General features: G+C 54.3%; 35 protein-coding genes (1 of these 35 running past the window's edge). 14 read left to right on the top strand and 21 right to left on the bottom strand.

What is annotated here, in order from left to right; translation table 11 throughout:
* From BM427_RS26535 to BM427_RS19300, 3 genes are all read right to left on the bottom strand, one after another.
* A partial coding sequence (locus BM427_RS26535) for an RHS repeat-associated core domain-containing protein (protein ID WP_090124385.1) occupies positions 1–4,192 on the bottom strand: 4,192 nt, incomplete at its 3' end.
* Positions 4,193–4,195: 3 nt separating this feature from the next.
* Entirely contained in the window at positions 4,196–4,609 is a 414-nt protein-coding gene (locus BM427_RS19305) for a DcrB-related protein (RefSeq protein ID WP_090124382.1), read from the bottom strand.
* Complete coding sequence (locus tag BM427_RS19300) at positions 4,609–6,531, bottom strand: type VI secretion system Vgr family protein (protein ID WP_090124378.1); 1,923 nt, start codon at positions 6,529–6,531, stop codon at positions 4,609–4,611. The genes BM427_RS19305 and BM427_RS19300 overlap by 1 nt, the downstream gene beginning before the upstream one ends.
* Before the next feature lie 737 nt (positions 6,532–7,268).
* Between BM427_RS19300 and BM427_RS19295 the strand changes: the two genes are divergently transcribed.
* Complete coding sequence (locus BM427_RS19295) at positions 7,269–7,973, top strand: GNAT family N-acetyltransferase (protein ID WP_090124376.1); 705 nt, start codon at positions 7,269–7,271, stop codon at positions 7,971–7,973.
* A gap of 44 nt (positions 7,974–8,017) precedes the next feature.
* Here the strand turns inward: BM427_RS19295 and BM427_RS19290 are convergent, their stop codons facing one another.
* The 4 genes from BM427_RS19290 to BM427_RS19275 all read right to left on the bottom strand — a co-directional run bounded on the left by BM427_RS19290 (position 8,018) and on the right by BM427_RS19275 (position 13,490).
* The gene (locus BM427_RS19290) at positions 8,018–9,127 is read right to left on the bottom strand and encodes a phosphoserine transaminase (RefSeq protein WP_090124373.1); all 1,110 of its coding nucleotides are present in this window, start codon (positions 9,125–9,127) and stop codon (positions 8,018–8,020) included.
* 27 nt (positions 9,128–9,154) lie between these two features.
* The gene (locus tag BM427_RS19285; RefSeq protein ID WP_090124370.1) at positions 9,155–10,381 is read right to left on the bottom strand and encodes an ATP-grasp domain-containing protein; all 1,227 of its coding nucleotides are present in this window, start codon (positions 10,379–10,381) and stop codon (positions 9,155–9,157) included.
* A gap of 314 nt (positions 10,382–10,695) precedes the next feature.
* Positions 10,696–12,108 carry a hypothetical protein gene (locus BM427_RS19280; RefSeq protein WP_090124367.1) on the bottom strand — a complete coding sequence of 471 codons (1,413 nt, stop codon included), beginning with the start codon at positions 12,106–12,108 and terminating at the stop codon, positions 10,696–10,698.
* 191 nt (positions 12,109–12,299) lie between these two features.
* Positions 12,300–13,490: a BaiN/RdsA family NAD(P)/FAD-dependent oxidoreductase gene (locus BM427_RS19275; protein ID WP_090124364.1), complete on the bottom strand. Its 1,191-nt coding sequence runs from the start codon at positions 13,488–13,490 to the stop codon at positions 12,300–12,302.
* Positions 13,491–13,719: 229 nt separating this feature from the next.
* Between BM427_RS19275 and pitA the strand changes: the two genes are divergently transcribed.
* Positions 13,720–15,216, top strand: a complete 1,497-nt coding sequence (gene pitA / locus BM427_RS19270; protein WP_090124361.1) for an inorganic phosphate transporter PitA — start codon at positions 13,720–13,722, stop codon at positions 15,214–15,216.
* Between the two features lie 71 nt (positions 15,217–15,287).
* Here pitA and uspB read toward each other — a convergent pair whose 3' ends face one another.
* Complete coding sequence (uspB, locus tag BM427_RS19265; protein WP_090124420.1) at positions 15,288–15,623, bottom strand: universal stress protein UspB; 336 nt, start codon at positions 15,621–15,623, stop codon at positions 15,288–15,290.
* 454 nt (positions 15,624–16,077) lie between these two features.
* On the opposite strand from uspB, the gene uspA reads away from it, so the two are divergent.
* Positions 16,078–16,515, top strand: a complete 438-nt coding sequence (gene uspA, locus BM427_RS19255) for a universal stress protein UspA (protein WP_090124355.1) — start codon at positions 16,078–16,080, stop codon at positions 16,513–16,515.
* 66 nt (positions 16,516–16,581) lie between these two features.
* Here uspA and rsmJ read toward each other — a convergent pair whose 3' ends face one another.
* The 3 genes from rsmJ to BM427_RS19240 all read right to left on the bottom strand — a co-directional run bounded on the left by rsmJ (position 16,582) and on the right by BM427_RS19240 (position 20,809).
* On the bottom strand, positions 16,582–17,334 hold the full coding sequence (rsmJ, locus tag BM427_RS19250) for a 16S rRNA (guanine(1516)-N(2))-methyltransferase RsmJ (protein WP_090124352.1): 753 nt from the start codon (positions 17,332–17,334) through the stop codon (positions 16,582–16,584).
* Between the two features lie 4 nt (positions 17,335–17,338).
* Entirely contained in the window at positions 17,339–19,381 is a 2,043-nt protein-coding gene (gene prlC, locus BM427_RS19245; RefSeq protein WP_090124348.1) for an oligopeptidase A, read from the bottom strand.
* Between the two features lie 156 nt (positions 19,382–19,537).
* The gene (locus BM427_RS19240) at positions 19,538–20,809 is read right to left on the bottom strand and encodes an acid phosphatase (RefSeq protein WP_090124345.1); all 1,272 of its coding nucleotides are present in this window, start codon (positions 20,807–20,809) and stop codon (positions 19,538–19,540) included.
* A 193-nt stretch (positions 20,810–21,002) separates the two neighbouring features.
* Between BM427_RS19240 and BM427_RS19235 the strand changes: the two genes are divergently transcribed.
* Complete coding sequence (locus BM427_RS19235; RefSeq protein ID WP_090124342.1) at positions 21,003–21,845, top strand: 23S rRNA (adenine(2030)-N(6))-methyltransferase RlmJ; 843 nt, start codon at positions 21,003–21,005, stop codon at positions 21,843–21,845.
* An 82-nt stretch (positions 21,846–21,927) separates the two neighbouring features.
* The gene (gorA, locus tag BM427_RS19230; protein WP_090124339.1) at positions 21,928–23,280 is read left to right on the top strand and encodes a glutathione-disulfide reductase; all 1,353 of its coding nucleotides are present in this window, start codon (positions 21,928–21,930) and stop codon (positions 23,278–23,280) included.
* 251 nt (positions 23,281–23,531) lie between these two features.
* On the opposite strand, the gene BM427_RS19225 is transcribed toward gorA, so the two are convergent.
* Together BM427_RS19225 and BM427_RS19220 are read right to left on the bottom strand one after the other, a co-directional pair.
* Positions 23,532–24,137, bottom strand: a complete 606-nt coding sequence (locus BM427_RS19225) for a histidine phosphatase family protein (protein WP_090124336.1) — start codon at positions 24,135–24,137, stop codon at positions 23,532–23,534.
* Complete coding sequence (locus tag BM427_RS19220) at positions 24,138–25,031, bottom strand: LysR family transcriptional regulator (protein WP_090124333.1); 894 nt, start codon at positions 25,029–25,031, stop codon at positions 24,138–24,140. It lies immediately after the preceding gene.
* A 132-nt stretch (positions 25,032–25,163) separates the two neighbouring features.
* Here BM427_RS19220 and aguB point away from each other — a divergent pair, with 132 nt between their 5' ends.
* Positions 25,164–26,048, top strand: a complete 885-nt coding sequence (gene aguB / locus BM427_RS19215) for an N-carbamoylputrescine amidase (RefSeq protein ID WP_035886721.1) — start codon at positions 25,164–25,166, stop codon at positions 26,046–26,048.
* Between the two features lie 3 nt (positions 26,049–26,051).
* Entirely contained in the window at positions 26,052–27,134 is a 1,083-nt protein-coding gene (aguA, locus tag BM427_RS19210; RefSeq protein ID WP_090124330.1) for an agmatine deiminase, read from the top strand.
* Positions 27,135–27,167: 33 nt separating this feature from the next.
* Here the strand turns inward: aguA and BM427_RS19205 are convergent, their stop codons facing one another.
* Positions 27,168–27,575, bottom strand: coding sequence for a GNAT family N-acetyltransferase (locus BM427_RS19205; protein ID WP_090124327.1), 408 nt, complete (start codon positions 27,573–27,575; stop codon positions 27,168–27,170).
* Between the two features lie 296 nt (positions 27,576–27,871).
* Between BM427_RS19205 and BM427_RS19200 the strand changes: the two genes are divergently transcribed.
* A complete protein-coding gene (locus BM427_RS19200) occupies positions 27,872–29,521 on the top strand; it encodes an alpha,alpha-trehalase (RefSeq protein WP_090124323.1) in 1,650 nt (549 codons plus the stop codon).
* Between the two features lie 69 nt (positions 29,522–29,590).
* Here BM427_RS19200 and BM427_RS19195 read toward each other — a convergent pair whose 3' ends face one another.
* On the bottom strand, positions 29,591–31,180 hold the full coding sequence (locus BM427_RS19195) for an STY4199 family HEPN domain-containing protein (protein WP_090124320.1): 1,590 nt from the start codon (positions 31,178–31,180) through the stop codon (positions 29,591–29,593).
* A 156-nt stretch (positions 31,181–31,336) separates the two neighbouring features.
* On the opposite strand from BM427_RS19195, the gene BM427_RS19190 reads away from it, so the two are divergent.
* Entirely contained in the window at positions 31,337–31,873 is a 537-nt protein-coding gene (locus tag BM427_RS19190; RefSeq protein WP_090124317.1) for a GNAT family N-acetyltransferase, read from the top strand.
* A gap of 68 nt (positions 31,874–31,941) precedes the next feature.
* The gene (locus tag BM427_RS19185) at positions 31,942–32,340 is read left to right on the top strand and encodes a YdeI family stress tolerance OB fold protein (RefSeq protein WP_090124314.1); all 399 of its coding nucleotides are present in this window, start codon (positions 31,942–31,944) and stop codon (positions 32,338–32,340) included.
* 44 nt (positions 32,341–32,384) lie between these two features.
* Here the strand turns inward: BM427_RS19185 and BM427_RS19180 are convergent, their stop codons facing one another.
* The gene (locus BM427_RS19180; protein WP_090124311.1) at positions 32,385–33,143 is read right to left on the bottom strand and encodes an SDR family NAD(P)-dependent oxidoreductase; all 759 of its coding nucleotides are present in this window, start codon (positions 33,141–33,143) and stop codon (positions 32,385–32,387) included.
* Positions 33,144–33,261: 118 nt separating this feature from the next.
* Between BM427_RS19180 and BM427_RS19175 the strand changes: the two genes are divergently transcribed.
* The 3 genes from BM427_RS19175 to BM427_RS19165 all read left to right on the top strand — a co-directional run bounded on the left by BM427_RS19175 (position 33,262) and on the right by BM427_RS19165 (position 36,837).
* Positions 33,262–34,161: a LysR family transcriptional regulator gene (locus tag BM427_RS19175; RefSeq protein ID WP_090124307.1), complete on the top strand. Its 900-nt coding sequence runs from the start codon at positions 33,262–33,264 to the stop codon at positions 34,159–34,161.
* A 54-nt stretch (positions 34,162–34,215) separates the two neighbouring features.
* The gene (yhjD, locus tag BM427_RS19170) at positions 34,216–35,247 is read left to right on the top strand and encodes an inner membrane protein YhjD (RefSeq protein ID WP_090124304.1); all 1,032 of its coding nucleotides are present in this window, start codon (positions 34,216–34,218) and stop codon (positions 35,245–35,247) included.
* Between the two features lie 273 nt (positions 35,248–35,520).
* Entirely contained in the window at positions 35,521–36,837 is a 1,317-nt protein-coding gene (locus BM427_RS19165; protein WP_090124301.1) for an MFS transporter, read from the top strand.
* A gap of 52 nt (positions 36,838–36,889) precedes the next feature.
* Here the strand turns inward: BM427_RS19165 and BM427_RS19160 are convergent, their stop codons facing one another.
* Both BM427_RS19160 and pdeH read right to left on the bottom strand, forming a co-directional pair.
* Positions 36,890–38,944 (bottom strand): AsmA family protein, encoded by a 2,055-nt coding sequence (locus tag BM427_RS19160; protein WP_090124298.1) that lies wholly within the window; start codon positions 38,942–38,944, stop codon positions 36,890–36,892.
* Between the two features lie 65 nt (positions 38,945–39,009).
* Positions 39,010–39,780, bottom strand: a complete 771-nt coding sequence (pdeH, locus tag BM427_RS19155; RefSeq protein ID WP_090124295.1) for a cyclic-guanylate-specific phosphodiesterase — start codon at positions 39,778–39,780, stop codon at positions 39,010–39,012.
* 232 nt (positions 39,781–40,012) lie between these two features.
* Between pdeH and kdgK the strand changes: the two genes are divergently transcribed.
* Entirely contained in the window at positions 40,013–40,948 is a 936-nt protein-coding gene (kdgK, locus tag BM427_RS19150; RefSeq protein ID WP_090124292.1) for a 2-dehydro-3-deoxygluconokinase, read from the top strand.
* 43 nt (positions 40,949–40,991) lie between these two features.
* Here kdgK and BM427_RS19145 read toward each other — a convergent pair whose 3' ends face one another.
* The 3 genes from BM427_RS19145 to hmsP all read right to left on the bottom strand — a co-directional run.
* Positions 40,992–42,482, bottom strand: a complete 1,491-nt coding sequence (locus tag BM427_RS19145) for a M16 family metallopeptidase (protein ID WP_090124289.1) — start codon at positions 42,480–42,482, stop codon at positions 40,992–40,994.
* 217 nt (positions 42,483–42,699) lie between these two features.
* Positions 42,700–43,986: a dicarboxylate/amino acid:cation symporter gene (locus tag BM427_RS19140; protein WP_090124286.1), complete on the bottom strand. Its 1,287-nt coding sequence runs from the start codon at positions 43,984–43,986 to the stop codon at positions 42,700–42,702.
* Between the two features lie 157 nt (positions 43,987–44,143).
* Positions 44,144–44,385, bottom strand: the 3' portion of a protein-coding gene (gene hmsP, locus BM427_RS19135; protein WP_090124283.1) for a biofilm formation regulator HmsP. Its footprint extends 1,765 nt past the window's final position; the window shows 242 of its 2,007 coding nt (coding positions 1,766–2,007); its start codon lies beyond the right edge, outside the window; its stop codon occupies positions 44,144–44,146.

Genomic DNA, 44,385 nt, shown 5'->3' with positions numbered 1-44,385 from the left:
CAACCTGCCCAGTGCCATAAATTTTAGTCCCATTAACTTTGCGGACAGAACATACCGCAAGCCCGAAAGGATCGATCCAGCTCTGTGGATTCGGCACATAGGTATACGTATTCAGCCCACCCAGCAACCCTATCGGGTCCATCTGGGTGTAGCAGCCGCCGGTCGGGTCGTAGTAGCGGAACGTGTTGTAGTGCAGCCCGGTTTCGCGGTCGAGGTACTGCCCCTGGAAGCGCAGGTTCTGCGGGGTGTCCCACCTCAGCGTGTCGTTTTCCTGCTCTGCGCGTCCCCATGCGCTGAACGCGCCGCGCCAGACGATATCGCCGTTACTGTCGGTGACCGATTGCGGCAGCCCGTTGATTTCGCTGTGATACCAGTAAATTTCCGCGTATTGCTGGCGGCTGTCGACGCGCGCCAGCGGCTCGTAGCTGTTTTCCGTGTAGATATACTGCACGGCGGCTTCCGGGTCGCGGTCGCGGGTTTCGCCCACCATTTGCAGCCCGGACCATGCATACTGCGTGCGTTCCGGCGTGCGGCTGTGGCGTCGCCACACCTGTTTCTCCATGCGGCGGCCCAATGCGTCGTAACGGTATTCCGCTTTGCTGAACTCCGCGTCGCCTTCAATGATGACCTGGCTGATGCGCTGCTCATCGTCATAACTGAAGCGCTGCACGATGCCGCGATGCGTATCATGGCGTTCCGTCATGCGCCCGAAGCCGTCATATTCGCGGCGCACGCCGTCGAGGCGTTTTAGCAGGTTGTCCCAGACCGGCGGCAAATCCGCTGTTGTGCGGTTGTCTGCCGCGTCATACCAGAAACGCTCTTCTCCGGAAGGCTGAATACTCTGCGTCATGCGACCTGCTGCATCGTATCCCCACAACGACTGGCGATATTTATCCGCAGGCGTCGGCGGCGCGCCATCGGTGTACATCTGGCGGATGATCTGATCGGCCCGATCCCACTGGTAGCGGCGCTCAAACACCAGCCGCTGACGCACATTATCCACGCAGCGCCGCTGGCTGATGCGCCCGGCGATGTCATAGTGCGTTTCCAGCTCCACCGCACCCGTGGTGCGACGCGTTTCGCGGTGCAGTTTGTCACGCTGGTAGCTGGCAACCGGCAGCGTATTACCGCCAATGGCAAGCTGTATCTCCAACAGATGTCCGGTACCGTAGCGCAGATACTGCAACTGCCGCCCGTCCGGGAAGGTGGTAGTGCTGAGGTTGCTTAATGCATCGTACTGATGCAGATACACGCCAGAATGGTTATCTTCACCCACCAGATCGCCGAGTTTATTGCGGCGGAAAACCACCACTTCGCCACTCTCCGGCTCGCGCTGGTCGATCATTGCCTGCCGCCACGCACTGTACGGGAAACGATGAATTTCGGTGCTCAGAGCGTTGTAGCGATACTCGGTGCGGTGCTGTTCGGTTTCCCGCACCACCATGCGCCCGATCGCATCGTACTCATAATTCGTCACCAGCGGTGACAAACCACTACCGCTGGCGGGATGACGCACCAGCGTCGCCACCTGCTGCATGGTGTTGTACTGATACTCTGTCTGCCGCCCGGCATAATCGTGCTGGCGGGTTAACAAGCCGTCAGGCGTATAGTCAAAGCGCCATTGCTGGTTGTTGGCGTTGGTCAGCGTCACCAGGCGGCCCGCGCGGTTAAAGCGAAAACGCGTCACCTGGCCAGCGGGATCGATAGCCTCAATCACCTGGCCACGCGCGTTGAGCGTCACTTTACGCTCCAGCAGGCCATCGATGTTCTGCCCGCACAGTAGCCCGGCGCGGTTATAGCTGAACAAGGTTTCACGCCCATCAGCACGGACCCAGGTTTGCAGACGGCCTGCCGGGCTCCAGATATAGCGCTCGCTGTTGCCGAGCGGATCGGTGGTGCTAATCAGTTTGCCGGAAGCATCGTACTGGCTGCGGCTCTGGTAGCCGGAACAGTCCTCTTCGCGGATAAGCTGGCCGAGCGCGTCCCACCAGAAGCGATGGCTGTTCTCCAGCGCATCAATGCGCCGCAGCAGATCGCCCTGCGCGTTCCACTCAAAGCGCGTTACGCCGCCTTCCGGGTCGGTCAGCTTCACCACATCGCCCGCAACATTGTATTCGTACTGCCAGATAGCGCCATCGGGCAGCACTTCTTTCAACGGGAAGGAGTACAGCGGATGCCAACTGGTCAGCGTCGTGCGATCCAGTGGATCGCGCTCCATGGTCAGATTGCCGCGCGCATCCCATGCATATTCCCAGCTTGCGCCGTCCGGTTGCACCATCGCCAATAGCTGTTCTGAATTGCCCGCCCAGCGAAATTGCCAGTTGCCGCCATGGGGATCGGTATAAGCGGTGATGCGAAACAGTTCATCCCAGTGATGTTCGCTTGAGACGCCTTCGTCGTTGCTGACGCGCGCGCGGCGCTGTGTTTCATCGGCATCGATACGCCAGCGTTCCAGCACCTCGCCCCGATCATCAAGCACCCGGTACGCCTCAACGCGCCAGTGTCGCGAGTTGGCATCGGGCCGCCACTGGTACTGCACTTTTAACCCGGTGGCGTAGGCATGCCAGGCCATCATCTCACTGGCCTGATCCCAGCCGAACTGGCGGGTGACGATGCCGTCGGCGTCGGTGACGGCAATCAGTTGCCCCTGTTCGTTAAAGCGGTAGGAGACCAACAGATGGCGCGCGCCATCGTACACCTGATAAACCGCGCACAAGCGGCCGGAAAGCGCGTCATACTCCAGTTCAACATCCAGCGCCTCGTTATCGCCGGAGATACGCACCAGCTGCCCGCGCTCGTTCCAGCTAAAGTGCTGAACATTTTCGTGGCGGTCATAAATGCGCTGAATGCGCCACTCGCCAGGACGTGTCGGATCCGGCTCGTACAACTGGTGCTCGCCGTCATTTTGCTGAATGACCATCGCCCCGTTCGGGCTACAGAACAGCTTAATGCCATCTTCCTGGTAATCGATGATGTCGCCCGGCTGCACATTTCCCATGCCCAACTCACGGCCAGTCATATCGAGAAAGATCAGTTGATTATCCGACTGCCGGTAAAGGCGCGTTTCAAATGGCAGCATCCAGCCGGTGCCGAGCATGCCGGTCGCCAGGTTACGGCTGTGGTAAATACGCTGCCAGTAGAGCGGCATTCTGTCCGGCAGCACGAAATCGAGATCCTCTTCTTTGCTGAGGATTTTCGCGCCGGTAAGGATATTGACCGGATGCACGGTGTTTACTGCCGCCGCCAGTACCGGCATCACGCCCGCCGAGGCGACATAAGCACCCAGCGGACAGATAATTTCCCGCATCAGGCGGTTCACGATCAGCCGGTTACAGCCCATCTTGATAAGCGATGGGAGAACCGCCACAACCGCGCTGCCCAGCAGGTTGCCTGCGAGGTAAGCCAGTTGGTTTTTACCGCTGTGGATATCACGTACGGTAATAGTGTCGCCACCGATACGTACGCGTGGGTTTTCGCTGACTTTGATTTCCGCTTCACAAGTGCTGAGGTGACCATTGCGGGCAGCAGGCTGGTTGTTGATCAGTACCGCTTTTGAACCCTGGGCGACAAAGTTGCTGCTGGTGACCATATGGCCTTTTTTGCAGGCCACGTTATCGTGCGGCGCGGGGGACGCATACGGGCTGGCACTTTCCACCAGCGGCTGCGTCAGGTCATCCCAGGTGTTTTTGCCCCACTGTTTAACATCGTCGAGGGTCAGTTTGCTGGCGCGTTCAGCGATCGCCATCAGCGCTTCCCCCGGCATCAGCGCCGTTTTCAGCGTTGCGGCGACGCCCGCCAACGCCATCATGCCGAACCCGGCCCAGTCAAAGCTGCTCTCGTCCGCAGAAGCGGTCGCGTTCAGGTAAGCGCGATCGACGGTACCGGCGGCACGCGCGGCCTTTTTGCCCATGATCCGTACGTTGTCCGAGCCAGAGACAATTTGCGCATCGGGAGGCCCAGGGTCTATCAGGCTATCGACGAGTTTTCCCGCCGCATTGCCCACGCTCTCCAGTGCGCCGCTGAACATCAAACCGGCCACCGCCACACCGGCGACAACGATACCGATTGGTGTGGTGGCGGCAATAAAGATCGCGGCAACAATCGCCCCTTCCACTAACCCGCCGACAAAATCCGCCAGCGCGGAGCTATGGATCAGCGGGTCATCAATGCGCGCTGCAAGGTAATCCGTCATCCGTTATGCCCCCGGCTGCACACCGCTTTTTACTGCCGTCCAGAACGCCTCTGCGTCGGCATCAAACGGGGCGACACGGCTGAGTGTGAACGCCATCAGGTGATCTCCCACGCGAGCGACGGCGAGTTTTTCATACACCGTGACATGCTGATTTTCAAAACGCAGCGCGACTTCACGGGCAGGCAACCCGCCGATGTCGCTATCCTGTACCTCGCCCAGCACCACTTTTTTCATGCTGCGCTTCACTTTCGCCAACTGCTGCTGGAGGAAATTCTCTTCCTCGCCGGGTTTGATATCCCACGCGCGGGTGATGACAAGCGTTGCGCCCTGCTCTTTGAATTTCAGCACGTTGATACTGTGATCCTGATACGCGCCCGGCAGCGCCAGCACGCCCTCAGAGAGTGTAAACGTCGCCATTATTTATCCGTCCCTTGATTAAATGCGGCTTTCACCGCGGCCTGGATTTGTTCCGGTGTTGGCTCGACAGTTGGCAGGCTCTCTGGCCGCGTAATATTCAGATCCAGCGTCCCACCCGTGTTGATTTCACCATTGCTCAGCGCATCGATGCTGAAGTTCAGACATTGCAGCGAGACCGTACCGTTGGCACCGAGCGTCAGCACCGATTTACCCGCCACCAGCATGATCCCGCTGTCGGAAGCCTGTACCAGTGCACCCTGTACTTTTTGGGTAAAACCTCCGCCGACCAGTTGTTCATGCGCCAATTGCGTGGCCTGAGTATGCATTCCCGCCACCGCACCGGTGTAATCCCGCGTGACATTAACGGTCTGCGAGCCGCCCACGGTGTGCGTTTCGTCGTTTTTGACATTGGTATCAAGGTTGCGCTCGGCCTGAAGCCATACTTGCTCCTCCCCGGCTTTATCTTCAAAGCGCAGGGCGTTGGCGTTATCGACCGAGCCATCTTTCGAGCGGCTGAGGAAGCCCATTTGCGTCGCGGCAGCGGGCAGCGCCCACGGCGGCATGCTGGCTTCGTTGTAGACGCGTCCGGTGATGATTGGCCTGTCCGGATCGCCATTGATAAAGTCGATCACCACTTCGTCACCGACGCGTGGGATTTGTACGCCGCCAAAACCCTGGCCCGCCCAGGCGCTGGAAACCCGCACCCAGCAGGAACTGGTGTCATCGCCCTTCGCCAGCCGATCCCAGTGGAACTTCACTTTCACCCGACCATATTTGTCCGTCCAGATGCTTTCGCCCTGCGGCCCGACAACGCGCGCGGTTTGCGGGCCATAAGTTCGCGGCCAGGCGGTTTGCTGCGCAGGGCGGAAAACCACAGAGGAGGGAATAACGCTGAAATCAATGCGGTGCACCGTCTGGCTATCCGCGCCGCTGGCATAGCGGTTCTCTTCGAAGTTGTAATGCGCGGCCGTTACCAGGTATTCGCCGTTATCATTGAAAAACGCGGCATTGGTCAACTGGAAAGTGCTGCCCGGCACGATGCCGATCGCCGTGGCGGTACCTTCGATTTGCTGATGTTCAACTTGCCAGCGCTCCTGGCGGATACGGGCATAAAACTCGCCGTGACCATGTTCGACAAAACGTCCCGGCCAGTCATACACATCAATGCTGCCCGGCTGTGGTGAGGCCGGGTTCTGTCGCGCCTGGAATAGCCATGCGTTAGGCTTGCGGAAATCATAATCGTCAAGGCTGTAAATGCCCGGCGTGACGCTATCTTCCAGCGCCCACTGGCTGATGCCCTCTTCGTCCGTGCTACCGCCGGACGGCGTCTGGTGATAAGGAATGGTTTCATAGCCGCTGAACGGTTGATGTTGCGTGGCGGCATCGGTCAGCACCAGCGTATGTTTGTCTGCCTCGTGTTTAAAGTGGTAAGCAATCCCTTCCAGCTCCATCAGACGGCTGATGAAATCGAAGCTGCTCTCCTGGTACTGGACGCAATATTCCCAGACACGGTAACTGCCGCTCAGCTTATCTTCCAGATTGACCTGGTATTCGCCAAGCAGGGTTTTGACGATTTGCGGCACCGTCTGCCCCTGGAAGATGCGCAGGTTACGGTCGCGTTTCATTGGCCACAGATCCGGCTCGACGGTAAGCTGGTAGACGGCATAGCGCGTCCCGCTCAGTTCTACCGCGCTGACTGCCACCCGGGTGATTTTGCCGTTGAGGTAACGGGAGCCGGAAAGCGATTGCGTGGGCACGGTAACGGTGACCGCTTTACCGAGCAACTGGCTGCGATCCATACGCGCGTCGGTTCCCAGCAGTTGCAGGTTGAAGGCAAACGCTTCAGATAATGCCTCGCGACCCGAAAACTTCCAGAAAAGCAGTCCTTCGACGGGCAACTGAACAGTAATACGATTGCTCATAAATCGGTTCCTGACATTACGACGCAAGCCGCTCCGGGCTTCGCCTGTAAGTTTTAACGTTACGGAATAATTGACACGCTACCGCACAGTTTCTGTGAATGAAAAAGGACTTTATTGTCTAATTTTTCGGCGCAAGAAATGCCAGGAATAGTCCTAATCAGGTATCTAAAAACCAGAAAACCCGCCAATTTTTAGGGGGTTAGTCATGTAGCGCAATCTGTCAACAATACTTATGCTAAATTTTCATCACATTTAGAGTCTATCCCAGTAAGCGTATAGTGTTGCAGCCAGTTTGGACACGGACAGCACGCAACAACCGGAGCGTACACGCCGTACGTGAGGATGACTCGCTTCGCTCGCCCTAAAGGGCCGCCGCAAGCGGCGTTCAAAATGCCGACACATTTTGTGTGAGCACTACCCAGGACCAAAATGGCAAATAAAATAGCCTAATGGGATAGGCTCTTACTCGCGTAAACCTGTCATACCTGTGTTATTTGCCGCAGATAAAACTACGCCAGCGATAACGTTTTCTCGCCTACTTTCGCACTTTCACATTAAAGATGAGACAGCTGACCGGAAACGCGCTATAACGTTTTTATTACTATCACATCCTTATTTTTTACTTATCCAAAATTAAGCCATTATATACCCAAGGCTACACCCTACGAATATTTAATGCCCATTTAATGGTCGTTAAGCAGGATTAAATCAGTACCAAACTGGAGGGACCAGGAATAATGGAAACGTATAATCAGTATGGACAACGTATTGGTCAGGAATTTTCGGAATGGACAAAACGGGCGATGCCCGAGAAAGTCGCTCTTGCTGGTCAATACTGTAACGTTGTTCCACTGGCGGTCGATCACGCCGAAGACCTCTTCCCGGAGTGGCAGAGCATCGACGATGACCGCGACTGGACCTACCTTGAGGATGTCAGGCCAAAAGACATGTCGGCCTGTTATTCCTATTTAAGAAATCTGTCTACACACAAAGAAAGAATCTATTACGCGGTGCAGGATAAATCTGACGAGCAAATAAAAGGGATATTTTATGCTGGTAAATTTGATCCGGAGAATGGCTCCTTCGATATTGGTGGCGTTAACTGGACGCCATTAATGAAAAGGACACGCATCAGTACCGAAAGCCTTTATTTGGTTCTGGCTTATTTCTTCGATCAATTAAAATACCGTCGCTGTGAATGGCGCACCAGCAGTTATAATACGGAAGCGATAAAATCGGCAGAGCGAATTGGTTTTGTGAAAGAAGGCGTTTTAAGGGATAAGCGAATTCGCAAAGGTCATCTGACGGATATTTCGGTGTTTTCGATTACCTTACGCGAATGGCCAGCGATTTCGTCAATGATCACCGGCTGGCTGCGAGAAGAGAACTTCGATGACCGCAGCCACCAGTTGCATAAACTGGCATCGTTTCGCCGCTACTGAGATTGCCATGCGTTGGCTCACCGCGCAACGCATGGCTTTAGGGCCTATTTCCCGTGCTGTTTGAAACGGAAATCGTCCATAAAGTTGCTCAGTTTTTCCACTGCGCCAAGCGTCAGCGCGTTATAGATCGAGGCACGGATGCCGCCGATCGCGCGGTGTCCCGTCAGGCCAGAAAAACCCGCCAGTTCCGCCTCATGCAGGAATTTATCTTCCAGCTCTGCCGTCGGCAGTGTAAACGCGGCATTCATGTCTGAACGGAAGGCCGCATCTCCCCAGTTATGATAGAAACCGTCGCTGTTATCGATGGTGCTGTAGAGCAGCGCTGATTTCTGCTGGTTGATACGCGCCATGTTTTCCAGACCGCCAATATCCTTCAGCAGCCAGCGGGTTACCAGCATCACCACGTAAATGGCGAATACGGGCGGTGTATTCAGGTTAGAGTGCGCTTCCACCTGGCGACGGTAATCGAGGAATGCCGGCAGGTTAGTCGGGCCGTTTTGCACCACACTGTCGCGAACCAGTACGATGGTCACGCCTGCCGGACCGATGTTTTTCTGCGCATGAGCATAAATCAGCGAGAATTTACCGGCATCGCACGGTTTGGAGAGAAAATCAGAGGACATATCGCAAACGCGCGGGACATCGTCACGACCCAGAACGCGATCGAACTGTAAGCCTTCCACTGTTTCGTTGGAAACATAGTGGATGTAAGGTGCATCCGGCGAAAAATCCAGCTCTTCGTCGGTCGGCAGACGACGGTAGCCCTCTTTTTCACCACTCCAGATCACACGTACCGGCCCTTCACGCATTGCTTCAGTGATCACTTTGCGGCTCCAGTAACCGGTATCGAAATACTCAGCCGGGTGCTTTTTGCCGCGCAGCATGGTCATTGGCACCATCGAGAACTGCTGCGTTGCGCCACCCTGTAAAAACAGAATGTGATAATCCGCAGGCAGCCCCAGCAGGGTACGAATATTATTTTCGGTTTCGCGTACCACATTTTCGAACCATGCGGAGCGATGGCTGATACCCAGAATCGACAGACCCACTTCCGGGACATTAATAATAGCCTGCTGTACCTGGTTTAATACGACATCCGGTAATGCGCCCGGCCCGCCGGAGAAATTAAGGGTGTTATTAGGATTTAATGACATGTTATTTCCTGAGTCATAGTTATCGTTTTAAAGGGCCTGACCGGCGTACTTAAGCAGCATTTCCCGCATCGCGGTTTTCACTTTCAGCATGTGAATTTGCTTATTCGGGAACATCTCTTCATCGTCCATCGCATGAACAACCATCGCCGGATCGATTTCAAAAATCAGCAGTTCACCATCGCGCGTTTCAGCACAGTCGATGCCGATATATTCCAGCCCGGTGCGCTGACTGATGGCGGCCAGCGCCTCGCGATGACGTTCCGCAAAGTCAGCAAACTCATTGAAGAAACGGCCTTCCTGCGCGCGTTTGTCCGCATCTTCGTACATCCCGGCATTGACGTAGTGGATCATCCAATGCGAAGAGACGCCCATATGGCAGGCGAACGGTTTACCGTCGATCAGTACCACGCGCATTTTGCGGAACAAACCATCTTCGCCGCGGTAATCAACAAAGCGAGAAACGAAAAACTCCTCTCCGTCCGTCGCTTCCAGGTAGGCCGTAACGGCAGTGGCAGAGTCGATTTTTTGCAGGCCGTGGCCGCCGTGGCTACCTACAGGACGAACAATAATCGGGAAGGCGTGATTTTCGGCAATATCTGCCAGCGCTTTCTGACCACAAGCAACATCATGCAGCGCCTGGCGGGAAACATGCAGCGCCGGACAAATCACCAAACCAGGGACATTTTGCAGCAGCAGGCTGGCGTTATGGCGTTCAGAAGTCGGGACATTTTTCGGCGGGTTCAGTACCGGTTTAGGCCAGTTGCGCAGAGCATATTCAAGACGCAGCAGCACGGATTCCTGCTCATCGCTGGCGCCAATCGCCACCATAACCACATCATGTTCCGGCACCGGTGCCGTCAGCGGATTGTCATTCAACGGATCGACGTAGTAGTAGATGAGGTCGATATCGCTGTCTTCCATCAGACAGTCGAGCGGAATATTTGCCGAGAGATTGCCCGGCACCATTAACATCAGCAGGCGTAATTTTGTCGGCTGACGCGCTGGCCAGTGATAAACGCGCTGCATATCCAGCGCCTGCGCCTGGATTTGCAGACCCAGTTCTTCGTGCTTCAGGCTCATCATCGCGGTCGCGAGATTCATCCATAACACGGCATCTTCAGGGGCATTTTGCGCCTGCGCGATCATCTCCTGCGTGGTGGAGGTGAAGTCAACGCCCGCAATACTCATACGCAAAAAAGGCGCCATTCCGAGGAATCGCGCCGACGAAACGCCTGATTCAGTAGCTAGTGGCATGGTGGTTAATCCTGTTTGTATGGTGCATATCGCTTATGATGCGACATAACGCCAACAAACAATTCGCGGAATAGCGGCCTTAGTTGTCGGGATAACTGAGCGTAAACCGGCCAAATCAGTTACGCGGTGAATAAATAAAAGTAAAAAAAGAGTAATATCCAAAAAAATAATTAATAAAAACAATCAATAAATAACGACATGTCCGACAGGCAATATAATGAAATGTTTTCGCTTTAGCCGCTTCGTTAGCACAGATAAATCGTGCGTCTTCGGAATATGAAAACCTGAGCCTTTCGGCTCAGGTTGATTCAGGACTAGCGTGTTATCTGCAGATCTTTGATGGTGACGGGCAGTTCCGCGCCGTCTTTCCACTGCGTTAATGGCATAAAGACATTGTAATCGACAAGCCAGGCCAGAGTCTGTTTCTCGCCTTTATCGTCACTCTCCATTTCACATGCGACTTTCCAGTAGCGGCCGCTCAGCGCACTGCTGATCTGGCGAGCCTCATCGTTGCCGGTCACTTCGCAACGGCGGTTGATCGCAGTTTTATCTCCATCTTTGCCCTTCGCAGGCAACACCGTATCAAAGGTGAATTTCTGTCCCTGATGCAGCGGGAAACGCAGGTTGGTGTGAAGTTCGCTGATGATACTCGGCGAGCTATCCAGGCTAATACCGCCTTTTAACTGCCCAAGGTTGCCCAGAGTCAGGCGCTGCGCCTTAAACACCTTGTAATTTTCCAGCAATAGCATCAACCCGTTGGGTTGAACATCCAGCTCCATCGGTACGCCTTCATCATTCCCCCAGCTCAGAGTCCACTGCATTTTTTTGAAGCGAGGCGTCGCCCACGGGTTAACAATCTGCTGCGCCTGTTTGTCGATCTCTGCAGACAGCGGGAATTGCGCCAGCCATTGTGGCGAATTGCTGCTCATATCCGGCAGCATCGGACCAAGCGTGGAGGAGACGCTTTTTTTCTTCACCTGGGGAACATAAGTCCCTTCGCCTTTAAAGGCAGAAGGCGTGCTCATTGTACATAGCTGCTTAAACGCCGCAGCGGTAGCGGGCGTATTGGTAAAATCCTCCGCCCGGCGCAGCGCCGCTTTCCCGCTCAGGCTATCGGATACATAACCTTCGGGTGCCATATCCAGCCCGGCGAGCACGCTGTCTTTATTGGTTGCGCAGTTATAAGCATGTACTTCGATTTTCATGTCGTACGGCGCATCATACGGCGGATCGTACTGTATCTCGTTGTACTCGAAGCCGATTTTCGCAATCAACAGATCTTTGGCGCGGATAACCGAAGCGGTGTCCAGCAGGATCGGTGTGTCATATTGCGATTTTTTTTCAATGTAGACCCAGTTAGCATTTTTCAGCCCGGGGGATTTACAGAGACTGGCAGCGACACCATCCAGTTCGCTGTTCGGGCTGGGCGCAGCGCAGCGTCCGTAGCTATCACCATAAAAACGGCGCACGACCGCCTCTTTATCGTCGAGCATTTCCCAGTAGAGTTTCACCGCTTTTTGCGTGGAGCAATCGAATCCATCCCAGCGGTTAATATTTTGCCCGTCTTCAAAAACAATATGATTCATTGCCGTAATACGATCGTTAAGTCGAATCATTACCAGCGGGTTTACCGTACTACTGACGACTTTTTTGCCTTGCCCGTCAGCTGCCTGGCTGCTTAACGTCGCGGCCAGTAATGCTGGCAGAAGAATCTTGCCCGTTTTCATTTTCATTCCTTTGTTAACGCAAATGGAGTAGCGCAATAGAGGTGTAGTGATGAGGTTATCGGCAGCAGGCAGGAAATATAAAGGTCTTAAAGGAGAGGCTGAAAGCCACCAAAAATGAGAGTGATGGATGAACCCAGTCGTGTGATTCACCCATCTGGCAACGCCATCGTTTACCGTTTACGGCGGAAAGATTACTCCGCCAGCGCCTGCGCGCAGGCCCATGCGCTGGACCACGCCCACTGGAAGTTATAGCCACCCAGCCAGCCAGTGACATCCATCACTTCGCCGATAAAGTGGAGCCCAGGCACATTGCGGGCTTCCATAGTGCGGGAGGAGAGCGCGTGAGTATCGACGCCGCCAAGCGTCACTTCCGCCGTACGATATCCTTCCGTGCCATTTGGCTGTACGCGCCAGTGTGTAAGCCACTCGACCAGTGACTCCTGTTCACGACTGTTGAGTTGTCTGAGCGATACATCCGGGATCTGCCCCAGTTGCTGCAAGCATTCAACCAACCGTTTCGGCAACTGCATCGCCAGTGTGTTCTTCAGGCTTTGATTCGGGTGCGCTTCGCGCTGTTCATTCAGGAAACTTGCCAGATCGCACTCTGGTAACAGATTAATGCTGACGAATTCGCCTGGTTGCCAGTAGCTGGAAATTTGCAGAACCGCCGGACCTGAAAGCCCGCGGTGAGTAAAGAGCAGATTTTCGCGGAAAACTATGCCGTCCTCAGCGGTAATCACCGAAGGCACCGACACACCAGAAAGCGTCTGCATCTGCTCCAGCAGCGGCTTATGCAGGGTAAAAGGGACCAGGCCAGCGCGTGTTGGCAGCACCTTCAGGCCGAACTGTTCGGCAATTTTGTAGCCAAACGGTGAAGCGCCAAGCCCCGGCATCGACAAGCCGCCAGAAGCAATGACCAGTTTCGCGCCCTGCACACTGTCGCCATTGAGTTGCAGCGTGTACCCCTGATCATCGCGCGCTACGCTCAGCACTTCACTGCGCAGGCGCTGAGTAACATTGCCTTTTTCGCACTCTGCCACCAGCATATCGACAATTTGTTGCGCCGAATCGTCGCAGAACAGTTGTCCCAGCGTCTTCTCATGCCAGGCGATACCGTGCTTGCCAACCAGATCGATAAAGTCCCACTGGGTATAGCGCGCGAGAGCAGATTTGCAAAAATGCGGGTTCTGGCTCAAATAGGCTGCGGGTTCCACATAAAGGTTAGTGAAATTGCAGCGACCACCGCCTGACATCAGGATTTTGCGCCCCGGTTTTTTGCCGTTATCCAGTAACAGCACACGGCAGCCAGCCTGCCCGGCTAGCGCCGCACAGAACATGCCCGCCGCACCCGCGCCGATAACAATGGCATCAAACCTTTCCACACCTGTACCCTCATCAAAAAAATCGTGGCGGATTGTAAAGAGTTCACGCTGGTCACACCAGCGCGAAGAGAGCCAAAAACAACATGATATTGAAAAATATACGATAATTTTAAAGCTTTAGCGGAATGTAAAAAACGATGTCAAAAAAAATACATATTTCACTTTGCCGACACCGCTAATGTCCCTGATAATGCGCCGCGTTCATGACCTCAAAATGGCTTAACGTCCTATGCTACATTTGTTTGCTGGCCTGGATCTTCATACCGGGTTATTACTTTTGCTTGCTCTGGTTTTTGTTCTGTTCTACGAAGCAATCAACGGCTTCCATGACACAGCAAACGCCGTGGCAACCGTAATTTATACGCGCGCTATGCGTTCTCAGCTGGCGGTGGTGATGGCGGCAGTGTTTAACTTCTTCGGCGTTTTGCTGGGCGGGTTAAGCGTTGCCTATGCGATTGTGCATATGTTGCCAACCAATCTGCTGCTGAATGTCAGTTCCGCGCACGGCCTGGCAATGGTCTTCTCCATGCTGCTGGCGGCGATTATCTGGAACCTTGGCACCTGGTATCTGGGTCTGCCAGCTTCCAGTTCCCACACCCTGATTGGCGCGATTATCGGTATTGGTTTAACCAATGCGCTGATGTCCGGCACTTCAGTGGTGGATGCATTAAATATCCCGAAAGTGCTGGGGGTCTTCGCCTCCCTTATCGTTTCGCCAATTGTCGGGCTGTTGATTGCCGGCAGTCTGATATTTATCCTGCGCCGCTACTGGAGCAATACCAAAAAACGCGCGCGTATTCATATGACACCCGCTGAACGTGAGAAGATCGATGGTAAGAGAAAGCCACCGTTCTGGACGCGTATCGCCTTGATTCTTTCCGCTATCGGCGTGAGTTTCTCCCACGGAGCGAACGACGGTCAGAAAGGCATCGGCCTGATTATGCTGGTGCTGATTGGCGTTGCACCTGCAGGTTTCGTGGTGAATATGAACGCCTCAGGTTATGACATCACTCGTACACGCGATGCCGTCAACAACGTGGAAACTTACTTCCAGCAACATCCTGCGTTGCTGCAAAAAGCCACCGGCGTTGATCCGCTCATTCCGTTGCCGGAAGAGGTGAACACGCAGACTGGTGAGTTCCACTGCCACCCGGGGCGCGCAATTATGGCTCTGGACCATGCGAAGGTGATGCTGACTAATATCGAAAACTACGAGCAGATTCCGCTGGAACAGCGCAGCCAGTTGCGCCGTATTATGCTCTGCCTCTCCGATATTACGGATAAAGTGGCGAAGCAACCGGATATCAGCGCTGACGACCAGCGCCTGCTGAAGAAACTGAAAGGCGATATGCTGAGCACTATTGAGTACGCGCCAATCTGGATCATTATGGCGGTAGCGCTGGCGTTAGGTATCGGCACCATGATCGGCTGGCGCCGCGTGGCGACCACCATCGGTGAGAAAATTGGTAAAAAAGGTATGACCTACGCTCAGGGAATGTCCGCGCAGATGACCGCAGCGGTGTCCATCGGGTTGGCAAGTTATACCGGGATGCCGGTTTCCACCACGCACGTGCTCTCTTCTTCCGTAGCCGGGACAATGATTGTCGACGGCGGCGGTTTGCAGCGCAAAACTGTGACCAATATTCTGATGGCCTGGATCTTCACCCTGCCAGCCTCGATTGTTTTGTCCGGTGTGCTGTACTGGCTCTCGCTGCATCTGATTTAACACGGCGCAGGCGCACTAAAAAACGGGTCAGGAAACTGGCCCGTTTTTTTATTCTCTGATTAGCGCAGCGCTCAATGCCAAATCATTAGCGCAATCAGGCTGATGATCACCAGCCCACACAGCGAACTGGTTAAAATAAACTGACGGCGAACGCGCTCACAGCGGCGAATGAACTCTTCATCATGGTGATCGCGGTAGCGCTGGGCATAGATATACCAAACCAGACGCATCTGCTTACTGGGCTGGCCGTGCGTGGTAAAAAAGCCGCCACCATCCACGTACTGATAGAGTAAGGGATCACAACCACGAAGTACCACTAACAGCGCGCGTAGTGATGAGTAATAACGCGCCATATTAACCAAACACACCACACATAAAGCCCAAAACAGCGCAACAGTGTTGATCACCATATCCCCTCCCCAGCGATCGCCCACGGAGAAAGACTCCGGAACGCTCGCGCCTGGATACCCAACCAAGTCTGACAACGAATAGTATTACCAATTGCCGGACGGGAAGACAAACACAGGCGGAGTCCCACAATTGACCACATATCCTTACGGGGATAACTGGGGGACACCGTCTGTTTCCGTACGGTTTATTTATAGTGTAGGAGATCCGTTTATTTTTTTACCATAAGCTTAATCATCATCAATGCATCTGGCTGTAAATATTGCTTAAGTGATTCGTGATCCAGGTTAATTGACGGTGTGAAAAGAGCGTTATAAGGTAGAAATATCTTCTGAAAAAGATTCTTAAGGCCGGGCGCTACGCTCACGTGAAACGCAGGATGCGGGCGCAGTGCAACTGTATCAGGGGCAACCACCCCGATGGTCATCGACAACTTATGGAAGGAGTACCACTATGGCTTACAAACATATCCTCATCGCAGTCGATCTCTCCCCCGAAAGCAAATTGCTGGTTGAGAAAGCAGTTTCCATGGCACGGCCATACAACGCGAAGATTTCCCTGATTCATGTCGATGTAAACTACTCCGATCTTTATACCGGTCTTATCGACGTTAATCTCGGCGATATGCAAAAACGCATTTCCGATGAAACTCACCACGCACTGACCGAGCTGTCTACTAACGCGGGTTATCCGATCACCGAGACCCTGAGCGGCAGCGGCGACCTGGGGCAGGTGCTGGTTGATGCGATTAAAAAATACGATATGGATCTGGTAGTGTGCGGCCATCACCAGGATTTCTGGAGCAAACTGATGTCTTCCGCACGCCAGCTTATCAACACGGTGCACGTTGATATGCTGATTGTCCCGTTGCGGGATGAAGAAGAGGAATGATCTTCCTGCTAACGATTAACCGTTAGTCTGAACAGAGCCCGGTGCGCGCAACGCGACCGGGCTTTTTTACTCCCCGGCGCCGGGGTAGATATCGAAACGATGGCTTTTGGTCACCACCGCTGACTGTGTAGCAACACCCGCCAGTGGCGGCGCGTAATCCGGGCGCTTCACCACCACACGCTTGATGGCAAGCTTGCACGCAGGCTCCAGCAAGCCATCGGCGTCAAGATCCGGGCCAACCAGCGACTGGAATACCCGCATTTCCTTCTTAACCAACGCGCTTTTTTGCTTATGCGGAAACATAGGATCGAGATAAACCACCTGCGGGCGCGGCATGATATCCGCAAGGCTCGTCAGACTGGAAGCGTAAATCAGTTGCAGCCGTTCGCGCAGCCACGAGCCGATTTCCGCATCGGCATAGCCGCGATTAAGACCATCCTCCAGCAGCGCAGCGACGACCGGGTTACGCTCCAGCATCCGTACACGGCAACCCAGCGACGCCAGTACAAACGCATCGCGACCCAGCCCTGCCGTGGCATCCACCACCTCCGGTAAATAGCTGCCTTTTATGCCAACCGCTTTAGCAACAGCCTCACCGCGACCACCGCCAAACTTACGCCGGTGCGCCATACCGCCCGCGACAAAATCAACAAAAATGCCGCCCAGTTTCGGCTCATCGCGCTTACGCAGTTCCAGATGCGTCGGCGTTAACACCAGCGCCATCAGGTTGTCGTCATCCGGCTCCAGCCCGAAGCGGGTCACAAGAACAGATAAGGCGCCGTCTCCGGCGCCTGTTTCATCCAGCAAACAGATTTTCACTGCATCAGCCTTCGATACCGTAATGCTCAAGCATGGCGTCAATCTGCGGCTCGCGACCACGGAAACGTTTGAACAGCGCCATCGGCTCTTCCGAACCGCCACGGGTCAGGATGTTATCAAGGAACGACTGCCCGGTTTCACGGTTGAAAATACCCTCTTCTTCAAAGCGAGAGAAGGCATCTGCAGCCAGCACATCGGCCCACAGATAGCTGTAGTAACCCGCCGCATATCCGCCCGCGAAGATATGGCTGAAGGCATGCGGGAAGCGGCCCCACGACGGCCCTGGTACCACGGCGACCTGGCGTTTGATTTCGGCCAGCGTTTCGAGGATTTTTGCCCCCTGATCCGGGCTAAATTCGGCGTGCAGGCGAAAGTCGAACAGACCGAACTCCAACTGTCGCAGGATAAACATCGCTGCCTGGTAGTTTTTCGCCGCCAGCATTTTGTCCAGCAGTTCCTGCGGCAGCGGTTCGCCGGTTTCATAATGACCGGAGATAAACGCCAGCGCTTCCGGTTCCCAGCACCAGTTTTCCATAAACTGGCTCGGCAGTTCGACTGCGTCCCACGGCACACCGCTGATACCTGCCACACCGGAGGTTTCAACGCGCGTCAACATATGGTGCAGACCATGGCCAAACTCATGGAACAGGGTGATCACTTCGTCATGAGTAAACAGCGCCGGCTTACCATTGACCGGGCGGTTAAAGTTACAGGTGAGGTAAGCGACGGGTTTTTGCAGCGAACCGTCGGCGCGACGCATCTGACCAACGCAGTCATCCATCCACGCGCCGCCACGTTTATGCTCACGAGCATAAAGATCGAGGTAGAAGCTGCCACGCAGCTCGTTGCTCTCATCGTAAAGCTCGAAGAAACGCACGTCCGGATGCCAGACATCAATATCCTTGCGCTCTTTGGCGGTGATGCCGTAAATGCGTTTCACCACTTCAAATAAGCCGTTCACCGCGCGGTTTTCCGGGAAGTACGGACGCAGTTGCTCATCGCTGATGCTATAGAGGTGCTGCTTCTGTTTTTCGCTGTAGTAACCAATATCCCACGGTTGCAGCTCATCAACACCACATTCGGCTTTAGCGAAGGCACGCAGTTGTGCCAGTTCCTTTTCCCCCTGCGGACGCGCGCGTTTGGCGAGATCGGTTAAGAATTCCAGCACCTGCGCCGGGTTTTCCGCCATTTTGGTGGCCAGTGATTTAAAGGCGTAGCTTTCAAAACCGAGCAGTTGCGCCAGTTCGTGACGCAGGGCAAGGATCTCGGCCATGATCGGGCTATTGTCCCACTTGCCCCCATTCGGCCCCTGATCGGAAGCGCGGGTGCTGTAAGCGCGATACATCTCTTCACGCAGCGCCTGATTATCGCAGTAGGTCATTACCGGCAGGTAACTCGGGATATCCAGCGTCAACAACCAGCCCTGCTGCTCTTTGGCTTCCGCCTGCGCTTTTGCCGCCGCAAGGGCGCTTTCCGGCATGCCGGCGAGTTCTGCTTCGTCAGTGACTAGCTTGCTCCAGCCCATAGTGGCGTCGAGCACATTGTTGCTATAGAGGTTGCCCAGTTCAGAGAGGCGTGAGGCGATTTCGCCATAGCGCTGCTGTTTCTCTTTTGGCAAGCCGATACCCGACAGTTTGAAATCGCGCAGCGCGTTATCCACTGCTTTTTTCTCCGCCACGCTCAGCGCAGCGTAATTCGGGCCATCATGCAGATCGCGATAAGCGTTGTACAGCCCTTCGTTCTGCCCGACCCAGGTGCTGTAATCCGACAGCAGCGGCAGCGTTTGTTCGTACGCTTCGCGCAGTTCCGGGCTGTTTTTCACTGAATTCAGATGACTGACCGGAGAGAAGAGACGGCCAAGGCGATCGTCTACTTCAGCCAGCGGCTGACAAAGATTATCCCAGGTGTAGGGGCCGCCCTGCGCAACAACGCGTTCCACTGCGCTCCGGCAGTCGTCCAGCGCTTTGGTCACCGCAGGAACAACATGCTCAGGAAGAATTTTCGAAAATGGGGGGAGCACAAAAGGCGTCAATAGTGGGTTGGTCATAGCGCAGTCCTTGGTATGAGATATTGATTAAGCATGGGGCCAAGTCCCGCAGATTTCAATCCCGTGCGCTACGTATGCCCGGGTATCGCTGCAATAAGCAACAACAAAGAAAATACCCGACGGCATTGCGCACGTCGGGCATTACACACACAGACCTCAGCGGGATTTATGCGCCATCTCATAGGCCGCAGACAGATTCAGTCGCTGCCAGAAGCCCTGTTCATCGTTATTGCCAGAGAGCGGGTAACCCGCCGGTAGCGCTGTTTTCACCATCAGCGCACTGCGCTGGTTGGCGGAAAGATTCGGCAGCGCCGCTTCCAGCAGCACGTCGGCTCCTTCCGGCACTTTCAGTTTTTTCTCTGCCCCTTTCTGCTGTGGCAAATCGTAAGTCATGGTGAAACGGTAGAAATTGCGCATCGCCGGGTCGCGATACGGATCGTCTTTCCCGGCGCTCTGTGCACATTGCGCAAGTGACGTGCCGCACTCTTTTTCCAACGCGGCGCGGAGCTGGTCGCGGGCTTCATTAAACAGGACACGGTATTTCGCATCATTCAGATAATGTGCAACGTTACGCTCAGCCACCATCCGTGAACCTATGACATCCAGTGGATAATGCACGCCCAGCACCACGCGGGAATAACCGTAGCGTGCGCCACGCGTCAGCAGAGCGTCAAAACGTTCCGGGATCATCTCCGCAATCAGCAGTGAATCGGTATAACCGGTATTGGTATGCCCGCTGGGGAACGAGCCGCCATCTGCGGTATAGGCCTTGTTATCCTTCACCACCACGTCGTCCGGTACCAGGTGGATGCTGTTGTTCTGGATCAGGAATGGGCGTTTATAGTCAAAATGTTTTTTCGCCGCGCCGGTACTCACTTCGCTGGCTTTGATTAACGCCGCTGCTTTGCCCAATTCGCCTTTGTCATAGGCGGCGAGGAACGCATTGCCCAATTTTGGCCCCAGCGCATCTGCAATGAAATAGAGATAGCTGATCCCCTCAGCATCAGCCAGCGCCTGGTGGCGCAAACCCTGTGTGGCATCGCGGTTAATCGCCTCAACGGTATGCAGGTTGGCATCCAGCACTGGTTTTGGCAGAGCGCTAAAACTGGAAAGCAACGCAATATCCACCTGTTGATTCACTTTGGTCTGAAAATCATAACCGCGCGCCTTCAGCCAGGCGCTGTCTGCCTGTTTTGCGCTCTGCGCGGTGTGCTCCAGTTGATCGCGGGTCAGCGATGCTGCATTACCCTGCAATGCCTGGCGCAGCCCAGCCAGTGATTGTGCTTCCAGCGCAACATATGTCTGGCTGTCCGAGGCTGGCGTGGTGGTATTAGCGATATCCCGCGCCTGCCCCAGCGGAATATCTTTTGCCATCGCCTGGTGAGTCAATAGCAGCGCGGCAGTTAAAAGAGTGAGACGGATTTTCATTTTTTATCCTTTTATTCAAACAATTACCTTGCCTGAACCCGACGCTAGCGCGGCAATTTGACACTTTAATGACACCGTTATGTTTTGAAACCTTTTCCGCTGAAATGAAACAAGCCTGCGGCACAGCGGTAATCTACGCCAATCTACGGTAAACTGTGCAGAATCTCGTTTATTTTCCGGAATCTCAGTCCCCATGCTCAGTTATCGCCACAGCTTTCACGCTGGCAACCACGCCGACGTCCTTAAACACACCGTTCAGAGTCTGATCATCGAAGCGCTGAAAGAAAAAGAGAAACCGTTTCTCTATCTCGATACTCATGCGGGTGCCGGGCGCTATCAGCTCTCTGGTGAACATGCAGAGCGCACGGGCGAATATCTGGAAGGCATATCCCGTATCTGGCAGCAGGACGATTTGCCGGCCGAGCTGGAGCCGTACATGCATGCTGTGCGCCACTTCAACCGCGGCGAGCAACTGCGCTATTACCCAGGTTCACCGCTGATTGCCCGTGAATTACTGCGTGAACAGGACAGCCTACAATTAACGGAGCTGCACCCGAGCGATTACCCGCTACTGCGCCAGGAGTTCCAGAAAGACAGCCGCGCCCGCGTTGAACGCGCCGACGGTTATCAGCAGTTGAAGGCTAAACTGCCGCCGGTTTCCCGTCGTGGTCTGATCCTGATCGACCCGCCGTATGAGATTAAAACCGACTACCAGGCAGTAGTGAGCGGTATTCAGGAAGGCCATAAACGTTTTGCCACCGGCGTATACGCGCTGTGGTACCCGGTAGTGCTGCGTCAGCAGATCAAACGCATGCTGCGCGATCTCGAAGACACCGGCATTCGCAATATTCTGCAAATTGAGCTGGCCGTGCGACCGGACAGCGATCAGCGCGGCATGACGGCTTCCGGCATGATCGTAATTAACCCGCCGTGGAAGCTGGAAGCGCAGATGAACAACCTGCTGCCGTGGCTACACAGCAAGCTGGTGCCGGCCGGTACCGGGCATACGCTGGTTCACCAGGTCGTCCCGGAGTAATCGCAGCCATCGATGGAACCTTTCGGGTTGCGCGTTACAATCGCGACAATTTTCGACTTCGTTCAGGATTAAGGAAACAACCATGAGCAAACATTACGATTACATCGCCATTGGCGGCGGCAGCGGTGGTATCGCCTCGATCAACCGTGCAGCGATGTACGGTCAAAAATGCGCGCTGATTGAGGCCAAAGAACTTGGCGGTACTTGTGTGAACGTGGGTTGTGTTCCGAAAAAAGTGATGTGGCACGCCGCACAGATCGCCGAAGCCATTCATCTCTATGGCCCGGACTACGGCTTTGACACCACCGTCAACCATTTTGACTGGGGCAAACTGGTTGCCAGCCGCAGCACTTACATCGACCGTATCCATACCTCCTACGAGAACGTGCTGGGTAAAAATAATGTCGATGTGATCCGTGGTTTTGCCCGTTTTGTTGATGCCAAAACTGTGGAAGTGAACGGCGAAACGATCACCGCCGATCATATTCTGATCGCCACCGGCGGCCGTCCAGGCCACCCGGATATTCCGGGCGTGGAATACGGTATTGATTCCGATGGTTTCTTCGCCCTGCCCGCGCTGCCAAAACGCGTTGCCATTGTTGGCGCAGGGTACATTGCCGTTGAGCTGGCGGGCGTGGTGAATGGTCTTGGCGCTGAAACGCACCTGTTTGTGCGTAAACATGCGCCGCTGCGCAACTTCGATCCGCTGATCACTGAAACGCTGGTCGAAGTGATGGCCGCGGAAGGCCCGACGCTGCATACCCATGCGATACCGAAAACGGTAGTGAAAAACGCCGACGGCAGCCTGACCATCACGCTGGATGATGACCGCTCGCACACCGTTGATTGCCTGATCTGGGCGATTGGCCGCGAACCGGCGACCGATAACTTCAACCTTGCTGCCACTGGCGTGAAAACCAATGACAAAGGCTATATTGTTGTCGATAAGTTCCAGAACACCAGCGTGCCGGGGATTTACGCAGTGGGCGATAACACCGGTGCGGTAGAGCTGACGCCGGTTGCCGTTGCCGCTGGCCGTCGTCTCTCCGAACGCCTTTTTAACAACAAGCCGGATGAGCACCTCGACTACAACAATATTCCTACCGTTGTATTCAGCCACCCGCCGATTGGCACCGTAGGTTTAACCGAACCGCAGGCGCGCGAGCAGTATGGCGACGATCAGGTGAAAATTTATAAATCGTCGTTCACCGCCATGTATACCGCCGTCACCTCTCACCGCCAGCCGTGCCGCATGAAACTAGTCTGTGTCGGTCCGGAAGAGAAAATCGTCGGTATCCACGGTATCGGCTCCGGCATGGACGAGATGCTGCAGGGTTTTGCCGTTGCGCTGAAGATGGGTGCCACTAAAAAAGACTTCGACAACACCGTCGCCATTCACCCGACGGCAGCAGAAGAATTTGTGACTATGCGTTAAGCATCAGCGGTAAACATGACACGCCAGAGAAGCCCCGGTCGGGGCTTCTTTTTTTCACCCATGTCGCTTATCGCATTATTTTGCCGTTATTTTGTGGCCGGAAAACGTCAGGATTCAGCAACAGAGAAAGGGCATCAGATAGGCCAGGGAAAATGCATATCATCAGAGCGGAATGTTGCCCGGAAAGCGAACCTTCACAGATGCAATAAGTCACCCACTTTTTTAAGAAGTAAGCGGAACCCCGAAACGTATCACGCAGGCAGCTTCAATAAATGGCTGGCGATCCCCCAGCGCACTACCCGACAAGATTTCGCATCTATCGCCAGCAGCGAAAAGCTGGCATTCGGGTGGTGGTAACGCGCGGTATTGCTCAGCGAATTTTCCATCAGCTGCGCGATAACCGCCTGAATCACATGACCATGTGATATCAGTGCCACCGTTTCCTGCGAGCAGACACCCGGCAACCTGTGCAGAAAAGCGAGCAGCCGCTGCGCCGCCTGTGCCAGCGATTCGCCCTCCGGCGGACAGAAATGTTCATCGTCGATAAACAGCGGATATTCGCGCTGTATTTCACTCAGACTGCGCCCTTCAAGCTCGCCAAAATGCTGCTCCTGTAGCGCGTCGTGCAATTGGCAATCGCAGGCGAAATGCCCGGCTATCCGCGCCGCCATCTGCTGTGCCCGGCCTGCCGGAGAGGAGATAACAGCGCCAGGCGTTATCCCCTCGGCCTGTAACCCGCAAATCAGTGCGTTGCACTCTTCCTGCCCGCGCGACGTCCACGGGCTGTCGAGCCGCCCCTGGATAATCCCGGCGCGGTTCCACTCGGTTTGCGGATGGCGAATTAATAGCACTTTCATCTAAACCTTCACCGCTTTCAATTCATTGATCAGCCACTGCACCGCAGGCTGATAATCATAAAGCCTATGTGTCAGCAGCAGTAAATCGTACGATGGCGCACCGTCGGGCAGCGCCATGATTCGCAGCGGCAGCATCTTTGCCAGCTCCAGGGCAATACGGAACGGAACGCACATCAAATACCCGGTCGCCACGGCCACGCGCCCTCCCACCGCATAACTTTGCACTACTGTCGCCAGCGGCCGGTAAAGATGCTGCGACAGCAACCAGCTATCAATATGATCCGCGCCAGAACTGACTGCCGGTAAATGGATCTGTGATTCGCTAACCAGATGTTGAAGCGTCAGGGTTTCCGGCAAATCAGTACGCTCCACAGAAGCGATAGCCACAAAATGGTCGGAAATCAGCGGATACCGATTAAAGTAGTGCGGAATGTGCTGCACGGTATCAACGCCAATAAACGCGTCAAGCTGCCCTTTCTCTACCCGCTCAACCTTGATGGTTTCCGAAAGAATATCAACCGACAGCCGCACATTCGGGGCGATGGTTTTAAAGCGAGCAGTCAGCACCGGCATAAACATAAATTCGAAGTAATCCACCGCGCCGATGTAAAAAGTATGCGCATCGCGGGCGGGATCGAAATGGCTGGGCCCGCGCGTTGCGGTATCCAGCTTGCTGAGCGCATTCTCAATCACCGGGATCATCATCGCTGCGTACGGCGTCGGCTCCATACCGTTGCGCGTGCGAATAAACATTTCGTCTTTGAGCTGCTCGCGCAGACGGTTCAACGCATGGCTAAACGCAGATTGTGAAAGATTGGCCTTCTGCGCCGCGCGGGTCACGTTCTTCTCCTTCGCCAGGATAGGCACCAGCCGCAGCAAATTCAGATCGATCACTACTATGCACCTTTTTCATGTTTTCATGATAACAATACATTTTATGCATAACGAAGATCGTTGCTATAGTTTGCAGCAAAATAAGTGCGGATGATTTGCACTGTCTGAACCGAGACCAACGGGAGAGAATTGATGAGAAATGTAACGGTTGCCGCGACCCAGATGGCTTGCACCTGGGAACTGGAAAAAAACATACAGAACGCGGAACGTTTAGTCCGCGAAGCGCACCGGCAGGGCGCACAGGTGATCCTGATCCAGGAGCTTTTTGCCGCCCCTTATTTCTGCATCGATCAGAGCCCGGAACATTACGCGCTGGCGCAGGAAGTTGCGACTAGCCCGCTGATTAAGCATTTCTCAGCGCTGGCAAAAGAGCTGGAAGTGGTGCTGCCGCTGAGCCTGTTCGAAAAATGCAATAACGCTTACTACAACTCACTGGTGATGATCGATGCCGACGGTAGCGTGCTGGACACCTACCGTAAAACCCATATCCCGAACGGCCCGGCTTACCAGGAAAAACAGTTCTTCATCCCAGGCGACACCGGATTTAAAGTCTGGAACACCCGCTACGCCAAAATCGGCGTCGGCATTTGCTGGGATCAGTGGTTCCCGGAAACCGCGCGTTGCCTGGCATTGCAGGGCGCAGAGCTGATCTTCTACCCGACCGCTATCGGCTCTGAACCGGCCTACCCGGATATCGACAGCCAGCCACACTGGACCCGCGTTCAGCAAGGCCACGCTGCCGCCAACGTTATTCCGGTGATCGCTTCTAACCGTATCGGTACCGAAGCCAGTAAATACATTGAAGGCCTGGAAATGACCTTCTACGGTTCCTCATTCATCGCTGATCAAACCGGTGAGCTGGTGGCGCAGGCCAATAAAACCGACGAAGCAGTACTGGTGCACACCTTCGATCTGGATGCCGTTGCTGCACAGCGCGCCTCCTGGGGTCTGTTCCGCGATCGCCGCCCGAACATGTACGGCGCGATTGCGACCTCTGACGGCAGCGTGAGGAGCTAAGCAATGACGCAACTGACCACGCCCGTAAAAGACGGGTTCGCAATGCCGGCAGAGTGGGCGCCGCATCAGGCCGTGTGGATGATCTGGCCTTATCGCACTGATAACTGGCGCGCCAATGCCGCACCAGCCCAGCATGCGTTTGCGGCCGTGGCAAAAGCGATTTCCAGCAATACGCCTGTCATCATGGGTGTCCCCGCCGCCGAAATGGCGAAAGCGCTCAGCACCATGCCAGCGGAAGTTACGCTGGTTGAAATGGAGAGCGACGATGCCTGGATGCGCGATACTGGCCCAACCGTAGTGCTGAATCAGGCGGGCGAACAGCGCGGTATTAGCTGGACGTTCAACGCCTGGGGCGGTCTGAATGGCGGGCTTTATGCCAGTTGGGAGCGCGATCAGTTAGTGGCAGGCCAGGTGGCGAATTACCACCATATGCCATGCTACAACACGGAGTTAATACTGGAAGGCGGTTCCATTCATGTGGACGGTGAAGGCACCCTGCTGACCACCGCCGAGTGTCTGTTGAACCCAAACCGCAACCCGAATCTGAGTAAAGCAGAGATCGAGCAACAATTGCGCGAATACCTTGGCGTGTCGCAGATCATCTGGTTGCCGGAAGGTGTATTTAACGATGAGACCGACGGTCACATCGACAACATGTGCTGCTTCGTACGTCCCGGCGAAGTGGCGCTGCACTGGACTGATGACCAGAATGACCCGCAGTACGCCCGCTCCGCTGCAGCGTTGCAGGTGCTGGAAAACACCAAAGATGCGCAGGGTCGTACGTTGAAAGTGTGGAAAATTCCGTCACCACCAGCGCTGTACGCCAGTGCGCAAGAGACCCGTGATGTGGAAAAAGGCACGGCGATTGAGCGCCACGAAGGCAATCGTCTGGCGGGTTCCTACGTCAACTATCTGGTCAGCAACCAGCAGATTATCTATCCGCAGTTGCACCCTGCAACGGATGGCGCGGCGCAGGCGCTATTTGAGGAGATGTTCCCGGATTTCGTCATCACCGGTGTTCCTGCGCGCGAAATTCTGCTCGGCGGCGGCAATATTCACTGCATTACCCAGCAAATCCCGCGTTGATCCACAGCCCGGCGGTGAATGCCGCCGGATGTTTTATAACGTGCGCGACATACGAATGTACTGCACCTCTTTTTTATAAAACGTCTCCCCCTCAAGGGTAAAACCGAAGCGCTGATAAAACCCTGCCGCCGAGGTTCGGGCATCCAGCGTGACTGTTTTCACCCCGTCCTGCATCAACTTATCCAGCACAGACTGAAACAGAAAACCGCCAAACCCCTGCTGCTGATACGCCTGCAAGGTAGCGAATTTGCGGATCTGGCAACGCTTCTCGCCGATGATGAATACCGACAGGCAACTCACCACCTGAGCATTGAACAGTACGCCAAAATGTGCGGCACTTTCGTCGCCCTCCACGCGTGAAGCACTGCGTTCCAGATGCGGCCACAGCACCGCCTGGCGAATATCCAGACATTGCTCTAACGTAATAGTGGCGAAATTCACGGGTTCTCTCTCCATCGAAATGGGGCTTTCAGGTAAAGTAAGCGCGCAGGGCCGATGATTCATAAATCGTTGCAAATTGATTACTCTGAAAGCCGCCGCTGCGTTATCGGATCCGTTTTGCAGATTTAATAAAATTTATCAACAAGTTACTTAATTTCTGTTTTCGCACAATGGGAAATAAAACGTGATCTAACGCACATTTCATCCCCCAGAGATCGAAGCGAATGTCTACGCTTTATAGATAGCCGGGACACACCCGTCATTTTTTACGACGACATCCGGAGGCCAAAGCCACTATGTTCAACCAGAAACTACAAAGCGCAGAACACGTCGAGTTTATCATCGAAGAAGAGCTTCTCTATGAAACCGATCCGTGCGAGTTAAAACTGGATGAAATGATCGAAGCGGAGCCGGAACCCGAAATGATCGAAGGGCTACCAGCGTCTGATGCGCTGACGCCTGCCGATCGTTACCTGGAATTGTTTGAACACGTGCAGTCGTCGCGCCTCTTTGCTGACAGTAAAACCTTCCCCGACTGTGCGCCGAAAAGGGATCCGCTCGATATTCTGATTCGCTATCGCAAAATCAAACGCAAACCCGAGTTCGACCTGAAACAGTTCGTGAAAGCGCATTTCTGGATGCCGGAAAACACGGCCAAAGCGTATGTTTCCAATCCGGAGCATTCGCTGAAAGAGCATATCGACAATCTGTGGCCGGTCCTGACCCGTGAGCCGCAGGATCATATTCCGTGGTCGTCGCTGCTGGCACTGCCGCAGGCATACATCGTGCCAGGCGGTCGCTTCAGAGAGACCTACTACTGGGATTCTTACTTCACCATGCTGGGGCTGGCAGAAAGCGGCCGCGACGACCTGCTGCGCTGTATGGCCGATAACTTCGCATGGATGATCGAACGCTACGGCCATATTCCGAACGGCAACCGGACTTACTATCTGAGCCGTTCACAGCCGCCGGTTTTCGCTCTGATGGTGGAGTTGTTTGAAGAGGATGGCGTGCGAGGTGCGCGGCGCTACCTTGAACACCTGCTGATGGAGTACGCCTTCTGGATGGATGGCGCTGAATCGCTGGTACTCAACCAGGCTTACCGCCATGTTGTGCGGATGCCGGACGGTTCGCTACTTAACCGCTACTGGGACGATCGCGATACGCCGCGAGACGAATCCTGGCTGGAGGATGTGGAAACCGCCCGCCACTCCGGTCGCCCGGCGAATGAGGTTTATCGCGACTTGCGCGCAGGTGCCGCCTCCGGCTGGGATTACTCCTCCCGTTGGCTGCGTGACGCACACCGGCTGGCGAGCATTCGAACCACGCAGTTTATTCCCATCGATTTGAACGCCTTTTTGTTCAAACTGGAAAGTACGATTGCCAATATTTCCGGGCTGAAAGGTGATCGCGAACGTGAAGCGGAATTCCGCCAGAAAGCGAGCGATCGCCGGGCGGCGGTTAACCACTATCTGTGGGATGAGGAAAATGGCTGCTACCGTGATTACGACTGGCGTCGGGAAGAGATGGCGCTATTCTCCGCCGCCAGTATCGTGCCGCTGTATGTTGGTATGGCGACGCATGAACAGGCGGATCGGCTGGCGGAATCGGTGAGAAATCGACTGCTCACAGCGGGTGGCATTCTGGCGACGGAATATGAAACCGGCGAACAGTGGGATAAACCCAACGGCTGGGCACCGTTACAATGGATGGCAGTGCAGGGCTTTAAGCTTTACGGTAACGACACACTGGGTGACGAAATCGCTCGCAGTTGGCTACAAACGGTGAATCACTACTACAAGAATCACCACAAACTGATCGAGAAGTACCACATTGCCAGCAGCACGCCGCGCGAAGGGGGCGGGGGTGAATACCCGTTGCAGGACGGGTTCGGCTGGACAAACGGCGTGGTACGCCGGTTAATCGGATTGTACGGCGAGCCGTAACGCTCGCCGCCCTTCGTCAATTGCGACCCCTGGGTAAGCGACTGATAAAAATAAGTTTATCAGTCCTCCTTAATTAATGGCATCATAAATAGCGGTCTGAATATCCGCCCACTTACGGTTTTCGTCACCCGGCTCCGCCTGGTTACGTAACTGCGCCTGCTCCATCTCATAACGCTGACGCTCAACCACCGGTTGTAGAGTGCAAAACGCATGCAAATAACTTTTGCCAATCGATGACAACCCTTTGTTATTCATCACCATTTCATGACTCAACGTGCTAATGAAGCGACGGCAGGGGCGATTCTCATCCATTTGTATCCGGTAACGCAGCAGCAGATCCAGCACCTCGGTATGATTAGCCACCACTGCCTGCTCCGTCCACGACAGTTTCCAGTTCATTCCGGTACGCAAAAACAGCGACACGACGCGCGTATCGTTACGATCGATTGCCGCGCGGAAGTTATTCTCGTCACGCGGCAGCCCCATACGACTCAGCTCCTCTTTCGGCGAGACTTTTTCCTTGTCCTGGGAAATCGGCACCGTAATGCCAATTCTGTGGGCCATCGGAGCCTGAGCATCACCGAAGAATAGCCACACCCCACCCATCACCACGACAAGCGCCAACACGCCTACCGAGCCCCATAACGCTCTGACAAACAGCTGCTCCCGCTCTTCACGGCTACGAACCCGGTGTTTAGTCGGTCTGTCGATACTGTCACGCATTGGCATCGTATCACCTCCTGCGGCGCGATCTTTTTTCCGCGCCTGCTCCCAGAAAGCGTCTAAGTTATTGCCCGCTTCGCGCAAAATTTCGGCGGGATTAGTTGTGGTGCGCCCCTCTTCCCATGCGCGTTGTATCGGTCCCGAGATCTGCGGATAGTAGCTATCCAGTAAACTAAGTTGATTGGAGGTCAGCGGCTGTCCCGCCACGACTAAAGCACGCATGTACCGCACATCCTCGAGGAACGTGTGCAATGTTTTACGCGTTTCCAGATACAGGCTTAATACCTCGCTATCATTAAACAAATGGGCGTAATGATGACCAAACTCTTTTTTATCTACCAGCAGTAGCGCCAGCTCACTAAAGCGCATCCCGCTCAAAATATCGTTGCGATCGCCCAATCGTAGCCAGCGGCGCACATGATCGGCGCCAAACTGCGTTTTCAAATGGTTACGCAGCCGCTCCGTATCCGGCCACGCCTGCGCCACCAGCGAGGCGATCATCATCTCCAGCGCGCGCAGTTGCTGCTGACCGTGCTGCTGCTGGCTCTCCTCAACGTTTAGCGATGTGCTATAGCTGAGTAGCGGCTGTCGGGTTCGCAGATATTCCAGCGCGTTAACAAAGCGAAGCGCGGCAATCAGTTGATTTTCCGTCACGGTCTGCCCGCTCTCATAACGAGGGACAAGCTGCTGCAAATGACGGAGTTGCAAAGTGAACCGTGTTAATTCCGCATCGTTGAGTTTGAGTCGTTTCGCAACCGCGCCCCAGCCACCCATGCTCAGACGCGCAATATCAAGTTGTTCTAAAAACCAGCGCGGATCTTTTCCCTCGTCGAAACGGACATTCAGTAATAACAGAATTTCGACGGACGCCTGGCGAATCACAGCAATGCATTTTTCAAACTGTTCACCCGTATTAACAGGAGCGTTGCTTGTCATTATTTTCCTTTAAGTACAACTGAAGAAATAATTATCTGATCAATGTCAGCACTGAATTTTTTCTTTAATTACGGGTAGTTAAAATATAGACCAATTAAAGATTATGATCAGTGATAGGGGTTTCAACGCCTAAAAAAATAGCCGGAGACATTCAAGATGCTTATATTTCATACGCCAAGACTGACCTGTTCGCCACTGTCTGAACAGGACTGGCCCTTTTTTCTGGCGCTGCAACAGCACCCCGATGTGATGCGTTACGTTTCGGATCCTCGCAGTGAACAGGAGATCCACGCCGCGTTTAACGCTCGTCTGCCCGAATGGCAGCCCGGCAGCCCGCACTGGCTCTGTTTGCTGGTACGCGATAACGCCACCAACGCGCCACTGGGAGTGACCGGCTATATCCACCGTGATGATGATTGTGCCGAAGTGGGGTTCCTGTTTGCGCCACAAGCACAGGGCAGAGGTTACGGCCAGGAATCCCTTACCGCTCTGTGTCATTACGCGTTTAACCAGGGCGGTATTCGTCGACTGGTTGCCACAGTAACCGCCGGGAATCTGGCGTCACGCCACTTACTGGAAAAAACAGGATTTGTACTGGAAGGCGAACTGCGGCAGGCCTGGTGGCTGGCGGGAGCGTGGCATAACGACTGGCTGTTTGGCTTACTGCGCCATGAATATACAGAAATATACTGATTTACCAGCACATCACACGCCATTCTGCCAGGCTTAAAGACGTGTTCCGGCAACTGACAGGAGAAGTTATGAAGAAAACTGTGTTCATCCTCGGTGTAGCAACACTGTTCTCCATGACGGCATTCGCCGAAGATTCACCCGGTCTGAAAACCGATAAAGCCCCGCCACCACCGCACAAAATGGAGGATGGTTACCGAGGGATGGAGGATGCGCGAAGCTCCACCATCCAGGACGTAAAATCCATGCATGACGGCGCATCCGTCTCGCTGCACGGCAACCTGGTAAAAAAGGAGAGCGAGGATAGTTATCTGCTTCGCGATAAAACAGGCGAGATAAATGTGGTGATTCCGTTGGCGCTATTCGATGGTAAATCCGTATCACCGGATGAACTCGTCGGCATCAGCGGCTCGCTGGATAAAAAACAGCAGCCTGCATTTATCCGGGTTACACATTTTCAGAAACAGTAGCCAACGTGTGCCCGGCAGCCAAAAAAGCGCCGGGCGTCGTTGTCTTACAGGAACATACCGCCAGAGACTTCTACGCGCTGCGCGTTCATCCAGCCCAGCTCATCGCTCAGCAACGCCGCCATCGCATCGCCAATATCGTCCGGTAGCCCCACACGCCCCAGTGCGGTTTGCGCAGCGAGATACTGATTAATCTGCTCGTTGTCGCGCACCTGGCCGCCGCCAAAATCGGTTTCGATAGCGCCCGGCGCGATGATATTCACCGCAATTCCACGCGCGCCCAGCTCTTTCGCCTGATAACGGGTCAATACTTCCATCGCCCCTTTCATTGACGCATAAGCGGCATATCCTGGCTGACAAAAACGCGCCAGGCCGCTGGAAACATTAAGAATGCGACCACCATTTTTCAGCAACGGCAGCAGATTTTGCGTCAGGAAGAATGGTCCTTTAACATGGATATTCATCAGCTGGTCAAACTGTGCTTCCGTGGTTTCAGCAAACGCTGCGTGAATGCCGATGCCGGCATTGTTCAATAAATAATCGAACGTCTCACGCTGCCAGACCTCTTTTAGCTGTTCATGGACTTCACGGGTAAATGCAGCAAAACGTGAAATATCACCGACGTTCAACTGCAATGCCACGGCTTTCACGCCCTTTTGCTCAATTTCGCCTACGACTTTCTGTGCTTCTTCGGCGTTGCTGTTGTAGGTCAGGATAATGCCCGTTCCCTTCTCTGCCAGTTTCAGGGCCGCATTTTTACCCAGCCCACGGCTGCCGCCAGTCACTAATGCTATCGGTTGTGTCATAAGAAACCTCATTTTCGCTGATGTGGAGAGTGAGAAAAGTTTATTAACTGACGAAAAAACAATAAAGGTGTTAAATTACGCTTCACTGTTTCACTCACGACAACAATAGAGTGTCGGTATGGATAAAATTTACGCAATGCAACTGTTTATTCGCGTCGCGGAACTTGAAAGTTTTTCCCGGGCGGCGGATTCATTGGGATTACCTAAAGGTAGCGTATCTCGCCAGATTCAGGCGCTGGAAACCCACCTCGGCACACAGTTGTTGCACCGTACCACCCGCCGGGTACAGCTTACGCAGGATGGGATGGTCTACTACGAGCGAGCAAAAGATCTGCTGGCAAATATGGACGAGCTGGACGGCCTGTTTTTGCACGACCCCTCCAGCATCAGCGGGCGATTGCGCGTGGATATGCCGGTCGGCGTGGCGAAGAATCTGGTTATCCCGCGCTTACCCACTTTCGTGCAACAGTATCCCGGCATTGAACTGGAGCTGAGCAGCAGCGATCGGCTGGTGGATATTATCCGAGAAGGTTTCGACTGTGTGGTACGCGTTGGCACACTGAAAGATTCCGGCTTAATCGCCCGTCAGCTTGGGCGGTTATCGGTCATTAATTGCGCCAGCCCCGATTATCTGGCGCGATTCGGTTATCCGGAGGGTCTGGATGATTTGTCCTCTCATGCGCTAGTGCATTATGCGGTGAACCTCGGTACGCGTCCGCAAGGTTTTGAAGTCTGGCAGGATAAGCAGACGCGGTGGATAAAAACCGGCGGCATTCTGACCGTCAACAGTACAGAAACCTATCAGGCCGCCTGCCTTGCCGGGCTGGGAATTATTCAGGTTCCGCGTATCGGCGTGCGCGAAGCGCTGCGTGCCGGAAAGCTGGTGGAGATCCTGCCACAATATCGCGCTGAGCCAATGCCGGTCTCGCTGGTTTACCCGCACCGCCGCAATCTCTCCCGCCGCGTACATCTATTTATGGAGTGGCTGGTGACGGCGCTGAAAGATTATGTCGATTAGCGCCAGGCTATAATTTCAGTTACAGACACATTCAGGAGAAGGAAAAAAGCGCTGATGACGCCGGAAAATCATGAAAAACGCCCGACGCAAAACCTCGACTATAAACCCGTAAGGAAGGTAACGGGACAGCCTGCACAGCAGCAGAACACCACGGAAGGAAAAGTCAACAGTACACTTGCGACCGTGACCGGCACGGCGCAAAAAATACAGCGCCTTCCCGCTATCGCACACCTGATCCGCGCCACAGAGCGCTTTAATGATCGTATGGGAAACCAGTTTGGCGCAGCCATCACCTACTTCTCTTTTCTGTCGATGATCCCGATTCTGATGGTCTCGTTTGCCGCCGCTGGGTTTGTGCTGGCCTCGCATCCAACGCTGTTGCAGGACATCTTCGACAAAATTGTATTGAGCGTCAGCGATCCCACTATGGCGACGATGCTGAAGAACACCATCAATATCGCCGTACAGCAGCGTACCACAGTGGGGATCGTCGGGCTGGCCATCGCCCTCTACTCCGGCGTGAACTGGATGGGCAATCTGCGCGAGGCAATCCGCGCGCAGTCGCGCGATGTCTGGGAGCGTAATGCCCAGGACGTGGAAAAAATCTGGGTGAAATATTTTCGCGACTTTATTTCGCTGATTGGTCTGCTGGTAGCTTTGATTATCACGCTGTCGATCACCTCAATTGCCGGTTCAGCGCAGCAGATAATTATCTCGGCGCTCTATCTCGATAATATCGAGTGGCTAAAACCGGCCTGGCGGCTGATTGGCCTGGTGATCTCGATATTCGCCAACTATCTGCTCTTTTTCTGGATCTTCTGGCGCTTGCCGCGTCACCGCCCGCACAAAAAAGCGCTGATCCGCGGCACCTTTATCGCCGCCATTGGTTTTGAGGTGATCAAAATCGTAATGACCTGGACGCTGCCAACGCTGGTGAAATCCCCCTCCGGGGCGGCGTTTGGTTCGGTACTCGGACTGATGGCGTTCTTCTACTTCTTTGCTCGTCTGACGCTGTTCTGCGCCGCATGGATTGCCACCGCGCACTACAAAAATGACTCGCGCATGCCGGATAAAACCCGCCACTAAATTCGCGCCCGGGCTGAGTGAAAATGTAAAATATCAGCCCGTTCTCGCTTTTCAGCATGAAAATCCAGGCCGTAACTTTTATTTAACCTCTAACCAGTTTTATTCACTAATTTATAAAATATGTGAAGCATTTCATGGAAGAGAAATCGCACGTGTGAAAATTATCCGCTTTTTGCGCATTTTTCATGCGAAGTGCCGTTTTGTTACAGATTGAAATGTCGCTTTTGCTGTGGCTAATATGGTCGTTCGTTCGCCAAAAAATAAGAAATTTTTATGCAAGCTACAGCTACCACTTTCGACAACGAGCAGGAAAACCCACCGGTAAACTCACGCAATAAAGTCGTCGTTGCTTCGCTGATCGGCACCGCCATCGAGTTCTTCGACTTCTATATTTACGCGACCGCTGCGGTGATTGTGTTCCCGCATATCTTCTTTCCGCAGGGCGACCCAACGGCCGCCACGCTGCAATCGCTGGCGACCTTCGCCATCGCCTTTATCGCTCGCCCGATCGGCTCTGCGGTGTTCGGCCACTTCGGCGACCGTGTAGGCCGCAAAGTAACGCTGGTGGCGTCGCTGCTAACCATGGGCATCTCTACTGTGGTGATCGGCCTGCTGCCAGGCTACGAAACGATCGGCGTAATGGCGCCGTTGCTGCTGGCGCTGGCCCGGTTTGGCCAGGGTCTGGGGCTTGGCGGCGAGTGGGGCGGCGCAGCACTGCTGGCCACGGAAAACGCCCCGCCACGCAAACGCGCGTTGTACGGTTCATTCCCGCAGTTGGGTGCGCCAATCGGCTTCTTCTTCGCGAACGGCACGTTCCTGCTGCTCTCCTGGCTGCTGACCGACGAACAGTTTATGCATTGGGGCTGGCGCGTACCGTTTATCTTCTCTGCGGTACTGGTGCTGATCGGCCTGTATGTGCGCGTTTCACTGCATGAAACGCCGGTATTCGCCAAAGCTGCTGCAGCGAAAAAACAGGTGAAAATCCCGCTAGGTACGCTGCTGACCAAACACGTCCGCGTGACGGTGCTGGGTACCTTTATCATGCTGGCAACCTACACGCTGTTCTATATCATGACGGTCTATTCAATGACGTTCAGTACCTCGCCGCAGGGACTTGGCATGCCGCGCAATGAAGTACTGTGGATGCTGATGATGGCAGTGATTGGCTTCGGCGTGATGGTGCCGGTGGCGGGCCTGCTGGCCGATGCGTTTGGCCGCCGTAAAAGCATGGTTATCATCACCACGCTTATCATTTTGTTCGCGCTGTTTGTCTTCCCGCCGCTGCTGGGTTCTGGTAACCCGGTGCTGGTGATGATTTACCTGCTGATTGGCTTAAGCCTGATGGGGCTGACTTTCGGCCCGATGGGTGCACTGCTGCCGGAACTATTCCCGACCGAAGTGCGTTATACCGGTGCTTCATTCTCCTATAACGTGTCGTCCATTCTCGGCGCGTCTGTGGCACCGTATATCGCCGCCTGGTTGCAGGCGAATTACGGTCTGATGTATGTCGGGTTCTACCTGGCGGCAATGGCGGGCTTAACATTGATTGCGCTGCTGCTGACTCACGAAACCAAACACCAGGCGCTGTAATCCTCCCCCCTCTCGCCACAGGCGAGAGGGTCACGTCTTCGTGTTTTCTGCGTTAGTGTTTCATCTGTGACAAAATCGTCTGGCACTGATTTTTCTCCCCTTCTGAGGGTGAGATCAGCGCCAGTAACGCTGCTGCAGGAGTCGCTAACGTCGCCAGCGCCGCCGCCACGGCGCCGCGCGCAATCAGTGGCCCGGCTTTAACCCCTGCCTGTGGATTTTTGAAGCTGCCGCGCACATACAGCGGCGAGCGCAGCGTCACGATGCGAATGCCTTTACTCTCCGGGTCGATGGTTAAATCCAGTTGCTCAGAGGCAAAGCTGGCGGTGCCGGTGACATTAATCAGCGCATTTTCGGTATCGAAAGCGAAGATTTGCGGACGCGCGACGCCGTTCGTCAAATCCAGATTGGCCGCCGCACAGTTGACCCGCACTTCGTCATCACCAAACAGCTGGCCGATAACATAGTTGCCAACGTTCAGGCCGAGGATCTCCATCAAATTGCGGCTCACCAACCCGTTGTTCATCAGCAGTTTGAGATTGCCCTTACTGGTAGCGAGCAGCGCAGCGACCGAGTTCCCCATGCCATGAATGTCTGCATCGCCGTTCATCTCGCCGAGTGTTTTTTGCATTAGCTCGACGTTCGGCATCAATTGTTTCAGTTTCAGCCGCCGCGCCTGGATCTGTGCATGGCCCTGCATCGGTTTTTTATCCCCTTCAAAATGGAGGTTCGATGAGATGGTGCCGCCCGCAAGGCCAAATTTCAGCGGTTGCAGGCGTAGGTCAGCGTTGTTGAGGATAATGTGCGTCGAGAGGTCGCTGATGGGCAACGTTGAGCCATGCTCGATACGGCGACCCTTAAAGAGGACATCGGCATCCATCACATTCCATTTATCGGTTTCAAAGCGATCGTACGGCAGTATTTTGCCTGCCGGTTGCACCGGTTTCTCCCCTTTTTGCTGTTCAGTGCGTCCGGGCTGCTGCGCCCCTTTATCGGAATCAACGCCGATGAGCGGTCCTAAATCTACCAGCCGCAACTGACGCGACTCCACATCGCCTTCCAGTTTCGGTCGTGGTTTACCGGTGGTGTATTTGAGCGAGCCGTGGATGTCGCTGTCGCCGATATGTCCATTGAAATCGCGGTAATCAAATGTCGAGCCTTTTTCACTGCCTATCTTCGCTACCAGATGGCCGTCGGTCTCAAACGGCGGCGTATCCGGCAGCAACACGCCAGTTAAGTCATAGAGATCGCCCAGAGAATCACCGCCGAACTTCAGTTGAAGATCGACGCCGCCGATGTTCATCGGATCGTTGACCTTACCGACAAACGCGACGCGAGTATTGCCGGAGCGAAAATCCGCCTGCACCGGGAAAGGCATTCCTTCGCTGCGCAGCGCCAGCATGCCGCCGATTTTTCCCGTTCCGGAAAGCGGCTGTCCGTTGTAGCGCCCTTTTGCTGTCAGGCCAAAAACATAATCGCCTGCCTTCGCTTTGCCATCGTCTTTGCCGGTCACTTCGCTAAATGGCAACGGCTTACCGAGCGGATCGACGAGGATCTCGATATCGGCGCGCGTCACCGCATCATCAATGGCAATATGTCCGCGATCGAAGAGAATATTATCAAGGCGAAATGACCACGAAGAGGGCTGCACATTCGTTTTTTTGTTGGCATCACTGGCGAGGGTGAATGTCCAGTTATTGAGTTTTTCTGAGCGGCGAATAAGGCGGGCATCCGGCTGTTGCAGTTTGATCCACGGCAGATAGACCGTTTTGCTGAACAGCGCCAGCGGTGCCAACGTGGCTTCCACGCGCGGCAAATGCACCATGGTGACCTCATCAATGCCCGGCGGATTGCCCAGAATAATATCGTCAGCGTGAACATGTGGCCACGGCACCCAACTGCGCCAGCCGGTCTCTTCTTTTTGCCGCTCCCAGACCACGCCCAGATCGCCACGAATGGCAAACTGACGATTCAGTTCGGCAGAGACTTTTTCATTGATGGTGGGTTTCAGGCGGTTCCAGTCGAAGGTGGCGATGATAACGACAACAACCACAATCAATAACAGTACTGTGGCTATAACAGCGGTGATCGCTTTGCGCGTGTTGGTCATTGTTTCCCTTTCCTTTGAAGCCTTACCTCTCATAAAGATAGTTTAGGCTCACTGAAAGGGCGGAATTACAAATTGAGTATCACATGTTCGAGTCGGGCCAGAGGAACCGGACGCGACAAAAAATAGCCTTGCGCCGCAAAGGCCGGAGACTTCTGCACGTCACGCCACTCTTCAAGGGTTTCAACCCCTTCAACAATAACGCCCTGGCAGTAGCGGTTCATCAACTGCAATAGCATGGTGAACAGGTTCTGCCCTTCCGGGGTTTTACGCAGCATGATAAACAGGTCGCGCGCCACTTTGATGTAGTCGTAACGCACTTCGCTCAGCGCCGAGAAATTCGCCATCCCGGTGCCGAAATCATCCAGCCACAGCGGGCCAATTTCGCTGATCGAAGCAAAGGTAGAATCCTGCGGTAAACGAATATGCTCCACCAGTTCAAAACGGATCCACGACAGCGACTCGATCAGCGCCATCAGTCGCGTATTCTCGCGCATCGTCAGCAACGTCGGGCCATCGACATTGACCGAGGCCAGCACATCATTATCAGTGAAGAAAGTCTGCTGTTCTGCCAGCAACTCGACCTGCTCATGTACCACCTCCACGCGCAGGCGCACGGGGATCTGGCTGAAATAACGATCGGGGGCAATTCGCTGATCAGGTTGTGACGGATGCGTCACAATGGTCAATACTTCAATAGCCATCAGACGACCGTCAGTTTTATAGATGGGTTGATAAGTATAAGCACGTTCGCATTGCAGCCAATAACGACGCTCCTCAAGGCTTTCAATACTCGCTTCAGGAATGTTTAGCCACTGGGTGCCCTGCTTTAACTTCATGTCTCTGATGTCCTATCGATGGGATGAGCTGGAACCACTCGTCAAGGGGTTATCGGCGCTACGACTAAGAACTTTATGTCCTAGTTTTAGGCAAAATTAAAAACCTGGCACAAGAATCTGTGAATAACAGGGTTTAGCTCAAAAAAATACTGGAACGTTGTTTTAATATGATTGACCGCGCTTCACGCAAAACGCACACTACCGTTAATTTATCTGATCCAGGTTCACGACTATGTCCAGGAAAATTGCCGTTATCGGCGAATGCATGATCGAATTGTCACAAAAAGGCGCAGAAGTTAATCGTGGCTTTGGTGGCGATACCCTTAACACCTCCGTTTATATCGCTCGCCAGGTCAATCCGTCAGCGCTTTCTGTCCACTACGTTACGGCACTTGGCACCGACAATTTCAGCCAGCAGATGCTCGACGCCTGGCAGAGCGAAGATGTCGATACCCGTCTGACGCAGCGCATGGAAAACCGCCTGCCGGGCCTGTATTACATCGAAACCGACAGCACAGGCGAGCGCACGTTCTATTACTGGCGCAACGAAGCGGCGGCGAAATTCTGGCTGGAGAGCGAGCAGTCTGCGGCAATCTGCCAGGAACTGGCGTCATTCGACTATCTCTACCTGAGCGGTATCAGCCTTGCGATTTTAAGCCCGGCCAGCCGCAACAAGCTGCTGGCACTGCTACAAACCTGCCGCGCCAACGGTGGCAAAGTCATTTTTGATAACAACTACCGTCCGCGCCTGTGGGCCAGCAAAGAAGAGACACGCCAGGTGTATCAGCAAATGCTGGCCTGCACCGATATCGCGTTCCTGACACTGGACGATGAAGATCTGCTGTGGGGCGAAAAACCGGTCGAAGAGGTTATCGAACGCACACAGTGCGCGGGTGTGAAAGAAGTGGTAATTAAACGTGGCGCAGACTCTTGTCTGGTGGCAATTGCCGGGGAAGCGCTGGTTGAAGTGCCAGCCGTGAAACTGCCAAAAGAGAAAGTGATCGATACAACGGCAGCGGGCGACTCCTTCAGTGCGGGCTACCTTGCCGTACGTCTGACCGGCGGCGATGCTACAGCAGCAGCAAAACGTGGCCACTTAACGGCCAGTACGGTCATTCAGTATCGCGGGGCGATTATTCCGCGCGAAGCAATGCCTGAGTCGAAGTAAGCTTCTGCCCCCTCTCAACCTCGCGGAAGAGAGAGGGCAAAGATTACTGCTGCGGCGGGATATCTGACACATCGGTATGCCCGTCGTCAGCCGCAGCTGCCGCTGCGGAACCCGCCGGACGCATCACGTCATCCCACGTTGCCTGCAACTCTTTCATGTTATATTCCGGCTCGCCTTTCGGCTGCATCAGAATCAACGCCATATCCTGCGACAACTGCTGATGCAGATCCTGATTCAGCATCTCCGGCGTAAGATCATTTAAGAATCTCTGACGCAGCTTTTGGTACTGCTCCGGCGCGATATCCACCACCTGGTTCTGCCATGAGCGCAGCCGCTGGCCGATCAAAATATCGGTATTAGCCCGGGCGTAGGTCGCGAAAAGCTTTTGCAGTTCAAGGTTTTTCTGTGCAATTAGCGCCTTAAACTCCTCTTCCGGCAGACCTTTTTCACGAACTTTCGCCAGTTCGCGCGCGATCACGCCAACATTGGCGTTGAGCCTGTCGTTTGGCGTATCAACGTTGATGGCGCACTGCGCACGCTGGAACAGCACACGGCAATCAAAGCCCAGGCCGATCTCTTTGGCGTTATTTTTCGTCAGGTTCTGCTGAATATGCCAGAACAGCGCTTCGCGCGCTAAATCCGCACGCCAGTAGCGCTCCAGCGCTGCGGATTCGCGGATCGGCTGCCATGCGTAATCCCACATAATCGACAGTCGATCCTGGGTGACAGCCTCGCTCATCAGGCTGACCGCCCGGTGCGGCAGCGGAGAAAGCGTGGCCATCGGCGCAGGCGTCTGGCGTTTACCTTTCAGCTCACCGAAGGTTTTGCTAATTTGCTCGGCCACCGCGCGGCTATCCACATTGCCGACCACCACCAACGTCATGGCGTCCGGCGTGTACCATTTTGCGTAGTACGCTTTCAGCTGCGCCGCATCAATTGGCCCTTTCAGCGTTTCCGCCGGATCGTGTCCCAGTAGAGACGAACTCTTCAGGCGGTAGCGCCACCAGCTATCCTGGGTATCCGCAGGCCAGGTTGCCACCATATCGTTACTGGCGAGCGCGTGACTAATGGTGGCAGGCGTAATGGTGAGTTTGCCCGCCGCATCCGCCAGGTAGACCAGCGCTTCTTTCAGCAGGTCCGGGCGGTTATTCGGCAGGCTCAGGTTGTATTGCGTGTATTCATAGGAGACCAGCGCCGGCGGCAGCGGGCGTTTAGGGTCGATGCCTTGTTGCCACAACGAACGAACCTGCGCCGGTTCAAGACGACCGCTTTGGGTCAGTGCGATGCGGGGAATAAAATGGGTATAGCCGCGCTGTTGCGTACTCTCGGCGAGCGAGCCGGTATCAATAGACAGGCGAATTTCAATGCGATCGCTGGGACGCTGCGGCGTGGCCAATACCTGCCACTGGAAACCGTTCGCCAGTGTCCCTTGTTGCCAGGCCGGGTCGGGCTGGAGCGCATCTGCCTGCACATAACCGACGGCTGCCAGCATCAGCAAACCGCCCGTTAACAGTCGAATTTTTGTGCCCTGCATGTGAACCCCTAATCAACATTCCTGGTTAAAAAATATGCCCGCCAGAAGGAGGCTAGAGAGAGATAAAAACACTTCGCTTTTAGACCGCAGGAAACGCAAAACGTCACAACACGAAGCGAATTTTCCCGAAAACTCATCATGAATGGTAACGGAGACAGGGGTTAATTATGCGCAGGAGCCAGCAGTCCGACAAGGGCTGCTGGCTTAAGTACCGAAATTACGAGGAGATTTCGCGCGTTTTCACGACGCTTGTACGATTATCAAGCGTATCGACGAGCTGTTTTTGATCAAGCTCTTTTACCCATTTAGCTACCACGATCGTCGCCACACCGTTACCGACCAGGTTGGTCAACGCACGCGCTTCGGACATAAAACGGTCAATACCCAGAATCAACGCCAGCCCGGCCACCGGCAGATGGCCAACCGCAGAAAGCGTCGCTGCCAGTACGATAAACCCGCTGCCTGTTACCCCTGCGGCACCTTTGGAAGAGAGCAGTAACACCACCAGTAGCGTAATCTGGTGGAAAATATCCATATGACTGTTGGTGGCCTGCGCGATAAATACCGCCGCCATCGTCAGGTAAATGGAGGTTCCATCGAGGTTGAACGAGTAACCCGTTGGGATCACCAGCCCTACCACCGATTTACGGCAACCCAGTCGCTCCATCTTCTCCAGCATGCGCGGCAGCGCAGACTCCGATGAGGAGGTGCCTAACACGATCAGCAGCTCTTCGCGGATATAGCGGATAAATTTAAAAATACTGAATCCGGTAACGCGGGCGATCGACCCCAGCACCAACACCACGAACAGAATACAAGTGACATAGAAGCAGATAATGAGCTGCCCCAGTTGCACCAGTGTACCGACGCCATATTTACCGATGGTGAAGGCCATCGCGCCGAAAGCGCCAATCGGTGCCAGGCGCATAATCATATTGATGATGCCGAAAATGACCTGTGAGAAGCTTTCAATAACGTTAAAAATCAGCTGGCCTTTGTGGCCCAGACGGTGCAGTGCAAAACCGAACAGCACAGCAAACAGCAGCACCTGCAGGATATTACCGCTGGCGAATGCACCGATAACGCTGGACGGGATCACATCCAGAAGAAAGTCGATAATCCCCTGCTGTTTTGCCTGCTCGGCATAAACGGCCACGGCTTTTGCATCCAGCGTCGCCGGATCAACGTTCATTCCTGCGCCGGGTTGCACCACGTTAACAATAATCAAGCCAATGATCAGCGCCAGCGTACTAACGACTTCAAAGTAGAGCAGCGCAACCGCACCGGTACGGCCTACAGCCTTCATGCTTTCCATACCGGCAATACCGGTAACAACCGTACAGAAGATCACGGGGGCGATGATCATCTTGATGAGCTTCACGAAGCCGTCACCAAGGGGTTTCATCTGCGCCCCGATGTCAGGGTAGTAATGGCCAAGTAAAATACCGATGGCGATTGCCGTCAGAACCTGAAAGTAGAGACTTTTAAATAGGGAGGTTTTCATAAGGTGTCCTTGAAATTAAAACCCCAGGCTTTTTAGGGCTTTCGTTAAGCCTGCGGTTTAAAAATAACACCCGACAAACATGACAGAAATGAACTTGCATCAAATCAGAAACAACAATGTTAAAAGTTTGAGCTGACTCGCACAACTCCGTAACAATTTAGATTTTTTCACCCCTTCCCAAAGCGGCAAAGTAGCGATGTTCAAACTGATCCGCCAACATTGCACGATCAAATAAGAATCCCTGTGCCACTTCCACACCAGCAGCCGCCAGCCAATCCCGCTGCGCCTGCGTTTCTACGCCTTCGGCGACAATGTGCAGCTCCAGGCTACGCGCCAAATGAATAATGGCCGACACCATGCTGTCGTCTTCCGGCAAACCTTCAACAAACATTTTATCGA

The sequence above is a fragment of the Kosakonia arachidis genome (genome assembly GCF_900116535.1).
In the GTDB taxonomy this organism is placed as follows: domain Bacteria; phylum Pseudomonadota; class Gammaproteobacteria; order Enterobacterales; family Enterobacteriaceae; genus Kosakonia; species Kosakonia arachidis.
This window is presented reverse-complemented; position numbering and strand designations above follow the sequence as displayed.

Excerpts from the sequence above, each read along its gene's own strand:
- BM427_RS19305 (WP_090124382.1), bottom strand. The coding sequence starts at position 4,609 with ATGGCGACGTTTACACTCTCTGAGGGCGTGCTGGCGCTGCCGGGCGCG.
- BM427_RS19300 (WP_090124378.1), bottom strand. The coding sequence starts at position 6,531 with ATGAGCAATCGTATTACTGTTCAGTTGCCCGTCGAAGGACTGCTTTTC.
- BM427_RS19295 (WP_090124376.1), top strand. The coding sequence starts at position 7,269 with ATGGAAACGTATAATCAGTATGGACAACGTATTGGTCAGGAATTTTCG.
- BM427_RS19290 (WP_090124373.1), bottom strand. The coding sequence starts at position 9,127 with ATGTCATTAAATCCTAATAACACCCTTAATTTCTCCGGCGGGCCGGGC.
- BM427_RS19285 (WP_090124370.1), bottom strand. The coding sequence starts at position 10,381 with ATGCCACTAGCTACTGAATCAGGCGTTTCGTCGGCGCGATTCCTCGGA.
- BM427_RS19280 (WP_090124367.1), bottom strand. The coding sequence starts at position 12,108 with ATGAAAACGGGCAAGATTCTTCTGCCAGCATTACTGGCCGCGACGTTA.
- pitA (WP_090124361.1), top strand. The coding sequence starts at position 13,720 with ATGCTACATTTGTTTGCTGGCCTGGATCTTCATACCGGGTTATTACTT.
- uspA (WP_090124355.1), top strand. The coding sequence starts at position 16,078 with ATGGCTTACAAACATATCCTCATCGCAGTCGATCTCTCCCCCGAAAGC.
- prlC (WP_090124348.1), bottom strand. The coding sequence starts at position 19,381 with ATGACCAACCCACTATTGACGCCTTTTGTGCTCCCCCCATTTTCGAAA.
- BM427_RS19240 (WP_090124345.1), bottom strand. The coding sequence starts at position 20,809 with ATGAAAATCCGTCTCACTCTTTTAACTGCCGCGCTGCTATTGACTCAC.
- BM427_RS19235 (WP_090124342.1), top strand. The coding sequence starts at position 21,003 with ATGCTCAGTTATCGCCACAGCTTTCACGCTGGCAACCACGCCGACGTC.
- gorA (WP_090124339.1), top strand. The coding sequence starts at position 21,928 with ATGAGCAAACATTACGATTACATCGCCATTGGCGGCGGCAGCGGTGGT.
- BM427_RS19225 (WP_090124336.1), bottom strand. The coding sequence starts at position 24,137 with ATGAAAGTGCTATTAATTCGCCATCCGCAAACCGAGTGGAACCGCGCC.
- aguB (WP_035886721.1), top strand. The coding sequence starts at position 25,164 with ATGAGAAATGTAACGGTTGCCGCGACCCAGATGGCTTGCACCTGGGAA.
- aguA (WP_090124330.1), top strand. The coding sequence starts at position 26,052 with ATGACGCAACTGACCACGCCCGTAAAAGACGGGTTCGCAATGCCGGCA.
- BM427_RS19200 (WP_090124323.1), top strand. The coding sequence starts at position 27,872 with ATGTTCAACCAGAAACTACAAAGCGCAGAACACGTCGAGTTTATCATC.
- BM427_RS19195 (WP_090124320.1), bottom strand. The coding sequence starts at position 31,180 with ATGACAAGCAACGCTCCTGTTAATACGGGTGAACAGTTTGAAAAATGC.
- BM427_RS19190 (WP_090124317.1), top strand. The coding sequence starts at position 31,337 with ATGCTTATATTTCATACGCCAAGACTGACCTGTTCGCCACTGTCTGAA.
- BM427_RS19185 (WP_090124314.1), top strand. The coding sequence starts at position 31,942 with ATGAAGAAAACTGTGTTCATCCTCGGTGTAGCAACACTGTTCTCCATG.
- BM427_RS19180 (WP_090124311.1), bottom strand. The coding sequence starts at position 33,143 with ATGACACAACCGATAGCATTAGTGACTGGCGGCAGCCGTGGGCTGGGT.
- BM427_RS19175 (WP_090124307.1), top strand. The coding sequence starts at position 33,262 with ATGGATAAAATTTACGCAATGCAACTGTTTATTCGCGTCGCGGAACTT.
- yhjD (WP_090124304.1), top strand. The coding sequence starts at position 34,216 with ATGACGCCGGAAAATCATGAAAAACGCCCGACGCAAAACCTCGACTAT.
- BM427_RS19165 (WP_090124301.1), top strand. The coding sequence starts at position 35,521 with ATGCAAGCTACAGCTACCACTTTCGACAACGAGCAGGAAAACCCACCG.
- BM427_RS19160 (WP_090124298.1), bottom strand. The coding sequence starts at position 38,944 with ATGACCAACACGCGCAAAGCGATCACCGCTGTTATAGCCACAGTACTG.
- pdeH (WP_090124295.1), bottom strand. The coding sequence starts at position 39,780 with ATGAAGTTAAAGCAGGGCACCCAGTGGCTAAACATTCCTGAAGCGAGT.
- kdgK (WP_090124292.1), top strand. The coding sequence starts at position 40,013 with ATGTCCAGGAAAATTGCCGTTATCGGCGAATGCATGATCGAATTGTCA.
- BM427_RS19145 (WP_090124289.1), bottom strand. The coding sequence starts at position 42,482 with ATGCAGGGCACAAAAATTCGACTGTTAACGGGCGGTTTGCTGATGCTG.
- BM427_RS19140 (WP_090124286.1), bottom strand. The coding sequence starts at position 43,986 with ATGAAAACCTCCCTATTTAAAAGTCTCTACTTTCAGGTTCTGACGGCA.